Raw genomic sequence first — 56476 nt, forward strand, 5'->3', positions numbered from 1 at the left:
TCTTATCATTATTTTCCGAACCCAACCTTCAAAGCTGCCTTGGTCTTTAAAGCTTTTCAGATGAAGAAAAACCTTTAGGAAGCCGTTGAGCATTACCTCCTCAGCTTGTTGTATATCCTTTATATAAAGCCGACAAATGCTTAGCATTTTTCCAGAATACTCCTGGTAAAGATGGCGCTGCGCTTCCCTATTTTGGTTAGCGGCACGCTTTATAAGCAATTTCTGGTTTCTAAAAAGTTGAATTACTTTCACTGGTGATTTTAAATTAAGCTCCTATATACATAGACGCAGGAAAGTTACAAAAGGTTGCCTGTGATTTCATTTTTTTTAAAAAAATGTGATTGAATAGAGCATGTCAAATCTTGTATCTTTGCAGAATAATTCAATTTTATGGCCGAAAAGAAACTTACCCGAATTAATAAATATCTAAGTGAAGTTGGTTATTGTTCCCGTCGTGAGGCTGACAAGCTAATAGAACAAAGTCGTATCACTCTGAATGGGGAAGTTCCTGAGATGGGTACTAAAATCGCTCCTGGAGACAAAGTCCGTGTTGATGGCCAATTGATTTCAGGTAAAGAAAAAAATGAACCGAATGTATATTTAGCCTTCAATAAACCTGTTGGTATTGTTTGTACTACTGATAGGAGGGTAGAAAAAGATAACATTATTGACTTTATAAATTATCCCAAACGTATTTTTCCTATTGGCAGATTAGATAAACCCAGCGAAGGCCTTATTTTCCTTACCAATGATGGCGACATTGTGAATAAGATCCTAAGGGCAAGAAATAACCACGAAAAGGAATATATCGTAAAGGTAAACCGACCCATAACCGACGACTTTATAAATAGAATGAGCAACGGAGTTCCTATTCTTAATACCACTACCAAAAAATGCGAGGTAGAAAAACTGGGGAAATATGAGTTTAGGATTGTTCTAACCCAAGGACTTAATCGTCAGATAAGACGAATGTGTGAATTCTTAGGTTACCAGGTCAATGCTCTCAAACGCATAAGAATCATGAATGTCACCCTTGACGTGCCCGTGGGTAAATGGCGTGAACTTACTGAAAAGGAGCTGCAAACGATCAACAAAATGGTGGATGATTCGATAAAAACAGAAGAGGCTTCCAAACTTGAGGAAACAGCATCCTCTAATTTTAAGAATGATTCCAAACCAAAACACAAACAAAACCGGACTTCCCGGGGGCAAAGGCGCAAATCTTAACAGATTATTAGCGAACTTCATTGATATTATGTTAAGATAACTTCCTAATTTTAATTCAACTCAAACCAGGTAATTATCTAACTATGAAAATACCACCGTTTCACCTCGCAATACCTGTTTCCGACCTCCAAAAGAGCCGAAAATTTTACCGGGACACTCTGGGATGTGGAGAAGGGCGAAGTAGTGAGCACTGGGTTGATTTTAATTTTTTCGGGCATCAGCTTGTTATTCACTATAAACCTCCATCAGAAATCGAACACGACCACTCCAATCCCGTAGACGGAAAGGAAGTGCCGGTACCACATTTTGGGGTTGTGTTGGAATGGGATGTATTTCAGGAATTTTCTAAATTATTAGAATCCAGGGGAATAGAATTTATTATTGAACCTTATATTAGGTTCAAGGGAGAGGTTGGCGAGCAGGCGACTATGTTTTTTAAAGACCCCAGTGGTAATGCATTGGAATTTAAAGCTTTCAAAAACCAGGATCAGCTTTTTGCTTCGTAGTCTTAAATAATTTCCTATGGATAGATTAAAACCGGCTTTAGTTAGACAGTTATTTGTGCTTTTGCTCATATTGTTCCTGTCGGTTTTAATTTTCAAAGAGATTATCCCCTACTTATCTGGAGTCCTTGGAGCCATCACCCTTTATGTGATTTTGAGGAACTGGATGAAAAAATTACTCGATAGAGGATGGCATCCCGGCCTTGCTGCCGGTATTTTAATGACCGGTTCCTTTATTGGTATTCTTGTACCGGTTAGCCTGGTAGTGATTATGCTTACCTCTAAAATAGGAAAGGCAGTAGCCAACTCAGAGAGAGTAATAAGGGCTATTAAAGAACAACTTGCGGAAGCTGAAAGTTATATCGGGTATAGTATCAGTAATTCCATTGATACTTCCGCCATCACGAACTGGATCTCTGGAAATTTACAAAGCCTTGCCGGAGGCACCTTTAACGCAACCATTGCAATCGGTATTATGTATTTCATGCTTTATTATATGCTTATAAACAGGGATAAAATGAAGGAGATACTTTTTTCATATATACCGATGGGAAGAGACAACATTGATATTATAAGTGATGAAAGCAACGAGCTGGTAAAATCAAATGCCCTTGGGATTCCTTTAGTAGCTTTATTTCAGGGGGTAGTTGCGCTTATCGGTTTTCTTATTTTTGGCGTCCCTGATCCGTTCTTTTGGTTTGTAATTACCGCAATTGGATCTATGATCCCCTTTATCGGTACTGCAGTCGGGATTATCCCTGTAACTATCCTGCTCTTGGCTCAGGGAGATAACTGGCAGGCAATTGCCATTTTGATTTATGGATTTGCGGTGGTTGGCGTCACCGATAATTTGATAAGGTTATATATCCTGGAGCGTTTGGCCGATGTTCACCCATTGATAACCCTTTTTGGAGTGATCGTAGGTGTTCCCTTATTTGGTTTCATCGGTTTGATATTTGGCCCCTTATTGATTTCTTTATTCCTCCTTATACTAAAAATCTATAAGAAAGAATACGGAAATGCATACGACAAATTATAAATAATAACCAGTATTTAATCAAAAATATATAAAATGTTTAGCAGAAAAAGTACGAATATTGATGAGAAATATGTGGAAGAAAAAGTTGCAAAAATAGACGAAGGTGATGTAGAATTTGCAGCAAAAAATCAACAGGAAATTTCAGATAAGATCCTAAATGCGAACGCCCTGAAGAAATATACTGAACTTGGAAAGGTGATGTTTGGTATGCTACAGGATTACAGAAAAGGAATTTATAAAGACGTGCCCTGGTTTACCATTGCAGCTATTGCGTTTGCCTTATTATATGTTCTTAATCCCTTTGACATGGTCCCTGATTTTATTCCGGGGATAGGATATGTTGATGATTTTGCAGTCCTAACTTTTTCCTTAAGATTTATGGAAACTGATTTGCATAAATATCTTGACTGGAAACTGGAAGAAGCAAAAGACGCATAATTTAGAAGGCTTTCTGAAAAAAACAATCAGAAAGCCTATTCTAATTTATCTCTTCATTCCTCTTTGCTTGTGACGCTCTCTGGCCAACAAGGTGTTCTTAAGTAACATCGACACGGTCATGGGACCAACCCCTCCGGGAACAGGTGTAATATAAGATGCTTTCTTACTACAATTTTCGAAATCAACATCACCTTTGATCAGGTAACCTTTATCGGTCTTCTCGTCTGGAACTCGGGTAATTCCTACATCAATGACCACCGCATCATCTTTGATCATTTCGGCTTTCAGAAAATCTGGAATTCCAACAGCAATAATAATTATATCTGCCTGAGAGGTAATCTGGGTTATATTTTTGGTGAATTCATGGGTTAGCGTAACAGTAGAATTTCCAGGGAAACCGCTACGCCCCATCAAAATACTCATAGGACGTCCAACGATATAACTACGACCAATCACCACAGTGTGTTTGCCTTTGGTAGGAATGTCGTAACGCTCCAGTAATTCTAATATCCCAAAAGGGGTAGCAGGTATGAACGAGGTCATATCCAAAGCCATTTTCCCAAAATTAGTAGGGTGAAATCCATCGACGTCCTTATCAGGATCAACCGCATTTAAAACTTTTTGAGTATCAATTTGTGGAGGCAAGGGCAATTGGACGATGAACCCATCTATCTCATCATTTTGATTTAGTTCTTCAATTTTATCAAGCAGCTCTAATTCACTAATGGTGTTTGGCATCCGATAAAGAGAAGATTCAAAACCTACCTGTTTACAAGCTTTAACCTTGGCATTTACATACGTCAAGCTTGCGCCATCTTTCCCAACAATAATTGCAGCAAGGTGTGGTACCTTTCCTCCTTTTTCTTTGATTTTTTCTACTTCTTCGGCAATTTCATTTTTAATGTCATTGCTCGTCTTTTTTCCGTCTAAAATAGTCATTTAAGTAAGCAGTATATTAATTGGCAGTTAGCAGTCAACTTTTGACTCCGAATTTACCAGGATTATTTTAATAAAAATTACCGGTTTCTCAATATTCTCCTTTGTATCTGTATTACAAAGCTGAAAGTTTAGCCCGGTAAGTCGGAGCTCATTTAGATAAGCATATCATGATCTAGAATTCATTAACTACCCATTTTGCCGCCCTACTTCATTCCCTTCATCATCTGCATCATCTTCTGACCACCGCCACCTTGCATCATCTTCATCATTTTCCCCATCTGATTAAATTGTTTCAAGAGCTGGTTAACTTCCTGGACAGTTGTTCCAGAACCTTTGCTAATGCGTCTCTTTCGACTGGCGTTTATCATTTTAGGATTACTGCGCTCCTCTGGAGTCATTGAATGAATTATTGCTTCGATTCCTTTAAAAGCATCATCATCGATATCTACATCCTTAAGCATTTTCCCTGCTCCCGGTATCATTCCCATCAGGTCTTTCATAGACCCCATTTTTTTTATCTGCTGAAGCTGTTTGAGGAAGTCATCAAATCCAAATTTATTTTTAGCGATTTTCTTCTGTAGCTTTCTTGCTTCTTCCTCATCATATTGTTCCTGGGCCCGCTCCACAAGAGAAACAACATCTCCCATCCCTAAAATTCTATCAGCCATACGAGATGGATAGAACACATCAATGGCATCCATCTTCTCCCCAGTACCGATAAATTTAATAGGTTTATTTACTACAGATTTAATGGAGATTGCAGCACCACCACGGGTATCACCATCTAATTTTGTAAGAATTACTCCGTCAAAATTTAACCTGTCATTAAAAGCTTTAGCAGTATTCACCGCATCCTGCCCCGTCATGGAATCCACTACAAATAAGGTTTCTTGCGGTTCAATTGCTTGATGAATATTTGCGATCTCAGTCATCATTTCCTCATCCACAGCAAGTCGACCTGCCGTATCTATAATGACTACGTTATGTCCATGTTCTTTTGCATATGCTATTGCAGCTTTTGAGATCGCAACAGGGTCCATATTTCCTTCTTCGGAATAAACCTCAACCCCAACCTGTTCCCCAACAACGTGGAGCTGATTAATTGCGGCAGGACGATAGACATCACATGCGACTAATAATGGCTTTTTAGTTTTTTTCTTTTTCAAAAAATTAGCCAGTTTCCCGGAGAAAGTGGTCTTACCACTACCCTGTAAACCGGACATCAGGATAACCGATGGATCACCGGACAAATTAATCCCTTCTGCTTCACCACCCATAAGTTCGGTAAGCTCATCTTTAACGAGCTTTACCATCATCTGTCCTGGCTTTAAAGCGGTTAGGACATCCTGACCAAGTGCTTTTTCCTTGACGGTATTGGTAAATTCCTTAGCAATCTTATAGTTCACATCCGCATCAACCAGGGCCCGGCGAACCTCTTTAAGTGTTTCGGCTACGTTTACCTCAGTTATCTGCCCATGACCTTTTAATACATGTAAAGCACTATCTAACTTATCGCTTAAATTATCGAACATAATCTCTTCCTCTAGTTTAAATTTTACGCCTTATAAAGAGCGGTTTGCAAATTTAATGATTTGAACCTGAAGTGAAAACTTTTTATTTTGCTTCAGGTTCAATACTCCCTTCTTTATTCTTACTCCCTGTTAGAGGCATACCTTTAGGGAATTTACATCCTTTCCGGTACCTTTATTCCAAGTAAAGCGAAACCAGATTTAATAACGTTGGCCACTGCTTTTGAAAGTTGAACCCTAAAAATTTTCGCTTCCAGATCATCGGCACCAAGGATAATCACATTTTGATAGAAAGAATTGAAATCCTTCACCAAATCGTAGACATAATTAGCAATTAGGGCAGGACTGTGATTTTCGGCCGCCAACTGAAGCGTCTCCGGATACAATTGCAGCTGTTTGAGTAATTCCTTTTCCTTCTCATGCAATTCATAATCGGCAGCTACCGGCTGGCTGTAATCAAAATTAGCCTTTCGGATGATCGATTGAATCCTGGCGTAGGTATATTGAATAAACGGCCCCGTATTTCCCTGAAAATCCACCGATTCTTCTGGGTTAAAAAGAATTCGCTTTCGTGGGTCTACTTTTAAAATGTAATATTTTAAAGCCCCTAAGCCAATAATCCGATATAACTCTTCTTTTTCTTCTTCTGAATAACCATCCAGTTTTCCCAGTTCCTCAGAAATTTTACGAGCAGTTTGAGTCATTTCAGCAATAAGATCATCAGCATCAACAACAGTTCCCTCACGACTTTTCATTTTTCCCGACGGAAGGTCCACCATCCCATAACTCAAGTGATAAAGATAATCGGCCCAGTCATAACCAAGTTTTTTCAGAATCAGAAAAAGTACTTTAAAGTGATAATCCTGCTCATTCCCAACGGTATAAACCATTCCGTTAATATCAAAGTCCTTCACTCGCTGTATTGCCGTTCCTATATCCTGGGTCATATAAACGGCCGTACCATCACTACGAAGCACGATTTTTTCATCCAAACCTTCATCGGTCAGGTCTATCCAAACACTACCATCCTCTTTTTTATAGAAAACCCCCTTTTCCAGGCCTTGGTTTACCACATCTTTCCCCAGAAGATAAGTTTGACTTTCGTAGTAATTCATATCAAAATCTACCCCAAGGGACTCATAGGTTTTTTCAAAACCTCGATAGACCCAATTATTCATTTTTTCCCACAGAGCAACAACATCCGGGTCATTAGCTTCCCATTTGAGAAGCATTTCTTTAGCCTCTTTAAAAATGGGAGCTTCTGCTTTTGCCTCTTCTTCGGTTTTGCCCTGTGCAATTAATTCTGAGATTTCTTTTTTATATTCCTGATCAAATCTGACATAATAATTACCTACAAGTTTATCACCTTTTAGACCGGATTTTTCAGGAGTTTCTCCATTTCCAAATCGCTTCCAGGCTACCATAGACTTACAAATATGAATTCCACGGTCGTTAATGATCTGAGTTTTATAGGATTTGTTTCCTGCCGCCTCTAAAATTTCAGCCACAGAATAACCCAAGAGAATATTTCGGATATGGCCTAAATGCAGAGGCTTATTTGTATTAGGGGAAGAATACTCCACCATTATTCCTTTAGCATCTTCCGCCGGAGAAATCAACCCGAAATCCTCATAATCCTTTATTTCATTAAAAAAATTAAGATAATAAGTATTGCTTAAAACGATATTCAAGAATCCCTGAACCACATTGAACCGGGCTACTTCTGCCACGTTTTCCTGCAGATATTGCCCGATATCCTCTCCCAGTTTTACGGGGTTTGTCTTAACTTGCTTCAGCATCGGAAAAACCACCAGGGTGATATCGCCTTCAAAATCCTTACGTGTAGGTTGAAATTCTGTATGATCTACTTCTACATTATACAACTGCTTAACAGCAGCTTTAACTTTTTCTGAAAGTTCCGCCTGAATGCTCATTACTATTTCTGGGTTTTGTTATTTACCTTAAAATAAGAGCGCAAAGATAACAGAAATTAGAGTTTTACTATAGGTTTTATTACCAAATGCTTATCTTTAAACAAAAAGCTATGCTCCTGAATGTTTCCTATAATCGGCCTAAAACCAAGGAAAAGATCTTTGACCAGGTAGGACCTCCCTTCACGCTTTTTGAACGAATGAAATTAAAAGGAATTGGTTCTCCAAAATTACAGATTACCTCAACTAGTATTGATATACACAACCTTCTGGTACTTGATAATAATTCCAACACCTGTAATATTGAAATGCGCCCTAAGGGCATTATTATCATGTTTCGCTCACTATTAGAGACTTTTGCCCTGGTAATTCCATACTACAAACTTCATCTCTATAAAGGCAGGGCCGAGGAATACTCGCTTTATCGGGATCACTATCATATTAAGGTTAAGGCAAATCATCCCGAAATACATAAATACTTTAAAAAGATTATGAGATATAAAACGGACAATGCCCCAACCAAGGTTGAAGATCTTTAGATTTAATTGAATTTATAGACCTAACGCTTTTTATATGCAAGTCCCCCAAGTAAGGCTAAAATCCCAAAAGCAATCATAGCAATTGGCTGTGTTTTGTCCCCCTGTGCTTCGAACTGGAAAGGACCGGCATCTACAGAAACTTCAGGAGTAATGAGAGTATAAAAACCATAGACAATAAGGCTTAAGCCTACTACAAGAAGAACAACCTTGAGCACATTATTCATTTTTTCAAGTTTTTCAAAACTTCAGTGAAAGTAATAATTATTCCCTAATTTAAAACTGAAAATATATAAAAATGCGGATACTACTTACCGGAGCCAATGGATACATTGGAATGAGACTTCTACCTCAACTACTTGAATTAGGTCACGCAGTAGTATGCGTGGTCAGGAATGCAAACCGCTTTACCTCCAATAAGAATATCAGAGAAAAAGTAGAAATAGTGGAACTCGATTTTCTAAAGGACGAAGAGACACCAGAAGAAATTAAGAGCATCGATGTGGCCTACTACCTTATTCACTCTATGAGCGGATCAACAGATGACTTTGATGAACAAGAAGCACGATCAGCAGGAAATTTTAATAAAATAATGGCTGGTACCTCAGTAAAACAGGTGATCTATTTAAGCGGCATCATCAATGAAGATAAACTTTCAAAACACCTGGAATCTCGTAAAAAGGTAGAGGAAATCCTGTATACTGGAAATTTTAAACTTACTGTCATTAGAGCCGCGATTATTGTGGGATCAGGTAGTTCTTCGTTTGAAATCATAAGAGATCTTTGCGAAAAGCTACCTGTTATGATTACACCTCGCTGGGTTGAAACAAAATGCCAGCCTATCGCCATAAGGGATATTATCCATTTTTTGACTGGGGTTATAGGAAACGAAAAATGCTATAATGAATCTTTTGATGTCGGAGGCCCAGATATTCTCACTTATCGAGAAATGATGGAGATCTATGCTAAAATAAGAGGTCTTAAACTATGGATTATTGGGGTGCCTATTATGTCTCCTAAGCTTTCAGCTTACTGGCTTTACTTTGTCACATCCACTTCCTTCAAGCTCGCACAGAACCTGGTAGACAGCATGAAAATTGAGGTAGTCACCAGCGACACCAGACTTCAGGAAATTCTCGGAATTGAGCCAATAAGTTATGAAGAAGCCATCCAATTAGCGTTTTATAAAATTGAACAAAATCAGGTAATCTCTAGTTGGAAGGACTCCTGGAGTAGCGGTCGCTTTCGAAAGGAGCTTAGCCAGTTTATTCAGGTACCCACTTACGGTTGTTTAAAAGATGAACAATCCATCAAGCTTGAAAATCCCGAAGAAGCCCTTGAACGCATCTGGGCAATAGGTGGACTCAACGGCTGGTATTATGGTAACTGGCTTTGGAAAATTCGCGGACTTATTGACAAGGTTTTTGGCGGCGTAGGCTTGCGCAGGGGAAGAACTCATCCCAGTCTAATAACAGCTGGTGATTCACTTGATTTCTGGCGAGTTTTACTGGCAAACAAGGAAGAAAGACGCCTACTGCTTTTTGCAGAAATGAAGGTTCCCGGCGAAGCCTGGTTAGAATTCAACATAGATGAAGATAACGTGCTGCATCAAATTGCCACTTTTCGGCCAAAAGGGATATGGGGCAGGTTATACTGGTATACCATGTATCCGTTTCATTACTTTATATTTGAAGGCATGCTGATAAGAATTGCCAAAGGAAAATGAAACACTTAATAATAATTTTAAGTAAACCACAGGTTTTTTCTGATTAAAATATATTCCGGATCTTAGACTATTCAGAACTTAAAATTAAAACACTATTATTTTTGAAATCTGCTTTCAGCCTGGTAAGGCAAAACATACTTCTGGCCACCTCCATAACAATATTACTTGTATGTTCGCTCTCTATCTTTTTATTCACCGATTATTTCTATGAACTTATTGATTTTACTTCCTTAAAGATCAGGGAGTATTTTGGGGATTTCTATCTTTGGTTAGGATTGCTATGTGTTTTTTTTCTTTTAGGAATTGCTTTCTCCAAATTTGGAAAAATTAGACTGGGTCCCAGCAAACCCGAATTCTCAAGGCTAAGTTGGATTGCAATGCTTTACAGTGCAGGGATGGGTGCAGGTATACTATTACGAGCGGTCCAGGAACCGGTTTTTATGTTTATAAATCCTCCACTAAAAACTAGAGACTCACCTGAAATCCTTGCTCTTGAATATACTTTTTACCAGTGGGGTTTTACCGCCTGGGCTTTTTATGGCATTTTTGCACTGCTTATAGCTTATTCCCTTTTTGTAGCCAAAAATACAATTAATATTGGCCACAGCCTTCCCCAGTTAAAGTCAAAAAAACTTCTACCCTATGGTGTAGACCTCCTTACACTCTTAACTACCGTCTTTGGTTTGGTTGCCGCAATTGGCCTTGGAACAACTCAAATTGAAGGTGGAATTAGTCACCTGACTTCTACTGCACCTGGAAACATATGGTACACCATAGCACTAGTGTTTCTGATATGTTCTTTAGCATTTTTATCAGCTTATGCTGGGGTTAAAAGAGGAATCAAAAGGATCTCTACCTGGAATATCTATATCACTCTTTGTTTATTATTCTTTGTGTTTATCCAGATCGATATAGCAGTGAGTTTAGAACGCTTTGGAATCGCTCTCTATCACTATTTAATAGATTTTATTCCCTTGAGTCTGGCTTGGGGAAGCTACGACCCGGGAAAGGAATTTCTTACGGCCTGGACCTACTACTACTGGGCATTTTGGCTAGCATGGGCTCCATTCACAGGAATTTTTATCGCTCGCATCTCAAAGGGAAGAACAATAAGGGAAATGATTCTAGGGGTTTTACTTATTCCTTCAATAGGAAGCTTTTTCTGGTTCAGCGTTTTTGGTTCGGCATCATTCGATTTAATCGAAAACTGGGCAGCTTATGATAGTGAATTTGATAATGTATTCACCTCTATTTTTAGGTTCTTTGAATATTTCCCCTTTTCTAACCTCATAAATATTGTTGCAGTGCTCTTGCTTGTGAGTTTCCTGGTAACCTCAGTGGATTCCGCAATTTTTGTACTAAGTATGTTTTCCGATAAAGGAAGGGAAAATCCAGATAGAAAATACCGGCTTATATGGGCAGTTATTATCCTTATCTTTTCTGAAGCAGTTATAATATTAGGTAATGTGAAGCCAGATAGTAATGTTCTGATGGCTATGCAAAAATTCCTTATAATAAGTTCGCTCCCTTTTGCATTTTTTACTGCTGGGATCATGATCCTATTTTTAAAGGAATTAATAAGGAAACACTAGCCCTGAGCAGGGTACCTTTCCTCGATATGTTTTGAGCTTTAGTAAGCCTATGTGATTTTTATACTATATCCTTTTCAATTAAAAACCTTACTTAGGCAAAAATATTTCTGCCAACATACAGCGAGCACTTCCCCCACCACAGGTCTCAATAACCTCTAGATCACTACTTAGAATTTGACAGTATTTTTCAATTTTTGCAATCTGATCCGGATGTAGGCTCCTATGCGCCCTGGCACTCATCACAAGATACTTTTTTTCAAATGCTCCCCTTACCTGCAACATATTCCCAGCAAAATCATGCATTTGAGCTTCAGAAATAGCTATGATTTCTTTACCGTCTTTTTTAAGGTGTTTCAGGACATTTTTGCGCTCTTTCTTGTCATCTATTGAATCAAGGCAAATCACTGCGAAACCTTCAGCGACACACATCATAACATTGGTATGGTAGATAGGCTTACGCTTCCCATCAACATCCTGATTCGCATGGAAAATAACAGGAGTAAACTCAAAATCCTCACAAAACTCAATAAGTAAATCCTCATCGGCACGGGGCGAAATAGCACAATAGGCTTTTTGATTTTCCCTGTCCAGGATAAGACTTCCTGTGCCCTCCAAAAAGTAATCTTCTTCTTCAGCAGAAGTATAATCCACAATATTGGTGATTTTAAATCCTTCTTCTTCGAGTTTTGCGAAATACTCCAAACGGCGTTCCTTTCTTCGGTTTTCCGCGAACATTGGATAAAGAGCTATCTCGCCGTTTTCATGAAATGAGACCCAGTTATTAGGAAAGATCGAATCTGGGGTATCATCCTCCTTAATGTCATCAACCACAATAACATTTACGCCAACTCCTCTTAGCCTTCCCACAAAGGCATCAAATTCAGCCTGGGCACGTTCGTTTACATTATCATCATTTAGATCTTCCTGAAAATAATTATTTACGGCCGTTTGCTCATTCATTCGAAAAGCCACAGGTCGGACCATTAAAACTGTATCAGTGATTTGTTGCATCATTTAATCTCTTATTAAAGGTAAAGTAGAACATCTTAATAATCCTTCCTGTTTGGCAATTTCAGCATAGGGAACTTCCTCGACTGTGATACCCTGTTCTCTAAGCCAGCTATTAAGCCTTGTAAAATTCGCCTCAGAAATAACCACATCTTCTGAAATAGAAAAAATATTAGAATTCATATTATACATTTCCTCACGAGTAATCTCAAAGACATTTTCCTTGCCAAAAAGATCAATTAGCCAGTAATATTCATTTTCTTCCAAAAATCCATCTTTATAAATAATAGCTTTATTTTTTCCGACAGGTTGAAAACAACAATCCAAATGCAAGGCATTATCACGCGGCTCGGTATTGGATTTTTTTAAGTTAAAAGAAACTACTTTTTTATTGGGAAAAAGTTCCTGAAGCGCCTTGACCGCCTGCATATTTGTTCTTGCGGTAATAAAATCCTTATAATCCTCACCATAATATGTTCCCACAAGTAGATAATCTCCATAAGGCATGACATCCCCACCCTCGATATGTGCCTCCTCGGGCAATCTGATAATATGGCCTTCCGGGATTTGATCGATAACATGATTGATAGCTTCAATCTCTTTTTCCCGATCGGGAAGAATATTGGACTTTATGAATTTATCTTCAATGACAAAGGCAATATCCCTTGTGAAAATTTGGTTATAATCTTTTAAGACCTTTGGCCTGTATACTTTGACATTATATTTTTCAAAGACTTTGGCAACGGCATCCATTTCCTTAACCATATCCTCTTCAATAGGATAAGTTCCAGCTTTAATATGCTCCCTTGATTTAGGATCATAAGCTTCGCAGATGTCTGGTGTACCACCAAAACTCTCAGCAGTTCCAAGCACTACAGCACGTAGCCTGGAGGTTTCATTAGTAATATGCAAATTCATACCGCAAATTTTTGCAAATATAAAAAAGCCTCACTGTTAAATGAGGCTTTTCCTGATATATTACGAATCAATTATCTATTATCAACCGACTGGAACTCGCGATGCGTATGACCGGTGTAGATTTGTCGTGGACGACCAATAGGTTCTTTATTTAATCTCATTTCCCTCCACTGAGCGATCCAGCCAGGAAGTCTACCAAGGGCAAACATCACAGTGAACATCTCTACAGGAATACCTAAGGCACGATAAATTATTCCTGAATAAAAGTCAACATTGGGATATAGCTTTCTGTCTACAAAATACTGATCTTCCAGCGCTTCTTTTTCAAGGCCTTTAGCGATATCCAGTACTGGGTCTTCAACTCCTAATTGACCAAGTACCTCATCGGCTGATTTTTTAATGATCTTAGCCCGTGGGTCGAAATTTTTGTATACCCGGTGTCCAAAGCCCATAAGCCTGAATGGATCATCCTTATCTTTGGCTTTAGCCATAAATTTTTTGGTATCTCCTCCATCCTCTTTTATTTTTTCAAGCATTTCGATAACGGCCTGGTTAGCACCACCATGAAGGGGACCCCAAAGCGCGGAAATACCAGCTGAAATAGAAGCAAAAAGTCCTGCGTGAGAGGAACCTACCATCCTTACCGTAGAAGTAGAGCAGTTTTGTTCATGATCAGCGTGAAGAATAAGTAATTTATCCAATGCATCAATAACCGATTGGTTTACTTCATACTTTTTACCTGGTTTTTCGAACATCATTTTATGCAGGTTCTCTACATAACCAAGGGAATCGTCTCCATAATTTAGTGGAAGGCTATTCTTCTTTCTTAAGGTCCATGCTGCAAGCACAGGAAATTTCCCAAGAATCTTTACAATAGCATTGTACATATCCTCTTCAGAGGAAACATCAACACAGGATGGATTGAAGGCTACCAGTGCACTTGTAAGTGAGGATAGCACTCCCATAGGGTGAGCTGCTTTTGGAAACCCGTCCAGGATTTTCTTCATTTCCTCATCCACAGTAGATTGCTCTTTGATGTCATCGTAAAACTTTTCTAATTGTGCTTTAGAGGGAAGATCTCCAAAGATTAGCAGATAAGCGACTTCTAGGAAATCAGCTTTCTCGGCCAAATCCTCTATGGCATATCCCCTATACCTTAAAATTCCTTTTTCTCCATCCAAAAAAGTAATTCCGCTTTCGCAGCTTCCGGTATTTTTAAACCCTGGATCCAGAGTAATCACACCACTTTCACCACGTAAACTTTTAATATTTATACCAAGTTCATTCTCGGTTCCTTTTACGACGGGAAATTCGTATTTCTTACCGTCTATTTCAAGTGTAGCTACTTTTGACATATCTTTTATAATATACTTAATTCAACATATTTTCGATAGTCGCTAAGTTACAAAATATAGCCATAAAAAATGTATTATGCAGGCATAAGATTTAATGAAAAACCACTGATAATGCAATTTTCTGAGAATTATTTTAAATTAAAAAAGCCTTTTGATTTTTCATCAAAAGGCTTTTCTAATTTAAGTCTGAAACCGGTTTAAATTTTAAAGGCTTTCCGTTGAGGAAAATAAGCCACTTCCCCTAGTTCCTCCTCTATTCTGATCAATTGATTATATTTGGCCATACGGTCACTCCTGGAAGCAGAACCGGTTTTTATCTGGCCCGTGTTTAAAGCTACGGCAAGGTCTGCAATGGTGTTATCTTCAGTTTCCCCAGAACGATGAGACATCACAGAAGTATAGCCTGCGTTATGCGCCATATTTACCGCTGAAATGGTTTCAGTAAGTGTTCCAATCTGGTTAACTTTTATTAAAATAGAATTTGCGATTCCCTCTTCAATTCCTCTGCCAAGTCGATCTACATTAGTTACAAAAAGATCGTCCCCTACAAGTTGTACTTTATCTCCAATAAGATCAGTAAGAGCTTTCCAACCTTCCCAGTCATTTTCATCCATACCATCTTCAATCGAGATAATAGGGTATTTAGATGCTAATTCTGCAAGATATTCGGCCTGTTCCTGGCTAGATCTAATTTTTCCTGAATCACCCTCGAATTTTTTATAATCATATTTGCCATTTTCATAGAATTCTGCTGCAGCACAATCTAGAGCGATCATTACTTCATCTCCTCCTTTATATCCTGCCTTTTCAATGGCTTTAAGAATTGTATCCAGAGCATCTTCAGTACCTTCAAGAGTAGGCGCAAAACCTCCTTCATCTCCTACTGCCGTACTGAGACCCCGATCGTGCAGCACTTTTTTAAGGTTATGAAAGATCTCTGTCCCCATTTTTAAGGCTGCAGAAAAACTTTCAGCCTTTACTGGCATAACCATAAACTCCTGGAATGCAATTGGGGCATCACTATGCGAACCCCCATTAATAATATTCATCATAGGCACCGGGAGTGTCTTTGCACTAACCCCTCCAATATACCTGTATAAAGGCAGCCCTAATTCATTTGCCGCCGCCTTGGCTACTGCCAAAGAAACTCCTAGAATGGCATTGGCACCAAGCTTCCCTTTATTAGGAGTTCCATCTAGTTCAATCATGGCCTGATCGATAAGATTTTGTTCGAAAACAGAAAATCCCAGCAGTCTTTCAGATATAACGTCATTTACATTTTCAACCGCTTTGGTTACTCCTTTGCCCATAAAATCTTTTCCTCCGTCTCGTAGTTCAACGGCTTCATGTTCACCAGTAGAGGCTCCTGAAGGAACAGCAAACCTTCCAATGGTTCCGGTTTCAGTGATTACATCAACTTCCACGGTAGGGTTTCCTCTTGAATCAAATATTTGACGGGCGTGAATATCTATAATTGCACTCATTGTTTCTTTTTTATTTTTAAATGAAGTATGCAAGATACAAATAGCTATCTTAAGACACGAGTGAAACCGGTAGTTTTAAGCCATTTATAACATTAGTTATTAACGAAATCGTTTTCTTTACAATAAGGAAAAGAATAAATCTTTGCCTTATTCCCAGTAGAATGATTTAAAAACCTAAAAGTACAAAATCCGATGATCCCCAATTACTGAACCTTCTTTATTCCTTCTCGAAATTTTTCTGACCAAAGCACCTTCACAAAATTCAGAAAATATTGCTTATAAAGATATCAATGCCATCATTTTGGAAAGAAATAATACTAACATCCATTAATTGGAAAGAAGCCAACCCAACCTCAAGCCTATAAGTGGAGAGAAAAAGGATTCACCAGATTCATTAAATCCGTAACCGGCTCCCAGGTTTAAATCTAATTTAAAGCCACTACCGTAATAACGTTGCAGTCCCCAAACAGGACCAATTACCCCAAAGAAGCCCTCATTATACTCCAGATCACCGACTATGGGCTTACCAGCTTGAACCACACCGCTCAAAGCGATATAATTAGCGCTGTTATTATTTATTTCTTTCCCCTTTTCAAGACGTTTTGCCAAATTATAATAATGGCGATACTGAATATTAAATATCGGATATATACCAAAACCTTCCCCGAAGCTATTTTTTTGGTAAGCAAATCCAGTGCCTACTCTTAAATCCAAAGTCGTGGAAGCTGAAAGACCGTATTCGTATTCTAAGCCGGGGGTTAAAATATTTATGGACAAAAGTCCATCTTTTACAGAAGCTTGGTCCTGCGACCGCATAGAAAATAGGGAAAAGAGACAAAGGCAAAATAGTAATGTTTTTTTCATAAGTAAAATTTGAGGAATTAAAATGCGCAATTTAACATAAAATAAATGTTACTCTTCAGTAAAAAGGATTTACTTTTCATATTACTTTTGGTCATCAAAATGCATCTAGGATGATACTTTGCTATGACATTTTTTAAAATTCTAAACTTTGTCTACTCTTCTGCCTTGACTTCCTTAGGAGGTCTTGTACTGAATCCATCCGAAAATAAAAGCCCAGAATTTAAAAATTCTGGGCTTTTATTATTTACAGCAGCAGCTAAATTTATGCTTTTGCTCCTTTTATTCGGTCTACAAATTCATCGAACAAATAGCTCGCATCGTGAGGACCTGGACTTGCTTCAGGATGGTATTGTACCGAAAAACAATTTTTGTTTTTCATTGCTATCCCACCAACGGTATCGTCATTGATACAAATATGGGTTATTTCAACATTGGAATTAGCTTCCGTTTCTGCTTTATCAACAGAAAATCCATGATTCTGAGACGTTATCTCTCCCTTGCCTGTTTTAAGGTTTAGTACCGGATGATTAATTCCCCGGTGACCATGGTGCATTTTATAAGTTTTAATACCATTAGCAATAGCAATTACTTGATGGCCCAGACAAATTCCAAAAAGAGGTTGATCCTTATCAAGGATTTTTTTGGTTAATTCGATGGCATCACTTAGCGGCTTCGGGTCTCCTGGTCCGTTGGAAAGAAAATAACCATCCGGATTCCATTGACTCATTTCTTCATAAGTTGCATTATAAGGAAATACCTTAACATACACATCTCTGTCCGCAAGGTTGCGTAGGATGTTCTTTTTAATCCCAATATCCAGTGCCGCCACGCGATAGGTAGCATCTTCACTACCAAAATAATAAGGCTCCCTGGTAGAAACCTTTGAAGCGAGTTCCAGCCCATTCATATCAGGAACTTTGGCCAGCTCTTCTTTAAGTCCATCAATATTATCCACATCGGTAGAAATAATGGCGTTCATAGCCCCATTTTCCCTGATGTAGGTTACAAGGGCACGAGTATCCACATCGGAAATCCCAAAAAGATCGCTTTCTTCAAGGAAAGTTTCCAAGGAAGCATCAGCTGCCGGACGAGAATAGGTATAGTTGAAATTCTTACAAATGAGTCCGGCTATCTTGGCCTTATCGGATTCATTGTCCTCTTTGGTTGTTCCATAATTACCGATATGAGCATTGGTAGTGACCATCAATTGCCCGTAATAAGAGGGATCCGTAAATATCTCCTGGTACCCAGTCATCCCGGTATTAAAACAGATCTCCCCTGTAGCGCTTCCATCTTTATCTCCTATGGCCTTTCCATGAAATATAGTTCCATCAGCCAGAAGAATAATTGCCTTTTTTCGAGTTTGATACTTCATTGTTAACTATTACTTATTTGAGTTGTGTTGTAATTTTCCGTTTGCACGGAAATAATTAATTCCATTTTAATATATAAAAAAAGGATAAACCCGAGAGCTTATCCTTTTTTGAATTTAGAAAAGAATGAATCATTCTATTCATCTTTTTTATCTTCCTTTGGAGAAGATTTCTCTTCAGTTTTATTCTCTGCTTTTGGAGCAGTCGCTTCAGATGATTTTTTCTTACCAGCTCTACGAGTAGATTTTTTCTTCTCTGGTTTGGTAAGATTATAGGTTTCATTGTAATCGACTAACTCGATAAGGGCCATATCAGCGTTATCTCCAAGTCGGTTCCCAAGTTTGATAACCCTGGTATAACCTCCCGGCCGATCACCAACTTTTGGAGCAACTTCACGGAACAATTCCGCAACAGCTTCTTTTTGACGAAGTTTACTAAAAACAATTCTTCGATTGTGAGTAGTATCTTCTTTAGACTTCGTTACCAAAGGCTCTACAAAAACTTTCAAAGCTTTTGCCTTAGCAACGGTAGTGTTAATTCTTTTGTGCTCAATTAATGAGCAAGCCATATTGGCAAGCATAGACTTTCTATGAGCGGTCTTTCTGCCTAAATGGTTAATTTTCTTTCCGTGTCTCATTGTTCTGTTCTTTATTCATTTTCCCAAAACCTGGTCTTCCGCCGGTTTTTATGGAAAACTACTTATATATTAGTCCTTATCTAATTTGTATTTAGAAAGATCCATACCAAAGTTCAAACCTTTATTACTTACCAATTCTTCCAATTCGGTAAGAGATTTCTTCCCAAAGTTTCTGAATTTCATCAGATCATTTTTATTGTAAGAAACAAGGTCTCCAAGGGTATCAACCTCTGCAGCTTTTAAGCAATTTAAAGCTCTTACTGAAAGGTCCATATCCACTAATTTCGTCTTTAACAACTGTCTCATGTGAAGAGATTCTTCATCATAAGTTTCAGTTTGTGCTATTTCATCGGCTTCAAGGGTGATACGCTCGTCAGAGAATAACATAAAGTGATGAATTAGTGTTTTGGCCGCTTCAGTAAGTGCATCCTTAGGATGGATAGAACCATCACTAACTATTTCAAAAACAAGTTTTTCGTAGTCAGTTTTTTGTTCTACCCGATAGTTTTCGATGCTATATTTTACGTTTTTTATAGGCGTAAAGATCGAATCGGTAAAAATTGTACCTAAAGGAGCATTAGCTTTTTTATTTTCTTCTGCCGGAACATAGCCTCTACCCTTTTCTACAGTGACCTCCATGTTCAGGTTCACCTTACTATCAAGGTTGCAAATCACCTGATCAGGATTTAACACCTGGAACCCAGAGATAAATTTTTGGAAATGACCCGCAGTAAGTTGTTCTTCACCTGAAACAGAAATGGTAACGGCTTCGTTATCTATTTCATCAATTTGCCTTTTAAACCTTACTTGTTTCAGATTTAGGATAATTTCTGTTACGTCTTCTACTACCCCTGGGATAGCGGAGAATTCGTGATCTACGCCTTCGATACGTACCGAAGTGATTGCGAATCCTTCCAGCGAAGATAATAACACTCTTCTTAAAGCATTACCAACGGTCAATCCATAACCAGGTTCCAAAGGGCGAAATTCGAATTTCCCCTCGAAATCTGTAGAATCAATCATTATAACTTTATCGGGCTTTTGAAAATTTAGTATTGCCATATTACGACTTCTGTGAATTATTATTTCGAATATAATTCGACGATGAATTGTTCATTTATATTTTCCGGGATCTGAATACGTCCTGGTACAGAAACAAAAGTTCCCTGCTTTGTTTCATTGTTCCAGGTAATCCATTCATATACATTGCTTGAATTAGCAAGGGAATCCTGGATAGCCTGAAGAGATTTAGATTTTTCGCGAACACCTACTACATCACCGGCTTTTAACTGGTAAGAAGGGATGTTTACCAATTCACCGTTCACGGTTATATGTCTGTGAGAAACCAATTGCCTGGCAGCTCTTCTAGAAGGAGCAACACCCATTCTAAAAACAACATTATCCAAACGTGATTCACATAATTGCAAAAGCACCTCCCCAGTAATTCCCTGGGCACGGGTAGCTTTTTTAAACATATTACTAAATTGGCGTTCTAAAATACCATAAGTATATTTAGCCTTTTGCTTCTCCATTAATTGGATAGCATATTCTGATTTCTTTCCGCGACGACGGTTATTCCCGTGTTGCCCTGGAGGATAATTCCTTTTCTCGAAAGATTTATCATCTCCAAAAATAGCTTCTCCGAATTTACGGGCTATTTTGGTTTGTGGACCTGTATATCTTGCCATTAAACTTAAATTTAGTAGAGAGGGATTATGAATTAAGGCATCTCTCCTTCGATAATCTTAACTCCTCTCTAAGTTATTATAATTTTATTAAACTCTACGTCTTTTAGGAGGACGACATCCATTATGTGGCAATGGCGTAACGTCGATGATCTCGGTTACTTCAATTCCACTATTATGAATAGAACGAATAGCAGATTCTCTACCATTCCCTGGCCCTTTAACATAAACTTTCACTTTTCGCAAACCAGCCTCATGAGCCACTTTGGATGCATCTTCTGCAGCTAATTGAGCAGCATAAGGAGTATTCTTTTTTGAACCCCTAAAGCCCATTTTACCAGCAGATGACCAGCTAACAACATCTCCGTTCTTATTGGTTAAAGAAACAATGATGTTATTAAAAGAAGCAGTAACATGCGCCTGTCCGTTAGACTCAACAGTTACTTTACGTTTTTTTTGAGTTGTCTTCTTTGCCATATTACTTACTATTTAGTTGCTTTTTTCTTGTTAGCAACTGTTTTTCTTCTTCCTTTTCTCGTTCTAGAGTTATTTTTGGTACGCTGACCTCTCAATGGCAATCCGGTTCTATGACGGATCCCTCTATAGCATCCAATATCCATAAGACGCTTAATACTCATCTGAACTTCAGTACGTAATTCTCCTTCGATTGTATAATTACCAACAGCTTCACGGATACGACCGATTTCGTCGTCATTCCAGTCTGAAACTTTTGTACTTTCATCTACTTTGGCTTCGGCCAGGATTTGTTGCGCCCTGCTTTTGCCAATTCCGAAGATATAGGTCAATGCTATAACTCCTCGCTTTTGTTTTGGTATATCAACCCCTGCAATTCTTGCCATAATTAGCCTTGTCTTTGTTTAAATCTAGGATTCTTTTTGTTAATTACGTAAAGCCTGCCTTTTCTGCGCACAATTTTGCACTCGGCACTTCTCTTCTTTATTGATGCTCTAACTTTCATCTCTTTAGGTTTTTGTGCTCCCGGCAAACGATACAAAAATTTCGCATCCAGGATATTCAGCTATCAAAAAATTTCAGGTTGCAAAAGTACTGAAAATTTTATAAATAGCTCAAATTACTTTTAATATCTGTAAGTTATACGAGCCTTACTTAAATCGTAAGGACTCATTTCCAGTTTAACTTTATCTCCGGGCAACAACTTGATATAGTGCATACGCATTTTACCCGAAATATGTGCAGTCACTACGTGACCGTTTTCCAATTCCACCCTAAACATTGCATTAGACAATGCTTCAATGATGGTTCCGTCTTGCTCTATCGCTGGTTGTTTTGCCATAATTAAGCTACTGCTTTTCTATTTTTACCTGTTTTCATCAATCCGTCGTAATGCCTGTTAAGCAAATATGAATTCACCTGCTGCATAGTATCTATCGCAACTCCAACCATAATTAGCAGCGAAGTGCCTCCAAAGAACAGTGCCCATCCGGCTTGTATCCCTAATAAAGATTCAACTATAGCAGGGAACACTGCAATAATAGCCAGGAATACTGATCCAGGGAGCGTGATTTGAGACATGATACGATCTAAAAAGTCGGCTGTTTCACTTCCAGGACGAATTCCAGGAATAAATCCACCACTGCGCTTAAGATCGTCAGCCATTTTATTGGTAGGTACGGTAATAGCGGTATAGAAGTAGGTAAAGACTATAATCAATAGTGCAAAAACTACATTATACCAGAAACCAAACATATCGCTAAAGGCGGCTGTTACCCCCTGGGCAGCTTCAGAGTCAGAAAGACCAGCCACTGCTGCAGGAATAAACATAATAGCCTGCGCAAAGATTATCGGCATAACTCCTGAAGCATTTAGCTTAAGGGGAATATATTGTCTTGAACCAAATACATTCTTCTCATATCCACCTGAGGCGGTTCTTCGGGCATACTGTACCGGGATCTGGCGCACAGCCATAACCAGCATAACAGAAGCCAGAATTATCGCAAACCAAATTACCAATTCGATAAGAATCATAATTAAACCACCGTTAGACTCAAAAACTCTGGAGGCGAACTCCTGAATAAAAGCTTGCGGTAAGGTCGCTATAATACCCACCATAATTAGTAATGAAATACCATTACCAATACCTTTATCAGTGATTTTTTCACCTAACCACATAGCGAAAATACACCCTGTGGTAAGAATAATCACCGATGCTGTCACAAATGTAACTGTATCTCCTAAAAGGAAAGCACTTGACGGCAGGGTCGAAAAAAGATTATAGATATACCCTGGCCCTTGCACAAGAGTGATAGCAATGGTAAGCCATCTGGTAATCTGATTGATTTTCCTTCTACCACTTTCTCCTTCTTTTTGCAGTTTTTGCAGGTAAGGAATCGCTATTCCCATCAACTGAACTACGATAGAGGCAGAAATATAAGGCATAATCCCTAAAGCAAAGACCGAAGCATTAGAAAAGGCTCCCCCGGTAAATGCATTCAGGAGGCCTAATATACCTCCTTCAGTTTGGCTAGAAAGATTCGCTAGCTGCGAAGCATCTATACCTGGCAGCACTACCTGGGCTCCAAAACGGTATACTAATAATAGACCGAGGGTTACTAAAATTCTGTTTTTTAGTTCCTCGATCTTCCAAATATTCTTAATAGTATTGATGAATTTCATTGGGTTATCTATTATAAAGTAACAACTTCACCTCCGGCAGCTTCAATAGCTTCTTTAGCTGAGGCTGTAAATTTATGAACAGATATTTTCAACTTTGCTTTTAATTCACCTCTTCCTAATATCTTAACAAGTTCGTTTCTTCCGGCTAAACCGTTTTCAACCAAAACATCCATATCTACGGTATCCTTTATTCTACCCTCATCAACAAGCCGCTGAAGAGTGTCAAGATTAATACCTTGATATTCCTTACGATTCCTATTGTTGAAACCAAATTTTGGCACCCGGCGTTGAAGAGGCATTTGCCCTCCTTCAAAACCAATTTTCTTGGAGTAACCAGAACGCGATTTCGCACCTTTATGACCACGGGTAGCAGTACCACCTTTTCCAGATCCTTCACCACGACCTACACGCTTGCTGTTACTTTTAACTGAACCCTTTGCAGGTCTTAAGTTATTTAATTCCATGTTTGAACCTCTTATTTTGTTTCTTCAACAGAAACCAGATGTTTAACTTTATTTACCATACCAAGGATGTTTGGCGTATCGTTGTGCTCAACAGTTTGCCCCATTTTTTTAAGGCCAAGTGATTCTAAAACCAATTTCTGATTTTTAGAACGGTTGATCGCACTTCTCACTTTTGTAACTTTAATCTTTCCCATCTCTGTCCTTGATTTATCCTTTAAAAACCTTTTCTAACGAAATACCACGCTGTTTAGCTACGGTATCGGCACTACGCAATTGCAATAGCGCATCAAAGGTAGCTTTTACCACGTTATGAGGGTTTGAAGAGCCTTGATTCTTAGAAAGTACATCATGCACTCCCACCGATTCCAAGACAGCCCGAATAGCTCCACCAGCAATAATACCAGTACCGTTTGATGCTGGAAGCAACAAAACTCTGGCTCCACCGTATTTACCTTTTTGTTCATGAGGTAAGGTGCCTTTATGCAAAGGGATTCGAACTAAATTCTTTTTAGCATCTTCTACAGCCTTGGAAATAGCGTCAGCAACTTCTTTAGATTTACCTAAACCTTGCCCTACAACACCATTTTCATCTCCTACTACTACGATAGCAGAAAATCCAAAGGCTCTACCACCTTTAGTAACTTTAGTAACACGCTGTACTCCTACCAAACGGTCTTTTAATTCAAGTCCGCCCGGTTTTACATGCTCTACGTTTTTATAATCTTGATACATAATTTTCTAGAATTTTAGGCCTCCTTCGCGAGCACCATCGGCTAATGATTTAACTCTTCCGTGATATAGATATCCACCTCTGTCAAACGAAATGGTTTCCACCCCGGCTTTCTTAGCTTTTTCAGCAAGGTTTTTACCCACAAGTTCTGCTTGTTTGATTTTATCACCTTCTGCCGAAATATCTTTATCTCTTGAGGAAGCCGCAGCAATGGTTTTTCCCTCTACATCATCTATAATCTGAGCATAAATTTCCTTATTACTTCTGAATACAGACAATCTTGGTCGGCTTGCAGTACCCGTAATTGATTTACGAACACGCTTCCTTATCTTATTTCTTCTATCTTGTTTTGAAACTGCCATATCTAAACTTTATTAAGCTGATTTACCTGCTTTTCTACGTAATTGCTCTCCGACGAACTTAATCCCTTTTCCTTTATAAGGCTCAGGAGTTCTGAAGCTTCGTATTTTGGCGGCAACCTGGCCCACAAGCTGTTTATCATAAGAAGTCAGTTTCACGATTGGGTTTTTACCCTTATCTGAAACTGTTTCTACTTTAACTTCGGGAGCCAAATCTATTACAATATTATGAGAGTACCCAACAGCGATATCTAATTTTTGACCCTGGTTACTGGCACGGTATCCTACCCCTACCAATTCAAGAGTTTTAGTATATCCGGTTGTAACACCTTCTATCATATTGTTTACCAAAGCGCGGTAAAGACCATGCTTGGCTTTCTGTTCACTTTTCTCTGAAGAACGTTCAAAAGTGATCACACCATCTTCGATTTTCATCTCGATGCCTTTGATCTCCTGCTTAAGTTCTCCAAGTTTTCCTTTTACCGTTACAATTCCATCCTTGTAATCTACATTTACACCTTCAGGGATTGTAATTGGACTTTTACCTATTCTTGACATTTCTTTAGTCTTTTTTTAGTAAACGTAACACAATACTTCACCACCAACTTTTTCGGCTTTGGCCTGCTTACCGGTCATCACCCCATGAGAGGTGGACACGATTGCAATTCCTAGTCCGTTAAGGATACGAGGAAGCTCTTTGGCGCCGGCATACTTACGTAAACCAGGTTTACTTATTCTCTGGATATCTTTAATTACAGGCTCTTTAGTCATCTTATCATACTTAAGAGCAATTTTAATCACCCCCTGAGCAGAAGAATCGTCGAACTTGTAACTTAAGATATAACCCTGATCGAATAATATTTTTGTGATTTCTTTCTTAAGATTAGAAGCCGGGATCTCAACAACTCTGTGATTAGCTGCAACAGCATTTCTAATTCTTGTTAAATAATCTGCAATAGGATCTGTATTCATCTATTCTAATTTGCGACTGTGGTTTTCATTCCAAAAGAAATGAACCTTCAATCAATTTATAATTTTACCAACTAGCTTTTCTTACCCCAGGAATAAGACCTTTATTGGCCATTTCCCTGAACATTACTCGCGAAAGTCCAAATTGTCTCATGTACCCCTTAGGTCTTCCTGTTAATTTACAACGGTTGTGCAGACGTACAGGAGAAGCATTTTTAGGTAATTTTTGTAATGCCTCATAATCTCCGGCTTCCTTAAGTGCCTTACGTTTATCGGCATATTTTTTCACCATTTCCTGCCTCTTTACCTCACGGGCTTTCATTGATTCTTTAGCCATAATTAATTCTTTTTAAAGGGTAATCCCAGTTCGGTTAACAATGATTTAGCTTCCTTATCCGTTTTTGCGGTAGTAACAAAAGTGATATCCATTCCTGCAATACGATTCACCCGGTCAATATCAATTTCCGGAAAAATGATTTGCTCAGTAACACCGAGGTTATAGTTACCTCTCCCATCAAAACCATCAGCTTTAATTCCGCTAAAATCACGAACACGTGGCAATGCAGAGGTTATCAGTCTGTCCAGGAATTCATACATTCTATATCCTCGCAAAGTAACTTTAGCACCAATCGGCATTCCTTTTCGGAGCTTGAACGAAGCAACATCTTTTTTAGAAATGGTCTGTATAGCTTTTTGACCAGAGATCGCAGTAAGTTCTTCTACTGCATGGTCAACAAGCTTTTTATCGGCAACAGCTGCACCAACTCCACGGCTAATAACTATCTTTTCAAGTTTTGGAATCTCCATTACATTGGAGTAGCTGAATTCTTCTTTAAGCGCAGATTTAATTCTATCATTAAATTCTGCTTTAAGTCTTGGTACGTATGCCATAACTAAATTACTTCATTAGATTTTTTGGAAAATCTCACTTTCTTTCCATCCTCTTCTCTATACCCAACTCTGGTGGTTTCACCATTTTTGTCTATTAAAGACAAGTTGGAAATATGGATAGGAGCTTCTTTTTTTACAATTCCACCTTGTGGATTAGCTGCACTTGGCTTCTCATGTTTAGAGATAGTATTTACACCTTCCACAATAGCCTTATTCTTATCAATCAATACCTTTTGAACTTTGCCTTCCTGACCTTTATGATCTCCAGCAATCACTCTTACGGTATCTCCTGTTTTTATCTTAAGCTTTCTCATTTTTTTAATGTATTAAAGCACCTCTGGTGCCAATGATACAATTTTCATGAATTGCTTATCACGAAGTTCTCTCGCCACCGGACCAAATACTCGAGTACCGCGCATTTCTCCGGTTGGGTTTAGCAATACGCAAGCATTATCATCAAAACGGATATAAGATCCGTCTGGTCTGCGCACTTCTTTCCTGGTACGAACAACTACTGCTGTTGAAACTGCACCCTTTTTAATGTTTCCGTTAGGTGTAGCTTCTTTTACGCTGACAACTATTTTGTCTCCAACAGAAGCGTATCTTTTCTTTGTACCTCCTAATACACGAATGGCTAATACTTCCTTAGCCCCGGTATTGTCTGCTACTTTTAGTCTAGACTCTTGTTGTACCATAATTACTTCGCTCTTTCAATTATTTCTACTAATCTCCAACTTTTGGATTTACTCAAAGGTCTAGTTTCCATGATCCTTACGGTATCTCCTTCGTTGCAGTCGTTTTGCTCGTCGTGCGCTACGTATTTCTTCGTCTTTAAAACGAATTTTCCATACATAGGATGTTTTACTTTCTTAACCTCAGAAACCACGATTGATTTCTGCATTTTATTACTGGTAACAACACCTATACGCTCTTTTCTTAAATTTCTTTTTTCCATGTTCAGCAGAATAACACTTATTGTTGTTCTCTTTTAGTTAACTCTGTAGCAAGTCTCGCTATATCTCTTCTTACAGCTCTAAGCTGGATTGGGTTCTCTAATGGCGAAACTGCATGAGCCATTTTTAAATCTGAATATGCTTTTCTAGATTTATCAAGCTCCTCTTGTAATTCTGCCACAGAAAATTCTTTTACTTCTGATTGTTTCATAACATATAAATATTAAGCCTGATAATCTCTAGCTACAATAAACTTAGTTCTTACAGGAAGTTTTTGTGCTGCAAGACGAAGAGCTTCTTTAGCTACGTCCATAGGCACCCCACCAATTTCAAATAGGATTCTTCCAGGTTTTACAACAGCTGCCCAGTATTCAACGGCACCTTTACCTTTACCCATACGAACCTCAAGAGGCTTTTTGGTAATAGGCTTGTCCGGAAAAATCTTGATCCAAAGCGAACCTTCCCTTTTCATATAACGAGTAGCAGCAATACGCGCTGCCTCTATCTGACGGGCGGTTACAAAACTAGAGTCCATAGACTTTATCCCGAAGGTTCCATTAGAAAGGCGATGACCTCTTTGAGACATCCCTTTCATACGGCCTTTCTGTTGCTTACGGTATTTTGTTCTTTTAGGTTGTAACATTTTTTCTTTACTTTAAAAAATTACTTTCTACGACGTGATTTGTTACCACCTCGACTGGCTCCAGGCTTTCCACCTTGCTTTTTGGCCAGGCCAACTAGCGGGGAAAGTTCTCTTTTACCATACACTTCGCCTTTCATGATCCATACTTTAACTCCCAATCTACCATAGGTAGTGTGAGCTTCAACCAAAGCATAGTCAATATCGGCCCTAAAAGTAGACAATGGAATCCTGCCATCTTTGTATGATTCTGAACGTGCCATTTCAGCACCGTTTAAACGTCCGGAAATCTCAATTTTGATTCCTTCAGCATTCATTCTCATAGCAGCCGCGATAGCCATTTTAATTGCTCGACGATAAGAGATACGATTCTCAATTTGCCTTGCAACACTTGAAGCCACCAAGTGGGCATCAAGTTCTGGCCTCTTAATCTCAAAGATGTTGATTTGAACTTCCTTGTCTGTGATCTTTTTTAGCTCTTCTTTAAGCTTGTCTACCTCCTGGCCACCTTTACCGATAATGATACCGGGACGGGCAGTGGTGATAGTAACGGTTACAAGCTTAAGGGTACGCTCAATAATTACCCTTGATACACTCGCTTTAGAGAGACGAGCATGGATATATTTTCTAATCTTATCGTCTTCGGCTAACTTGTCGCCGTAGTCATTTCCTCCGTACCAGTTGGATTCCCATCCTCTGATAATACCAAGGCGATTCCCGATTGGATTTGTCTTTTGTCCCATACTCTTACTTAGCTTTGTGTATTATTGTTTTCTCCAAGCACCAAAGTAACGTGATTGGATCTTTTTCTAATTCGGTGTGCCCGACCCTGTGGCGCAGGACGCAGTCTCTTCAACATGCTCCCTCCGTCTACACGAATCTCTTTCACAAATAGTTCAGCCTCTTCGATACTTGCATCTTCGTTTTTAGCCTGCCAATTGGCAATGGCCGAAAGCAATAGCTTCTCCAAACGGTTAGAAGCCTCTTTCTGGCTGAATTTTAAAATATGAAGCGCTTTCTCTACTTTCTCCCCTCGAACGAGATCCGCAACTAGACGCATCTTTCTTGGGGAAGTAGGGCAGTTATTCAACTTTGCAAATGCCACCTGCTTGTTGGCTTCTTTTATTTGCTCTGCTCTTTCTCTTTTACGAACTCCCATAGCTTCAATTATTTTTTACCTTTATTTTTCGCACCTGCATGCCCTCTAAAAGAACGTGTTGGTGAAAATTCTCCTAATTTATGACCTACCATGTTCTCAGTTACGTAAACAGGAACAAATTGCTTTCCATTATGTACTGCGATGGTTTGCCCAACAAAATCCGGAGTGATCATTGATGCACGAGACCAGGTTTTGATCACGGCTTTCTTTCCAGACTCAACATTCTGAGCAACCTTCTTATCCAATTTATAGTGAACGTAAGGTCCTTTTTTTAATGAACGTGCCATATCTTATTATTTCTTTCTACGTTCTACAATATATTTATTACTCGCTTTTGTTCTAGAACGGGTTTTGAAACCTTTAGCAGGCAAACCTTTTCTTGAACGTGGGTGACCTCCTGAGGCTCTTCCTTCACCACCACCCATTGGGTGATCAATCGGGTTCATAGCTACAGGTCTTGTTCTTGGTCTTCTACCCAACCAACGTTTTCTACCAGCTTTACCAGAAATCTGCAACTGATGATCGCTGTTTGATACCGCTCCGATAGTTGCCATACATGTAGAAAGCACTCTTCTAATCTCTCCGGAAGGCAGTTTGATGGTTGCATATTTCCCTTCTCTAGCCAGAAGCTGAGCAAATGCTCCAGCGCTTCGCGCCATTACAGCACCCTGTCCAGCCCTAAGTTCAATACAAGAGACAATAGTACCAAGAGGAATAAAACTCAAAGGCATAGCGTTCCCAATCTCTGGAGCTACAGCCTCTTTACCTGCTACTAAATTTTGTCCTATCTGAAGACCGTTCTGAGCAATAATATACCTTTTCTCTCCATCTTGATAATTCAATAATGCGATAAAGGCAGTTCTGTTTGGATCGTATTCTATACTAGCAACAGTTCCAGGAATCCCCTGCTTGTCGCGTTTAAAATCGATAACTCGGTAACGTCTTTTATGACCACCACCCTTATAGCGCATGGTCATTTTTCCTTGACTGTTTCTACCACCCGACTTTTTAATCGGAGCCAAAAGGCTTTTCTCCGGCTTATCAGTAGTAATGGCGTCAAACCCATTTACTACTCTAAAACGCTGTCCAGGTGTGATTGGTTTTAATTTTCTAACTGACATTTTTTAATCTTAAAGATTACTATACAAATCAATAGTTTCACCTTCCGTCACCTGTACCAAAGCTTTTTTGAAAGCGCTGGTTTTACCAGTGATCATACCAGATTTTGTATATCTGGTTTTGCGATCCGGACGGACATTTATAGTACGAACTTTCTCAACTGAAACCCCGTATGCAGCTTCAACTGCATTCTTGATCTCAATCTTATTCGCCTTATTATTTACCACAAAAGCATAACGATTATTTAGCTCGCTATCTGCCGTGGCTTTTTCCGTAATAATTGGTTTTATTAAGATATTCATAAGGCTTATTTACTTAAATTCGACTCGATTCCTTCTAAAGACCCCTCAAGGAACACGATATTCTTCGCGTTCAATATTTTGTAAGTGCTTAATTCTGAGCTACTTACAACCTCTGAGCCCTTCAAATTACGTGACGACAAATATACGTTTTTATTTGACTCGCCCAATACTATCAGAGATTTTTTGTCCTGAATACCAAGGGCTTTCAAAAATTCGAGATAATTTTTCGTCTTTGGTGCATCAAAGGAAAAATCTTCTACAACGGTGATCGCATTTCCTTTTGCCTTAATTGTCAAAGCCGATTTTCTGGCAAGACGTTTAAGGTTTTTATTCAATTTGAAACCATAATTTCTCGGTCTAGGACCAAAAACTCGTCCACCACCTTTAAAAATAGGAGATTTTATACTTCCTGCACGAGCCGTACCGGTTCCTTTTTGCTTCTTGATCTTCCGGGTACTCCCACTGATCTCAGCCCGCTCCTTGGCTTTGTGAGTTCCCTGGCGTTGATTAGCCAGATATTGTTTTACATCAAGATAAACAGCATGTTCGTTAGGCTCTATTGCGAATACAGCATCAGAAAGCTTCGCTTTTCTGCCTGTTTCTTTTCCTTTTATATCTACAACTGCTACTTCCATTACTTGCTAATGATTACGTATGAGTTTTTGTGACCTGGAACAGCACCTTTCACTACGAGAAGGTTCTTATCTGTAACCACTTTCAAAACTCTCAGGTTTTCTACTTTCACTTTATCTCCACCCATTCTACCGGCCATCTTCATACCTTTGAAAACTCTCGCTGGATAAGATGCTGCACCAATAGAACCTGGAGCTCTTAAACGGTTATGTTGTCCGTGGGTTGCTTGTCCCACACCACCAAAGCCGTGTCTCTTTACTACCCCCTGGAAACCTTTACCTTTAGAAGTACCGGAAACATCTACAAATTCCCCTTCTTTAAAGTGCTCCACAGTGATAGCATCACCTAATTTAAAATCTCCTTCAAATCCCTGGAATTCCACGACTTTACGCTTTGCAGCGCTTCCCGCTTTCTTAGCATGCCCTTCAGCAGCTTTGTTGGCAGTCTTTTTGTCATCGAAACCAAGTTGAAGTGCTTCGTACCCGTCAACCTCTTTGGTTCTGACTTGGGTAATTACGCATGGACCTGCTTCAATTACGGTACAAGGGATATTCTTCCCGTTCTCATCGAAAATACTGGTCATGCCTATTTTTTTTCCTATTAACCCAGACATAATTAATTTTTGATTATTACTTATTTATTTAAAAAAATTCAGGGCAGAAAAATACTTTCGCCCTGAATGTATCTTTCTCCGTTTTTCCCTCGCCAACTGCTCAGGACATGTAAATTTCCACTAGGACACAGATACTTAAGGATCCATCCCTTGTGAAAAAGACTTATACCTTAATCTCTACTTCAACCCCACTTGGCAGTTCAAGCTTCATCAACGCATCGATGGTTTTTGAAGAGGAACTGTAGATATCAAGAAGCCTCTTATAAGAGCTAAGCTGAAATTGCTCTCTTGACTTCTTGTTTACGTGAGGAGAACGTAAAACAGTAAAAAGTTTTTTATGCGTAGGCAAAGGAATTGGTCCTGTTACCACTGCACCCGTAGTTTTTACGGTTTTTACGATCTTTTCAGCTGACTTATCAACTAGGTTATGATCGTAGGATTTTAGTTTTATTCTAATTTTCTGACTCATTTTCCTAAGATTATTCGTTTGTACCCTTTGCTGCCTTAATTACTTCTTCAGAAACATTTGAAGGTGTTTCGGCATAGTGAGAGAATTCCATGGTTGAGGTTGCTCTACCTGAAGAAAGCGTTCTCAATGTGGTCACATAACCAAACATTTCAGAAAGCGGCACTTCAGCTTTAACAATTTTAGCTCCAGACCTGTCTGACATATTGTTAACCTGACCTCTTCTCCTGTTAAGATCACCTACAATATCACCCATATTCTCTTCTGGAGTAACTACCTCCACCTTCATAATCGGCTCAAGAATCACAGAACCTGCTTTTTTTGCAGCTTCCTTATACCCTAACTTAGCAGCAAGTTCGAAGGATAACTGATCAGAATCCACAGGGTGAAAAGATCCATCCTTAAGGGTTACCTTTAGACTATCCATGGTAAACCCAGCTAAAGGACCATTCTTCATAGCCTCTTTAAAGCCTTTCTCTACAGAAGGAACAAATTCTTTAGGGATACGACCTCCTTTGATCTCATCAACAAACTGAAGTCCTTCTCCTTCAAAATCCTCATCCGCTGGTCCTAAAGTAAATACGATATCAGCAAATTTACCTCTACCACCAGTTTGTTTTTTGTATACTTCACGATGGTCTGCAGTCCTGGTCACAGCTTCTTTGTACTCAACCTGAGGCTGACCAACATTAACTTCCACCTTAAACTCACGACGCATACGGTCTATAATAATATCCAGGTGTAGCTCACCCATACCGGATATAATAGTTTGACCTGAAGCTTCATCAGTACGAACAGTAAAGGTCGGGTCTTCTTCAGCCAGTTTTCCTAAGGCCATTCCCATTTTCTCAACATCAGCCTTGGTCTTTGGCTCTACTGCAATACCGATTACTGGAGCAGGAAAAGACATAGACTCAAGAACAATAGGATGTTTTTCGTCGGTAAGGGTATCACCGGTCTTAATATCTTTGAAACCAACGGCAGCTCCGATATCACCAGCTTCAATTTTATTTATTGGCTCTTGTTTATTGGAGTGCATCTGATAGATCCGTGAGATACGTTCTTTTTTACCGGAACGATTATTAAGCACATAAGATCCTGCATCAAGAGCTCCAGAATACACTCTAAAGAATGCCAAACGACCTACGAAAGGATCGGTAGCAATTTTAAATGCAAGTGCAGAGAATGGTGAGTCCACATGTGGTTTACGACTTTCCTCCTCGTTAGTTTCAGGATTTACACCGACGATGGCTTCAACATCCACCGGCGAAGGAAGATATCTCATCACGGCATCAAGCATTGCCTGAACTCCTTTGTTTTTAAAAGCAGAACCACACATCATCGGTATGATCGACATATCTATAGTTGCAGCTCTAAGGGCAGCGATAATCTCATCCTCAGTAATGGAGTTTTCATCTTCAAAGAACTTTTCCATTAAGGCCTCATCATATTCAGCTACAGCTTCTACTAATTCCGCGCGGTATTTATTCACATCATCAGCAAGCTCCTCAGGAATATCGATGGTGTCATAGGTCATCCCGTGATCCTCATCATTCCAAATGATCGCTTTTTTAGATATAAGGTCTACCACACCTTTAAAGTCAGCTTCTTCTCCAATTGGAACCTGAAGCGGTACAGGGTTCCCCCCTAACATTTCTCTAACCTGCTTACACACATTAAAGAAATCAGCCCCCTGACGATCCATTTTATTAACGAATCCTAATCGAGGAACTTTATATTTATCTGCCTGTCTCCACACTGTTTCACTTTGAGGCTCAACCCCATCCACAGCACTAAACAAAGCAACAACTCCATCAAGTACACGCAAAGAACGCTCTACTTCCACAGTAAAGTCAACGTGACCTGGGGTATCAATTATATTTACAGTGAACTCCTGATCGCGATACATCCACTTACAGTGAGTTGCAGCAGAAGTAATGGTTATACCTCTCTCCTGCTCCTGTTCCATCCAGTCCATTGTTGCAGCACCGTCGTGAACCTCACCAATCTTATGGCTTATCCCTGTATAATAAAGAATACGTTCCGTGGTGGTGGTTTTCCCGGCATCAATATGCGCTGCAATTCCTATATTTCTAGTAAATTTTAAATCTCTTTGTGCCATTTTTCTTAGAATCTAAAGTGAGAGAATGCTTTATTGGCTTCAGCCATTTTATGAGTATCCACTCTTTTCTTAACTGCAGCACCTTCTTCTTTAGCAGCAGCTAGGACCTCCGCGGCAAGTTTTTGCGCCATAGCTTTTTCATTTCTCTTTCTAGAGAAACTAATCAGCCATTTCATAGCTGTTGACACTTTCCTGTCTGGTCTGATCTGCATTGGGATTTGAAAAGTAGCTCCCCCAACACGTCTACTTCTCACTTCTACGTGAGGCATAACGTTAGATAAAGCATCTTTCCAGACCTCTAAAGCAGTTTTCTCTTCGTCTTGTTTTTTCTCTTCAACAATTTCCATTGCGTCATAGAAAATTTTAAAGGCTACCGATTTCTTACCATCCCACATCATCATGTTCACAAAACGTGTAACAAGTTGATCGTTAAACTTTGGATCTGGTAAAAGCGGTCTCTTTTTCGCCTGTCTTTTTCTCATTTCTTTACATTAAAAGTTTTTAATTACTTCTTAGGGCGTTTTGCACCGTATTTCGACCTGCGCTGAGTTCTTCCCTCAACACCGGCTGTATCCAAAGCTCCACGAACAATGTGATACCTAACACCTGGCAAATCTTTAACCCTTCCGCCTCTAACCAATACTATCGAGTGCTCCTGCAAATTGTGTCCTTCTCCTGGAATATAAGCGTTAACTTCTTTTCCATTGGTCAACCTTACCCTGGCTACTTTACGCATAGCCGAATTAGGTTTCTTAGGAGTGGTAGTATACACACGGGTACACACACCTCTTCTTTGAGGACACGAATCCAAAGCAGCCGATTTACTCTTCTTGGTAATCTTGGCTCTTCCTTTTCGTACTAATTGTGAAATTGTTGGCATAATTTCTTTTACCTAATTAATTTTTAAATTACTCCCTATTTTTTAGGGTTTGCAAATGTAGAAATAAAAACTAAGTTTTCAAATCCATAATCAATTAATTTTCAAGCGGCTCTGTAAGGCAAATTAAATTCCAGAAATCCCCCTTAAACTACCTATATATTAAGGTAAAAAAAACACCAGGTTGATCAATTAGCATAAATTCAATAAAACAAGGGCTTCATAAAGGTTTTTGAATAGTTCTGACAAAAACATTAACATCTCCTTAAAAACCCTGTCACAGACTGAAAAAGAACCCTCTAGAAGGTTTTTTTACGAAAATACTAAGGTTTCAAATCATTTTAAGAAACAAAAGCTTGTATAATTAACCATTTATTAGCACATTTGGCGTTGGCTAATTCAAACAAATTTTAAAATGAAAACAAAGTTTAGTAGTATTTTAACGCTATTACTAGCGTTTGTTGTGCAAATTACTTTTGCACAAGAACAAACGATTACCGGTACGGTGACCGATGAAGATGGTCTTCCGCTACCAGGGGTAAACGTTTTAGTAAAGGGCACCAGCGCTGGTACCCAAACCGATTTTGACGGAAATTACTCTATCACCGCCAATGAAGGCGATGTTTTAGTGTTCTCTTTCGTGGGTCTGCAAACTGCAGAGTATCCGATAGGAAACAATACAACAATTGATGTTGTATTAGAAGCTGATGCAGCGCAACTTGAAGAAGTTGTAGTAACAGCACTGGGAATCCAAAGGGAGAAAAAATCTCTGGGATATGCAACCCAGGAAGTAGACGGATCTGAAGTATCTGATGTACCAACCACTAACTTTATGAACTCGCTTTCTGGTAAAGTAGCAGGGCTTAAAGTGAAGTCTTCGGGTACAATGGGTGGTTCTTCCGATATCGTAATTCGTGGTAACTCCTCTCTTACAGGAAACAACCAGGCTTTATTCGTAATTGACGGTACACCAATAAGCAATGCCACTCCAAACACTTCAGACCAACGAAGAGGTAGAGGTGGGTATGACTACGGTAATGCTGCAGCGGACATCAATCCGGATGACATCGCTTCAATGAACGTACTTAAAGGTGCTGCCGCTACCGCTCTTTATGGAGCACGAGCTGCAAACGGTGTGATCATCATCGAAACTAAAAAAGGACAAAAAGGTAAAGGAATTGGTATCTCTATCAACTCTACTTTAATGACCAGTCGTGCAGACGAAGAGACTCTTCCTAAATACCAGGACGAATATGGTGCTGGTTACGGACAGTATTACGCATCTGATGATGGCTTCTTTAGCCTATACGATGTAGACGGTGATGGAAATCTCGATGAAACTACTCCTTTTACCGAGGATGCTTCTTTTGGTGCACCATTCGATCCTAATCGAATGATATACCAGTGGAATTCTATTTATCCACAATTAGACACCTACCAACAAGCGACTCCTTGGGTTGCCGGAGAGCACACTCCTAACGACATTTGGGAAACCGGATCAACTGCTATCAACTCTGTGGCTTTAGACGGAGGAACAGACAAGAGTAGCTTTAGGCTAGGTTTCACTAACATGTATCAGGATGGGAATTTACCCAATGCAAGGATGAAACGAAACACTATTAAATTTGCCGGTGGACATGACTTCACGGATGAATTCAGTGTAAATACAAATGTTACCTATATCAAGAGTGATGGTAGAGGTAGGTATGGAACTGGTTACGACTCTGAAAACATAATGCAGTCTTTCCGCCAGTGGTACCAAACTAACGTAGACCTATACGAGCAAAGGGATGCTTATTTCCAAACCGGTGAAAATATCACCTGGAACCCTAACAGCCCAACCAACAGGACTCCTATCTATATGGATAACCCATACTGGACTCGTTATGAAAACTTCCAGACAGATACACGTAACAGGTATATAGGAAATATCAATCTGGACTACGAGATAAATGACATCTTTAGTGTATTAGGACGTTTCTCCTTTGACACTTATGATGAAATCCAGGAAGAAAGAAGAAATGTAGGAAGCTCTGGTGTTTCTGGTTACACTCGTTACAACAATCGTGTGGCTGAATACAACTACGATGTAATCCTTAACTTCAACCATGATATCGCGACGGATCTAAACCTTGACGGTAACTTAGGTTGGAACCTTAGAAGAAATCAAAACAAATCTATTAGAGCATCTACCAATGGTGGACTTAATGCTCCTGGATTCTATGCGCTTTCAAACAGTGCTGATCCTCTTAACCCGCCAAGCGAATATGACGCTACCAGTATGGTAGACGGTCTTTACGCCCGTGTAGGATTTGGTTATCAGGATACTTATTTTGTAGAAGGTACAATAAGAAGAGACCGTTCTTCTACACTACCTAAGGATGATAATACCTTCTATTATCCATCTGTCTCTACAAGTATTATCCTTACTAATGCCCTTAATGCGGATTGGCTTAACTTTGCAAAGTTAAGAGCTAACTATGCTGAGGTTGGTAGTGATACTAATCCTTACAACGTGTTTAATACCTATACTATTTCTGCACCATTTGCAGGACAAGGGATTGCAAGTAACAATTTCAGCTTGAATAATATTGAACTTGTTCCTGAAAGAGCGAAATCTTACGAGCTTGGTTTAGAAGCAAACTTCCTAGACAGAAGAGTTGGTTTTGATGTATCCTATTACAACACTCAAACAGAGGACCAAATTACTCCTGTACCGGTTTCAAATGCCACAGGTTTCGGCCGGGTATGGCTGAATGCAGGTACCATCGAAAATAAGGGTATTGAAGTTTCTTTAAACCTTAACCCTATTAGAACTGAAGACTTCAACTGGAACATGAACATTAACTGGGCTCGCAACCGCAGTGAGGTTCTTGAGCTTGCTCCTGGAATTAATAACCTAGAATTAGCTGCTTTACAAGGTGGTGTTTCTATAAATGCTGCTCCTGGAGAGCCTTACGGTGCAATTAGAGGTAGAGATTACGTTTATGACGATAACGGAAACCGAATCGTGAACGATTCTGGTTACTACTTAAGATCGGCAACTTCCAATGAGATCATCGGAAATATCCAACCAGACTGGACCGGAGGTGTATCCAACACTTTCCAGTACAAAAACCTAAGTCTAGACTTCCTTATTGATGTACAGGAAGGAGGAGATATATTCTCCCTTGATACCTGGTATGGTTTTGCTACCGGAATTTATGACAGAACTGCCGGATTAAACGAACTTGGAAACCCATTAAGGGATCCAGTAGAAGATGGTGGTGGTGTAATCCTAGAAGGGGTAACTGAAGATGGTCAGCCAAACACAACAAGAGTTGATGCAGGTGACGTTTACAGTCCTTACGGATATGTTCGTGACGCCAATAAAGGTCACGTATATGATGCATCCTTTGTAAAGCTGAGAGAAGCTAGCCTTACTTATGCTTTCGGAGATGATGTGATTGAAAGACTACCTTTCACAAGAGCTTCTATTTCTGTGGTAGGAAGAAACCTTTGGATTATCCACAAAAATATTCCTTACTCCGATCCGGAGGCAGGTCTTAGTGCTGGTAACATCCAGGGATACCAATCAGGTGCATATCCTGCATTTAAAGAAATTGGTGCAAGTGTGAAACTTAACTTTTAATTAAAATATTATCATGAAGAAACTTTTAATAACATTTATTGCTCTTTCAACTTTATGGTCTTGCCAGACCGATGAGCAATATGAAGATCTCAACAGAGATCCGAAAAACCCAACAGAGGTTGCTGCAGATTTCCTTTTTACTTCTGCATCTGTCAACCTGGCTGATCAGTTGGCCAGTCCTAACGTAAACCTAAATATTTCCAGGTTTATCGCACAATATTTAACCGCGACTACGTATCTGGATGAACCTAACTATGACCTGAATAACCGTAATATTCCTCAAAACCACTGGTCTATACTATACAGAAATGTATTGTTTAACCTGCAGGATGCAAAGGAAAGGGTTCAGGCTAATGAGAATCTTGATGCCTCCGAAATATCTGCTAGAGTTGGTCAGATTGAGGTTCTTGAAGTATATGCATGGCAAATACTTGTAGATAGCTTTGGGGATATCCCTTATACTGAAGCATTAAACGGAAAGGAAAACTCCTTACCGGCATATGATGATGCTGCAACAATATATGAGGACCTTCTATCTAGACTTGAATCAGCTCATTCTAACCTAGGTGCAGGGCAGGGATTCGCAGGTTCTGATGTTATCTATGGAGGTGATATGGGAAAATGGCAGAAATTTGCCAACTCATTACAAGTTCGTTTAGCCGCAAGGACAGATAACTGGAGTGAAGTAGAAGAAGCTGTAGGCAGAGGAGTATTTGAATCTAACGCTGATAATGCTACAATGGAATACCAGTCTTCACCACCTAACACCAACCCATTATGGGTCGACCTGGTACAAAGTGGACGTTCTGACTACGTTGCTGCTAATACCATAGTAGATGTAATGAACGAACTTGAAGATCCACGAAGAATGGTATATTTCGATGACAATATCGTTCCTTATACTGGAGGAATCTATGGAGGAAGTAACTCGTTCCAGAGCTATACCCACATAGGGGAAGAATTCAGAGAGCCGACTCACGTTGGAATCCTAATGGATTATGCTGAACTAAACTTCCACCTTGCCTATGCAGCAATGGAAGGAGCCAGTTTGGATAATGATGCCCAGTGGTATTACGAAGAAGGAATTACTGCATCCATGGAATACTGGTTAGGAGAAGGTGTAGATGTTTCTGGATATCTTTCACAACCAGAGGTTGCTTTCGATGGCACCTTAGAGCAATTAGGCACCCAGTTCTGGATTGCTATGTTCGACAATCCATTAGAAGGTTGGAGCGTGTGGAGAAAATTTGATGCACCGGAATTAAACCTTCCTGAACAAACAGGTAATCCAGTGCCTCTTCGTTACACTTATCCAGTGAATGAACAGAACCTTAACGAAGCTAACTACGAAGCTGCTTCTTCTGCAATTGGAGGAGATACGCAACAAACCCCTCTTTTCTGGGATAACTAGTAGTAGTTTTCATTGATATTCAAAGGCTGCCTTAATCGGGCAGCCTTTTTTGTTTTCAATAACAGGGAAAATAACCATCAAAGTCCTTTAAAATTTCCCTCTTTTTATTATTAAAACTTACCTTTGCCGTATGGAAGAGAACACAAAAATCTTCGGTATCCGCTCCGTTATTGAAGCCATCCAAAGCGGAAAAGCTATCGATAAAATATATATTCAAAAAGGACTCTCAGGCCCTTTATTTCAGGAATTAAATCAGCAGCTCAGCAAAGGCGCCTATAATCTTTCTTATGTTCCCGTAGAAAAGCTCAACAAACTGGCAAAAGGAAATCACCAGGGAGTAGTAGCCTCAATTTCCCCTGTGAGTTTCAAATCTATTGAAGAAGTGGTAGAAGAAGCTTTTAAAGAAACATCCACTCCTCTATTTCTCTTACTGGATCAAATTACTGACGCAAGGAATTTTGGCGCTATCATCCGAACCGCGGTATGCACTGGGGTGAATGCGATAATTTTTCCTGAAAAAGGTTCAGCTCCTGTCAATGCCGATACCGTCAAGACTTCGGCAGGGGCCGTTTTCAATATCAGGCTTTGCAAGGTTAACCACATTAAAGATGCTCTTTATTATCTTCAGGCATCAGATGTTCAGGTAATCGCGGCCACCGAAAAAACAAATGATACAATCTACCAGGTAGACTTTAAAAAAGCAAGTGCTCTTGTAATGGGAAACGAAGCTAAAGGAGTCTCTAATTCTATTTTGAATGCGGCAGATGTTAAAGCTAAACTTCCTATGTTGGGAAGCATTGAATCCTTAAATGTTTCAGTGGCCTGTGGCGCAATTCTTTATGAAGCAGTCCGACAAAGGAACTAAATTAAATTAAGATTTATTTTCTTGATCCTCCTTTTTGGGAGCTTCCCGATAGAAGTATTTATACCTAATTGTCTTCGGCTCTTCTTCCTCGATTTCCTCGACCTGATCTTCGGGTAGTTGCTCAACGAAATTTCCATTTTCGTCGAAATGTTGCATAAACAGGTCATTTTCTTCGTTATATTCCGGTTTCTCCCATTCATATTTAGGTTTTTTGGCAATGTTCTTCCTGTATATAAGGGACAGTACGAAACCGGTAATCAAACCGGAGAGATGCCCCTCCCAGGAAATACCTGGTTCTATAGGAGCTACATACCATAACATCCCCCCATAAAGAAAAACCACGATTAACGAAAGGGCAATCAGACGAAAATACCCTGAGAAAACTCCTTTAAAAAATAAAAAGGCTGCAAGCATATAAATAACGCCACTAGCTCCAATATGGTTTGAAGGCCGACCAATAATCCAAGTCAAAAGCCCTGTTACCAGTAATCCAACCAAAAGTACATGCCAGCTTATTTTCCGATAGAAATAAAACAATGACATTGAGAGCACCAGTAGTGGTATAGAATTATTGAATAAATGCTTCAGATCACCATGAATAAATGGGGAGAACAAAATTCCTCTAAGTCCCGAGATTTCCCTAGGCCGTACTCCATAAATATTAAGATTTACATTAAACCTAACTTCAAACCAGAATACCAGCCAGATAAGAAGAACAAAGAGTATAGGATAACCCACAACCCTAGTGGAAAAAACGAAAGATTCAGCCTGCTTCAAAACGCGATTTTAAGGTATTATCCACAAAAAATTAACCATATCCATTAATAGTGACAAAGTGTTATCCAATTTACTAATTTTGTCAGATGAATGAACCATTAGCAGAAAGATTACGACCCAAAAATTTAGACCAATATTTAAGTCAGCAACATTTGGTAGGACCTAAAGGTGCCTTAAGACAACAAATAAAATCAGGAAACATTCCCTCCCTCCTACTCTGGGGCCCTCCAGGGGTTGGAAAAACTACTTTAGCTACCATAATTTCCAACGAAACCGATCGTCCATTCTATACGCTAAGTGCTATTAGTAGTGGGGTGAAGGATGTACGGGAAGTTATTGAAAAGGCGAAAAAGAGTGATGGCTTATTTACAACTAAAAATCCTATTCTATTTATAGATGAAATTCATCGTTTTAGCAAATCGCAACAAGATTCACTCCTGGGGGCTGTTGAAAAAGGCTGGGTCACTTTAATAGGAGCAACAACTGAAAATCCGAGTTTCGAGGTGATCTCTGCCCTCCTATCACGTTGCCAGGTATATATCCTCAAACCTTTTTCTCAGCAAGACCTCATCGCACTATTACATCGTGCGATAAAGGAAGATAAATATATAGCCTCAAGAGAAGTTAAATTAAAGGAAACGGAAGCCTTGATCCGCTTAAGCGGAGGTGATGCCAGAAAACTGCTCAACATTTTTGAAATTTTAGTTAATGCTACGGAAAGAGGTACTGCAATCACCAATAAGATGGTCCTGGAAAAAGTCCAACAGAATACTGTTCTCTATGATAAGGCCGGAGAACAACATTATGATATAGTTTCAGCATTTATAAAATCCATAAGAGGGAGTGACCCCAACGGGGCTGTTTACTGGCTTGCCAGAATGATTGAAGGTGGGGAAGATGTCAAATTCATAGCCAGAAGATTACTTATCCTGGCCAGTGAAGATATCGGAAATGCTAATCCCACCGCCTTAGTCATCGCAAATAACACCTTCCAGGCTGTAAGTACCATTGGGTTTCCAGAAAGTCGTATCATTTTAAGTCAATGCGCTACCTACCTGGCAACTTCTCCTAAAAGCAACGCGGCATACATGGCCATTAACAATGCACAGTCTTTGGTGAAAAAGACCGGAAACCTTTCAGTTCCACTAGCCATAAGAAATGCCCCAACCAAGCTTATGAAAGATATTGGCTACGGAAAGGATTACAAGTACGCCCATAATTATGAAAATAATTTCACCGAAACCGAATTCCTGCCGGACCAGATTAAAGGCACTCAACTATACGACCCAGGAAACAACCCACGCGAAAATGCCCAACGTGAATTCCTAAAAAAACGATGGAAAACCAAGTATAATTATTAGTCTTTTACTAAACTGTAAAGGGTTTTTATAGACACTCCTTTACTGGCATCGAAATGTTCAACCACTAGATCACCAGTACTAGAAAATGTAGCAATTCCCTGTTTGGTGACCGAATTATAAATAAAGCTACCGGCTTCCTGTGAACGGATGAGCAGTGCGAATGGTTCATCCATATCTTGTTGGTATAAGGCAAAGCCATTCTCGTTCTCCTTAAGTATAAAATGAGCTCCTTCCTTTTCGAATCTTTTTAGATATTCATTCTTCAGGGTCTTTTCTTTTGTATTTCCCGTTTTAAGTTCAAAAGAAGGCTCGGGAGATTGTTTTTCTTTTCGCAAGGCTTCAACAGGTGCCTGACCAACAACCATTACAGTTGGCGTTTCAGTGGCAGCATTACCTTCATAATTATAATTCAAACCTTCTACCGATTTGAATGCTTCCCTAAGAGATTCGTGCCAGGCAGTTCTATAATCCTTTTCCCGGCTCGTTCCTTCTTCTGAAGTAAAGATTAAGTTTCCGCGGCAATCTTCCAGGTTAATTTTCATTCTCGTAGTAAAAAGACCTGAATCATCTGTTACATCAGCATCAAGGCCAAGACAAGGATCTCGTTGTAAATCAACTGGGCGATTAGCTTTGTCCATCAGGGTTTCAAACCCCTCTCTCTCAAAAAGAAACTTTAACAGGGAATTTAGTTGGTACTGGTTCTTTTCTTTGGAAAATTCAAAGCTTTCCGGAATAATTATATATTTATAATTATTGAGATTTTGAGCATTCAAACCCTGAAAGCTCAAAAAAATAAGTAGAGAAAAAAGCAATATTTTCATAGCATTAATTTTAAAGATCTTTGAAAACCATTTGCATCCCCATTTGTATCGAGGTACTTCTGGCTTTTGCCAGGTTACGGAATCCAAGTAAATTATTGGCTGCAAGGTAAAGATTAAATTTATTAAAAGTCACCGAATACAGAAGACCGAAATTAGCAAAGGAATAATCATCTAAAGTATGGGCTATTCTGAACCGTTGTTTTTCAGTAAGTTTCTTATCCCAGTAAGTGGTAAAGGCATATACCAGTCCGCGAGGGCGCCACACCCCTGCAAGGTTCATCCCTATCTGATTCATATATCTAACTTTATTAACCGTTAGGTAATTACAGGGAAGAAAGGCCTGGCCAAACCCGTATTCCACAGAGAGATTCATTTTCGCTGGTCGCCACGTAACATAAGAATCATTAAAGGTTCTATCAATTAAGTTGCGGTCCACTTCATCTTCAAAAATATCCCAGTAGGGAATGGCACCACCCGTTTCATCAAGCTCAGGAAAAAGCGGTTCCAAACCATCAATTTGATAAGATCCGTAGTAGTGATAATTTTCCACATCCTGCCTTTGAAACATTACCCCAATATCCTGAACCGCCGCGGTAACCACCAACTGCTCATTTACCAGATAGCTTAATCCAAGGTCCATGCCCACTCCCATATTGCCACCAAAAAAAGAACGTTTTAGCAATTCGGCCGTACCTTCTTCCACAGTCATTCCTTCTTCTTCATTTAATGAAGCAAAACCTGAAGTATTGACCTGAACATCCATATTCTCAACAATGTGCCGATATTTATTTGGACCTTTCGGGGTGGTAATGGTGGTAAAAGTACCTGTATTCCCGGTACTTTCAGCATTAAATATGCCTGAGTACAATTTCCCGCGCACTCCAACGGTAAGCTTTTGATCGAAACGGTGATTAAGCCCTAGATGATAAACTGTCATAATTTCACCGGTAAAAGCCGCCTGGGAAAAATCAAAAACATCATTGATATAATTGGCATTCCCTTCATTGACCAGTATCGCCAGATCTTTAGGAAAGTAGGAGAAGAAATCCAGTTCCTGGTAAATTCCAGTGGAAAGATAATTCCGTCGGTCTAATTGCCAGCCCAGAGAAATAATCCCCACCTGCTCGTTAATTGTAAAATGGTCATAAGAAGTCATACTGTGCATGGCTTCCCTAATCCTGTTATTGATATTTGTCCCATCATCTCTAAAAATATCGTGCAAACTAACTCCGCTTGTCCCTGCAGAAAAGTGAATTTGAGATAAAAACGGCAAACCAACATGTCCTTTGAAATCTATCTGTGCACCAGGATTTAACAATAAACTTTGCGGAAGATCATCCACATTATAGAGCAGGGGTTTGTTTTGTGCGTTAAGCAGTGAAAAGTATAAAAGGCATGTGATTAGGACCCAGCATCGCATATCTAAAAAGCAAACTTAAACAACCCCGTTGATGCGAAATCCAGTTCTCCTCTAAATTCTTCCGAATTTGAGTGAGCCTCAAGCTCTACAACCATTTGAATCGAATTCCGAATTAGGTGAATACGGTTTTCCTCAATGATTTCAGTATATTCCGTTTCTTTTGGACTATTAAGTCCGCCAGGCGACACCTCATACTGGATAAAAATTTGTTCCCTTCCCCCTTCAGAAAGGAACTTCACAGTGTTTGTAAAGCTTTGGGAAAAAGTATTGACATGTTTAAAATAGAGTTCAACCTCAGTCAGGTCTTTTTGAATATAATCATCATCCAAAAACTCAAGGCGTACTGTGTCTCGTATTACCGGCTGAAACACACTGTTTTCTGACTGATAAAAATAGTCTTGGTTAATTTCATAAATAAGTAAGTCGACATCAATATCAGGGCTGAGACTGATTTCATCGGCCTGATCAAGATCAATATCCTTGATACATCCAGTCAAAACCACGCTACAAAAAAGGCATAGGATCAATTTATTTACTCCACCAGATAAAGACATTCGGTTTAATTTCGGGTTCTAATCCTAACGAAATTAACAAACAAATATTACTAAAGATAGTCTCTTAGTTCATTTAACGTTTGAATTTGTCTTACATCGATTTTTTCCTTTTTCTGATAATAATCGAAGTAAATCGAATTCATTCCAAAATCTAGTGCGCCTTTTATATCGGCAACAAGATTATCACCAATCATAAGGCTTTGGGAGGGAAGAGCACTGGTTTTATTTAAGGCAGTTTCGAAAATTAGGGAATGAGGTTTCTTCACACCAGCTTCCTCCGAAGTAGTCACGGTGGCAAAAAAATTACTAATGCCAGAATTAAAGAGCTTTTTATGCTGAACTTCCTCGAACCCGTTGGTAATGATATGAAGCTGGTAATTAGCCTCCAGATAATTCAGTATTTCCAGACTCCCATCCAGCAAATGATTATTTTGAGGCAGATATTCGATATAGTCCACCGAGAGTTCTTCAATAGTTTTAGTGGAAGTATCCATTTGCAATAATTCAAAACTATCTTTTAATCTCCCAATGCGCAAATCTTCTTTACTTACTTGATTGTCCCGGTATAATTCCCAGTATTTAAAATTTACTGGCACATATACTTCTAAAAAATCCTGAATCCTTATGGAGATTTTTCTTTTACTAAATATCTGCTCGAAAGCCAGGGCTGAATTTTTATCAAAATCCCACAGGGTATGATCAAGATCAAAATAAATATGGTCTATATTATTTAATTTCATGGATCTGTTTTAAGATGGAATAATATAGTTCTTTATTAGCATAATCCGAAAAATCCTGGTTCTTAAAGATAGCATTGAAATTTCCTTTAACTGCCTTGACATCACGCAACATTTTAGCTACCTCACTTTTTATTTTTCCGTTTAACTCATTCTCCAGAATATTAGAATTAAAAGCGTAAGAATGAACTCTTAAAGGTGTAGTAACTTCGGTATTGATGTCATAAAACAAAAAAGGCGTACAGGTGCCCGCTCTAAAACCAGGTGTATCAGGATAACCCATAGAATAATCATCGGGAATTTCCAGTTCGGTTAAGTTATTATAATGTTCAGGAAGGCTCAGGTTATATTTGCTATTCAAAACAGCCTGCAAGGGAGAATGAACAATTTCTTCCAGTCTGAGCTTTTCCTTTCTTAGGGTCTTAATATTCTGTAAGGCATAAAAACCCAGAAGCAAACCCACCATGGTATAGTCTGCAACGTATTTAATTACCGACCTATGCGGCATCCTGTTGGGATTAATATTTCGGTCATGAACGGTAAAATCACTAAGCTGAAACAAGAAAATAAGCTTTAAGCGGTGTTTTTTTATAAGGAAGATTAAATCCTCAAAAATATTGAAAGGATCTTTTTTGAATCGCAATAATACCTGTATCCTATCCAACACCTTCCCGAATTGAAGTTTCACCAGATCCATAAACATTCCAACAAGGCTCCTTACAAAACCTTTATTCCGATAGCTAAAGGCATGTTCTACTGCAATAATACTTTGTACAGAAAAATGACGTTTTTTTTCATTGAGATCAGGAAAACGCTGTTGAAGGACTTCGAGAAAGTTATAGGCCCAAACATCCACTACAGGTCTTTGAAGAAAACCCTCCTGTTCTGCCAGACTTTCAGAGGCTGGAAATCGTCCATATTCATCCTTGACATGGGGTAAATACTCCTCATACCGGCTTAGCAAATAAAAAGAAGCTGCAAAAATATCAAAGGGAAGATCGCTTTTTTCAGTAGCGGGAAAAAAACAAAAACTATCCCCCCAGGGCTGAACTTTTATTTCTACTTCGGAGAGCCCCTGCTCCATTAGTAAACCGGTATTCTGAATAAAAAGCTCATTTCCAAGCGCCTGTTTACCATAGGAGAGTTTCATTCCATCATGGGCTATAAATTCTTCAATTTTAGAAGTAAATCTTATCGAAATCCCCAACATATTTGTGCAAATATGCTTAAAAATATAGATGATCCTTGGGGTGATTTTCTGAGTATAAATTAAAAGCATTCCTGGGTTTTAAAGCACACCTTCATCGGCAAAGCTAAAATAGGCGTTTTCAGTTACAATAACATGATCCAGCACTTTAATATCCAGACTTTGGGCGGCAGTCTTAAGCTTTCGGGTAAGTTGTTTATCAGGCTGACTGGCCCGTAATGTTCCCGAGGGATGGTTATGAACCAGAATAATGGAGGTAGCCGAGAGTTCTAGGGCTTTTTTGAGAGTTAACCGGACATCCACAAGAGTTCCAGTAATCCCCCCTTTACTAAGCTGCACCTGTTCAATTACTTTATTGGAATTATTTAGATAAATAATCCAGAATTCTTCGTGTGGAAGCTCCCCTATTACTGGTTGCATCAATTCAAAAACGGAAGTACTCGAGGTTATTTTTCTTCGCTCCATGGCTTCCTCGATACGTCGACGACGCCCTAATTCCATAGCTGCTATAATACTCACAGCTTTGGCTGTACCAACCCCCTTGAATTTACACAGCTGTTGAACCGAAAACTTCCCCAATTCACTTAATTTATTCTTTCCGGAAGCTAAAATGCGTTTACTAAGTTGTACCGCGCTTTCATTAGGACTGCCTGAACCAATAAGAATGGCAATCAATTCAGCATTACTTAGGCTTAACTTCCCTTTTTGGATTAGTTTTTCCCGGGGACGATCATCCTTTGCCCATTGTTTAATACTGAAATTTAATTGTTGTTCATTCTTCATGGCCTGTTAAAGATAAAAAATACTTTTATATCTCTCCTAATCAACCTCAAAATGAATCACTTATACCTAGAAACCTACTTATTCTTCCATAACTTTGAAATCGATAATTGCTTCATAGAAATCATCTTCATCAATCCCCATGTGTTGGCATATCCATTTGGCTCCGGCGAGATTATTGATATTTTGTGGCCCGGAAATCTCCAAGGGCATCTCTCCTTCAGGGGTATCAAGAATAAAAGTTTTATCCACGACATGATACTCTGGACTGGAATAAGGATGTTTTCTTATTGGGTTTTCAGTTTTTTCGGCCATTTCAGGAAGATTTTTATCCTCCTCATTATAAACCAGGATACCGCCGTTTACAATGGAATCGATAAAAACCTGGGACTGACCGACAGTATCTTGCTCAGGAGCATTATCCCAGCCTATCCCGCTCAATAAAGCTATGTTTGGTTGGTAAAGATGAAATTTCGGTCGAGAGTCAAAAGCAGATACAGATGATTCATCGCCTTCAATCACAATAAAATCACTCTCTTGGTTAAGATTTATCGTTTCTTGAAAACCGGAAATTGGTGTCTCAAGCATGAAATCCACCCTCTTCCCATGGTAATTCATCACGTGAAGAACCATTGCGGTAATAACGGATCTTCCCTGGCTCCCAGCAATAACCACACGGGTCGTCTCCCTTGACATTTCAAAAATAAACTCAGCAACTGAATATATTTCTAAGCCGAGCTCTTTGGCTCGTTTATACTCAGGATTATCATCCCCTACTTCTCGCCCCAGGATGACGGCATCTAATTGTGTCGTTATTTTTTCCGGAAACCAGCCCAATGCTTGAGGATATAGTTCATGAGCTCGCAAGGCAATCTCCGATGGATCACTAATATCCTCATCGCTTCCGTTAATTTGATATCCTTTGTTTTGTAAGGCAATGGCAAGACTTTGCATTGCACTTTCACCAATCGCGACAAAGTGCACATTCATAAAGCAAAAATTTTCAACAAATATACTTATTTAAGCCTGAAGATTAGACAAATTTACATTTGAAGAATGCGCATTTTTTCTTTTTCAGCCTCAGGAAAAATAACTCTATGGCTAAGTGCTAAATTGATATTTTTAAGTGCTTCTTCCCTTTTATTTTGAAAGGCCTTAATTCTGGCAAGATGCAAATAAGCATAGGCCGGGGATTTTAAATCCTTATAATCGTAATTGGCTATGTATCGTTCTAAAAACGCTGAGGCTTTTTGAGGATAAATATTCAAAACCGCTGCGCTCTGGCCTAATTCATAATTGATGTAGTTTCTGGTGACAAGCTCAGGATTATTCACGGCAACTTTTATAGCTTTTCCGATTTCTTCCTTAAATGCTTCCTGCTCCTCCTCCATGTCATAGATATAAGCTTTGGCCAGATGAGCATCTACCTTATTGAGGTCACTAAGTTCATCAACGTATTTCATGGCGGCTGTTTTTCCTCCACCAACAAGTGAAGGTATTTGCATATAGAACTCCACCAGTGCTCGCCTAGCTCCAGCATGTTCGGAATCAAGCTTGGCAGCAGCAAGCAAGGATTTCTTTATTTCATTAACCAGAAGGGCTGCCCGGAATTTAGATCCTGCCATGGCTTTCATGCCAAGAGCACCTCCTAACTTATAATGATAGTGGGCTGAATCCGGGTTCTTTTTAACCAGATCTCGATAATATTCAATTGCTAGATCCCAATTCTTATTATAACTGGCAATATCACCAAGAAGATCCATAGCCTCCTCTTTTTCCTTGAATTCTAGCAAAATACTCTTTGCCCGCTGTATTTCTCCATTTTCAAGCAACTTTACCCCATCCTCAAAGGAACTCTGAGCCATAGCTAAAGGCGAAACCAGGATAAACGCAATGAAAAATCCTTTAAAAAACAACCTCATATATTAAAATTTTCTTAAATTTAGACCAATATTGAAACAATTTATCATTCCTGAATTCTTACAAATTCTTAAAACGACCTATAAATGCTAATTATTGTTAAACTAGCATGCAATAAGACTGCCAATGTTAAAAATAATTTTAATATTTGTGCTACTTAAATCAGTTTAAATCTAATATTTAAAATTAACACCTAGCCTATGCAAAATTTTACTTTTGGGAGGAAGGGAACGAATTGGTTCCTTTTTGCCTTTGTAATGTTAATTGGAACCTTGCCCTCATTTGGGCAGTGCCCCACAGAAGGAGGAACCGATTCCGAACAGACCTTCTGTTATTTGGAAACTGTCGGCGATATTTCGACCGATGGGGATGCGATCTACCAAACTGCGGATAATACCAATGACACGCAGCCCATTCCTGAGTCTGAATTACTAACCGATGGAGTTACTTACTATGTTGGCTCAACTTCCGGGGACTGTACTAGAATTGCTGTAACAGTCACAGTAAACAGTACTCAAAGACCTCTAAATGAGCTTACCAATGACCGGACTCCTGGTTTTGAATACACCACATGTGCTTCTGAAGATTTCAGTGCAGCCGATCTTGCCACTATCTTTACAGCAGATACCGGCTATGATATTGAAGTCTACGATTCTGAATTCGGAGAAACTCCATATACCGGAGTCTTAGATGCAGGAGGTAGTTACTTCGTAGGCCAAGTGCCAATAGCTGGAGAAGATGCGGAGAATGATATTTGCCCGTCTTTAAGAACAGCAGTTGGCTTCAATCCAACTCCTATTGAGGGCCCCACTGCAGACGCTACCCAAACTTTTTGTGAGAGCGCTACCATAGCAGATTTGGATGCCAGTGGCACTTATACCGATACTCAGGCTTTGAGATGGTATCGTTCCGAATTTGCCAATTCACCTTTATCTACATCCACTGAATTAATCGATGGCCAGACTTACTATGTTGGCCAAGTGGTCAATGATAGAAACAGTCCACTGCCACCTTGTGAGACTCCTGTTGAAGACAGGACAGCAGTTACGGTAGAACTTGTTGAAGGACCCGATGCTGGTGAAGATGCTACCGGGGTTATCTGTGAGTCCGATGTGCAGGATATATTTCCTGGAGAACCAGAAGTTAAGGAATATTATCTTAACCTTTTAGATGAAGGAGTTCCAAGGGATGGAACTTTTAATCCAACTATTGACCAGCTTATATCACAGTATCAAAATGATGCAGATGGTGTTGGTGATTTCACCACTACATATACTATTGGTGCAGATGATTGCACAGATTCAGTAGAGCTTACCGCAACCGTTATTCCAGCAGTAGATGCTGAAGCAGGTGATGATGTTACCTTAAGCTACTGTGTGGAACAAGATGAGGAAATAGATCTTTCTACCTTCCTAAGTTCAGATGCTGTGACAACAGGAGAATTTTCTACTCCTTATGAAGATGGAATTTTTAATCCGTCCGTCGAAGGAGAAGGTACCTATACAATTACTTATTCCGTAAACGAGGATAATTCATGTGTAAATGGTTCAGATGAGGCAACCTTTACCATCCAGGTGAATGAGGTCAATGAGGAAAATATCACCCTTACTATAGATCCTGCTGAATTTGAAGGCATGACCAACATTGAGGCGTTAGATGAAATATCCAGCAGATTTGCGCCATATTTTGATGATCCATCACCTGATCCAAATGACTTTGATCCTGCTTTAGAAGTAGCATTCGCAGGTTTGGATCCGGAAAATCCAGAAGGAACGTACAATATTTCTTATACCGGTAATTCTTGTGAGGTATTAAACTTCACAGTGGTGATCGAAAAGGATGAACCAATTGTGGACGAACCAGGGATAGGAATTGTATGTGAAAGTGATGTTCAGGAAACTTTCCCAGGAAGACCAGAAATCAGAGCCTTTTATTTAGATCTACTTCCTGATGGCGTAGATGAGGGAGGAACATTCGATCCTACAATAGAAGAAATGGTAGAAATTTACAATAATGATGATGATGGTTTGGGAGATTTCACCACAACGTATACCGTAAACAATGAATCTTTCGAACTTACAATAAGGGTAATACCAACTATCGAAGCCAATGCAGGAGTTGGCCAAAGCATTACTTACTGCACTGGTGCGGGTGAACAAGACCTCTATGCCCTTCTCAGTGATGATGCTAATGAAGATGGTACATTTGAAGGTTATGAAGATGGTTTATTTAATCCATCTGTAGAAGGCGAAGGTACTTATGAAATCACCTATAGCGTTACCGACGAAACTGCCTGTGTAACAGGAACTGCTTCAGCAACCTTTACAATTACTGTAAGTGAAGGAGATGCAAACGCAGGAAGTGATAATACTGGTGTTGTTTGCCAGGCGGATTTACAGGAAATGTTTCCTGGAAAACCAGAGATCAGAGAGTATTATCTTGATCTTTTAGATGACGGTGTAAGCCGAGATGGAACTTTTGATCCTACTATTGATGAATTGCTAGAAATTTACCAAAATGATGAAGATGGCATTGGTGATTTTACAACGACTTATACTCTGCAGGATGGAGAATGCTCAGATTCCGCTGAACTTACCATTAGAGTAATTGAAGCTGTCGAGGCTAATGCAGGTGAAGATATCGAAACCACCTTTTGTTCCAATGAGGAAGATCAGGACTTATATAATTTATTAAGTGAGGATGCTAATCCAAATGGATATTTTGAAGGTTATGAAGACGGAATATTTAGCCCTTCTGAGCAAGGTGCAGGTCTTTATGAATTCAATTACGTTGTAGATGATTCTTCAGCATGTGTTGAGGGAGTAGATTCGGCTGTATTCAGCATTGAAGTGCTAGAGGCTCCGAATGCGGGTGATGATTTTGCTCAAACAATCTGTATTACCGAAGCTCAAGAAATGATTGCAAACCCACAGGACGCCATTGATTGGTTTAATTCGATAGTGGATGTGGATGGTGTTGATCAGGACGGAGAATTTGATCCGGCTTTAACTAGCCTTGCTGCTGATATTTTTGCATACGTTAGCGCACCGGATTCCCCAAGCGCCACATTTGAAACTTCTTATTCAGTTTCTAATGAAAACTGTGAAGATTCAGCGAATATTTCCCTGACTATCACCAATCTTGAGGAAGCAGAAGCAGGTGAGGATGTTGAATTGACATTCTGTCTTTCACAAGGTGATATGGATCTTAGGGACTACCTAAGCGATGATGCCAATATAAATGGTTACTTCGAAGATTTCGATGGTACCATAAATACATCAGACCTCGGGGAAGGAGAATTTAATTATACCTATGTAGTTGATGAAACTGTAGATTGTGTAACCGGAGAAGATTCAGTCGAATTTACAGTTACTATAATTGGAGATTTAGATGCCGGAGCTGATAAGTCAACATCAATCTGTAATGCTAATATTGAAAATGGAATGTTCCCTAATTCTACCACAGTTAGAGAATATTATTTGAATATGCTTGATGAGGGAGTTTCCAGAGATGGTACTTTCAGCCCAAGCATTCAGGAATTGGTAAACTGGTATAACAATGAAAGTGAGATCGGTGATTTTACTACCACTTATACTATTAGCGAAGGAGAATGTTCTGATTCAGCTGTCTTAACTGTAACAGTATACGAATCAATTCCTGCAGAAATCGATCCTATTGATGATGTGACGCTTTGTTCCATCGACGACGATCAGGACTTGTACTCTTTCTTACCCGATGGTGCCGATACTAATGGCTATTTTGAGGGATACGAAGACGGAATGTTTAGTCCTTCTGCCACAGGCGCAGGTGAATTTGAAGTAACCTATACTTTAGATGAAACTTCACCCTGTGTGACAGGAGAAGCTTCTGCTACCTTTACAATCACTGTGCTGGAAACCGTAACTGCAGGTCAAGATATGACTGCTAGTTTCTGTGAAACCGATGGAGAGCAGAACCTTTACAACTTCCTTGATGCAGAGGCATCAGCTGAAGGTGATTTCACCTACAATGATGAAGTCCTTGTTGATGGTATGTTCGATGCCAGTGTGATGGGTGCCGGATCTTACGAGGTGACCTATACTGTTGAGCCAATCAACGATTGTGGTGTGGCAACTTCCATTCTTACTGTTACAGTAAATGAAGTTCCCGACGCTCCAACAGCTCCTGAATTGGATGCTTTCTGTGCCATCGAGATGGCAACTGGAGCCGACCTTCCCGTGGCAGAAGGACAAACCTGGTATGCCGATGCTGAATTAACCACTATGGTAGAAGTAGAGGACATACTTGAAGATGGGCCTTATTACTTAACTGTGACTTCTGACAACGGATGTGAATCTGAAGCTACCGAAGTTATTGTTAGCGTCAACGACTCCGAAGCGCCAACAATTAGTTCGACAAACCTGGAGTTTTGTGATGCCGATAATCCTACCATTGCTGATCTTAATTCCGAAATAATGGAAAGCGGTGAGATCACCTGGTATGATTCAGAAGACGGAACCAATGCTCTTGGTACTTCTACTACCCTAACCTCAGGAACTTACTACGCAACCCTAACCGGAGAAACGGGATGTGAAAGTTCCCAAAGATTGGCTGTAACGGTATCTGTTGAGAACTGTCCTATCATTTACCCAGAGGCGATTACGCCAAACGGAGACGGCAGGAATGATACCTTCATTATTGAAAATATCACTAATGAATATCCAAACTATTCTATTGAGATCTTTAACCGATGGGGTAATGTGATTTACAAAGGAAATGCCTCTACCCCAGCTTGGGATGGAACAGCTAACCAATCAGGTACCTTTGGAGACGATGTGTTACCGGTAGGTGTTTACTTCTACGTGATTGATTTCAACGACGGAAGTACCGAACCAAAACAAGGTAAAGTATACTTAAGTAGATAATCAAAAGGATAAACACTAGAAAGAAATGAAAATAACAATCACAAAATATCTAATATTCGCGGGCATTATCCTTTTCTCTATTAAGGGTATGGCTCAGCAAGACCCAATGTTCACTCAGTACATGTACAACATGAGTGTCATTAACCCAGGGTATGCTACTGATAATCCCGGTATGCTTAACCTAGGTGGTATTTACAGGTCTCAATGGCAGGATGTTGAGGGTGCTCCAAGCACCTTCAGCTTCTTCGCTCATACCCCTGTAAGTGAACGCGTAGAACTTGGCTTAACCGTTGTGCATGATGAAATTGGTAATATTGTAAAAGAAAACAATATCACAGCCGATTTTGCTTAT

65 protein-coding genes (2 of these 65 only partly in view) are annotated in these 56476 nt (G+C 39.4%); 13 read left to right on the top strand and 52 right to left on the bottom strand.

The window, feature by feature from the left end:
- Positions 1-252: the 5' portion of an RNA polymerase sigma factor gene (locus ACW6NC_RS00770; RefSeq protein WP_457863101.1), read on the bottom strand. Its footprint begins 306 nt before the window's first position; the window shows 252 of its 558 coding nt (coding positions 1-252); it begins with the start codon at positions 250-252; its stop codon lies off the left edge, out of view.
- 138 nt (positions 253-390) lie between these two features.
- Between ACW6NC_RS00770 and rluF the strand changes: the two genes are divergently transcribed.
- The 4 genes from rluF to ACW6NC_RS00790 all read left to right on the top strand — a co-directional run bounded on the left by rluF (position 391) and on the right by ACW6NC_RS00790 (position 3207).
- Positions 391-1227 carry a 23S rRNA pseudouridine(2604) synthase RluF gene (gene rluF, locus ACW6NC_RS00775; RefSeq protein WP_457863103.1) on the top strand — a complete coding sequence of 279 codons (837 nt, stop codon included), beginning with the start codon at positions 391-393 and terminating at the stop codon, positions 1225-1227.
- Positions 1228-1310: 83 nt separating this feature from the next.
- Positions 1311-1733: a VOC family protein gene (locus ACW6NC_RS00780; protein WP_457863105.1), complete on the top strand. Its 423-nt coding sequence runs from the start codon at positions 1311-1313 to the stop codon at positions 1731-1733.
- A gap of 16 nt (positions 1734-1749) precedes the next feature.
- Complete coding sequence (locus ACW6NC_RS00785; protein WP_457863107.1) at positions 1750-2769, top strand: AI-2E family transporter; 1020 nt, start codon at positions 1750-1752, stop codon at positions 2767-2769.
- Positions 2770-2802: 33 nt separating this feature from the next.
- Positions 2803-3207, top strand: coding sequence for a YkvA family protein (locus ACW6NC_RS00790; protein ID WP_457863109.1), 405 nt, complete (start codon positions 2803-2805; stop codon positions 3205-3207).
- Positions 3208-3252: 45 nt separating this feature from the next.
- Here ACW6NC_RS00790 and ACW6NC_RS00795 read toward each other — a convergent pair whose 3' ends face one another.
- From ACW6NC_RS00795 to argS, 3 genes are all read right to left on the bottom strand, one after another.
- Complete coding sequence (locus tag ACW6NC_RS00795; protein WP_457863111.1) at positions 3253-4146, bottom strand: bifunctional 5,10-methylenetetrahydrofolate dehydrogenase/5,10-methenyltetrahydrofolate cyclohydrolase; 894 nt, start codon at positions 4144-4146, stop codon at positions 3253-3255.
- A gap of 203 nt (positions 4147-4349) precedes the next feature.
- Positions 4350-5678, bottom strand: coding sequence for a signal recognition particle protein (ffh, locus tag ACW6NC_RS00800; protein WP_457863113.1), 1329 nt, complete (start codon positions 5676-5678; stop codon positions 4350-4352).
- A gap of 152 nt (positions 5679-5830) precedes the next feature.
- Entirely contained in the window at positions 5831-7609 is a 1779-nt protein-coding gene (gene argS / locus ACW6NC_RS00805; RefSeq protein WP_457863115.1) for an arginine--tRNA ligase, read from the bottom strand.
- Between the two features lie 110 nt (positions 7610-7719).
- Here argS and ACW6NC_RS00810 point away from each other — a divergent pair, with 110 nt between their 5' ends.
- Positions 7720-8145: a hypothetical protein gene (locus ACW6NC_RS00810; RefSeq protein WP_457863117.1), complete on the top strand. Its 426-nt coding sequence runs from the start codon at positions 7720-7722 to the stop codon at positions 8143-8145.
- 20 nt (positions 8146-8165) lie between these two features.
- Here the strand turns inward: ACW6NC_RS00810 and ACW6NC_RS00815 are convergent, their stop codons facing one another.
- Complete coding sequence (locus ACW6NC_RS00815) at positions 8166-8369, bottom strand: hypothetical protein (protein ID WP_457863119.1); 204 nt, start codon at positions 8367-8369, stop codon at positions 8166-8168.
- A gap of 71 nt (positions 8370-8440) precedes the next feature.
- Between ACW6NC_RS00815 and ACW6NC_RS00820 the strand changes: the two genes are divergently transcribed.
- Positions 8441-9868: an SDR family oxidoreductase gene (locus tag ACW6NC_RS00820; RefSeq protein ID WP_457863120.1), complete on the top strand. Its 1428-nt coding sequence runs from the start codon at positions 8441-8443 to the stop codon at positions 9866-9868.
- A gap of 101 nt (positions 9869-9969) precedes the next feature.
- Positions 9970-11460 carry a BCCT family transporter gene (locus ACW6NC_RS00825; RefSeq protein WP_457863121.1) on the top strand — a complete coding sequence of 497 codons (1491 nt, stop codon included), beginning with the start codon at positions 9970-9972 and terminating at the stop codon, positions 11458-11460.
- Between the two features lie 87 nt (positions 11461-11547).
- On the opposite strand, the gene ctlX is transcribed toward ACW6NC_RS00825, so the two are convergent.
- The 38 genes from ctlX to rpsL form a co-directional block, all read right to left on the bottom strand.
- On the bottom strand, positions 11548-12471 hold the full coding sequence (gene ctlX / locus ACW6NC_RS00830; RefSeq protein WP_457863662.1) for a citrulline utilization hydrolase CtlX: 924 nt from the start codon (positions 12469-12471) through the stop codon (positions 11548-11550).
- Positions 12472-12474: 3 nt separating this feature from the next.
- A complete protein-coding gene (locus ACW6NC_RS00835; RefSeq protein ID WP_457863123.1) occupies positions 12475-13386 on the bottom strand; it encodes a dimethylarginine dimethylaminohydrolase family protein in 912 nt (303 codons plus the stop codon).
- A gap of 71 nt (positions 13387-13457) precedes the next feature.
- Complete coding sequence (locus ACW6NC_RS00840) at positions 13458-14741, bottom strand: citrate synthase (RefSeq protein ID WP_457863124.1); 1284 nt, start codon at positions 14739-14741, stop codon at positions 13458-13460.
- 197 nt (positions 14742-14938) lie between these two features.
- The gene (gene eno, locus ACW6NC_RS00845) at positions 14939-16225 is read right to left on the bottom strand and encodes a phosphopyruvate hydratase (protein ID WP_457863126.1); all 1287 of its coding nucleotides are present in this window, start codon (positions 16223-16225) and stop codon (positions 14939-14941) included.
- A 327-nt stretch (positions 16226-16552) separates the two neighbouring features.
- Entirely contained in the window at positions 16553-17089 is a 537-nt protein-coding gene (locus tag ACW6NC_RS00850; RefSeq protein ID WP_457863127.1) for a hypothetical protein, read from the bottom strand.
- Positions 17090-17351: 262 nt separating this feature from the next.
- Entirely contained in the window at positions 17352-18464 is a 1113-nt protein-coding gene (gene carA / locus ACW6NC_RS00855) for a glutamine-hydrolyzing carbamoyl-phosphate synthase small subunit (RefSeq protein WP_457863129.1), read from the bottom strand.
- Between the two features lie 134 nt (positions 18465-18598).
- Positions 18599-19099: a 50S ribosomal protein L17 gene (rplQ, locus tag ACW6NC_RS00860; protein WP_457863131.1), complete on the bottom strand. Its 501-nt coding sequence runs from the start codon at positions 19097-19099 to the stop codon at positions 18599-18601.
- 69 nt (positions 19100-19168) lie between these two features.
- Complete coding sequence (locus ACW6NC_RS00865; protein ID WP_457863133.1) at positions 19169-20161, bottom strand: DNA-directed RNA polymerase subunit alpha; 993 nt, start codon at positions 20159-20161, stop codon at positions 19169-19171.
- 20 nt (positions 20162-20181) lie between these two features.
- Complete coding sequence (rpsD, locus tag ACW6NC_RS00870) at positions 20182-20787, bottom strand: 30S ribosomal protein S4 (protein ID WP_081208872.1); 606 nt, start codon at positions 20785-20787, stop codon at positions 20182-20184.
- Between the two features lie 87 nt (positions 20788-20874).
- Positions 20875-21261, bottom strand: a complete 387-nt coding sequence (rpsK, locus tag ACW6NC_RS00875) for a 30S ribosomal protein S11 (protein WP_332038021.1) — start codon at positions 21259-21261, stop codon at positions 20875-20877.
- An 8-nt stretch (positions 21262-21269) separates the two neighbouring features.
- The gene (gene rpsM, locus ACW6NC_RS00880) at positions 21270-21644 is read right to left on the bottom strand and encodes a 30S ribosomal protein S13 (RefSeq protein ID WP_081208868.1); all 375 of its coding nucleotides are present in this window, start codon (positions 21642-21644) and stop codon (positions 21270-21272) included.
- Between the two features lie 2 nt (positions 21645-21646).
- A complete protein-coding gene (gene ykgO / locus ACW6NC_RS00885; protein ID WP_013621733.1) occupies positions 21647-21763 on the bottom strand; it encodes a type B 50S ribosomal protein L36 in 117 nt (38 codons plus the stop codon).
- 120 nt (positions 21764-21883) lie between these two features.
- The gene (gene infA, locus ACW6NC_RS00890; RefSeq protein ID WP_013073244.1) at positions 21884-22099 is read right to left on the bottom strand and encodes a translation initiation factor IF-1; all 216 of its coding nucleotides are present in this window, start codon (positions 22097-22099) and stop codon (positions 21884-21886) included.
- 2 nt (positions 22100-22101) lie between these two features.
- The gene (gene secY, locus ACW6NC_RS00895; RefSeq protein WP_457863138.1) at positions 22102-23439 is read right to left on the bottom strand and encodes a preprotein translocase subunit SecY; all 1338 of its coding nucleotides are present in this window, start codon (positions 23437-23439) and stop codon (positions 22102-22104) included.
- 11 nt (positions 23440-23450) lie between these two features.
- Complete coding sequence (rplO, locus tag ACW6NC_RS00900; protein WP_081208864.1) at positions 23451-23903, bottom strand: 50S ribosomal protein L15; 453 nt, start codon at positions 23901-23903, stop codon at positions 23451-23453.
- Positions 23904-23914: 11 nt separating this feature from the next.
- The gene (gene rpmD / locus ACW6NC_RS00905; RefSeq protein ID WP_457863140.1) at positions 23915-24097 is read right to left on the bottom strand and encodes a 50S ribosomal protein L30; all 183 of its coding nucleotides are present in this window, start codon (positions 24095-24097) and stop codon (positions 23915-23917) included.
- A gap of 13 nt (positions 24098-24110) precedes the next feature.
- Entirely contained in the window at positions 24111-24635 is a 525-nt protein-coding gene (gene rpsE, locus ACW6NC_RS00910; RefSeq protein ID WP_081208860.1) for a 30S ribosomal protein S5, read from the bottom strand.
- Positions 24636-24641: 6 nt separating this feature from the next.
- Positions 24642-24995 (bottom strand): 50S ribosomal protein L18, encoded by a 354-nt coding sequence (gene rplR / locus ACW6NC_RS00915; RefSeq protein ID WP_457863141.1) that lies wholly within the window; start codon positions 24993-24995, stop codon positions 24642-24644.
- A 12-nt stretch (positions 24996-25007) separates the two neighbouring features.
- On the bottom strand, positions 25008-25550 hold the full coding sequence (gene rplF, locus ACW6NC_RS00920; protein ID WP_457863142.1) for a 50S ribosomal protein L6: 543 nt from the start codon (positions 25548-25550) through the stop codon (positions 25008-25010).
- Between the two features lie 15 nt (positions 25551-25565).
- Positions 25566-25964, bottom strand: a complete 399-nt coding sequence (rpsH, locus tag ACW6NC_RS00925) for a 30S ribosomal protein S8 (protein ID WP_457863143.1) — start codon at positions 25962-25964, stop codon at positions 25566-25568.
- Positions 25965-26028: 64 nt separating this feature from the next.
- Positions 26029-26298, bottom strand: a complete 270-nt coding sequence (rpsN, locus tag ACW6NC_RS00930) for a 30S ribosomal protein S14 (protein WP_457863145.1) — start codon at positions 26296-26298, stop codon at positions 26029-26031.
- Positions 26299-26300: 2 nt separating this feature from the next.
- Complete coding sequence (gene rplE / locus ACW6NC_RS00935; RefSeq protein ID WP_457863148.1) at positions 26301-26852, bottom strand: 50S ribosomal protein L5; 552 nt, start codon at positions 26850-26852, stop codon at positions 26301-26303.
- A gap of 2 nt (positions 26853-26854) precedes the next feature.
- Positions 26855-27166, bottom strand: a complete 312-nt coding sequence (gene rplX / locus ACW6NC_RS00940) for a 50S ribosomal protein L24 (RefSeq protein WP_081208847.1) — start codon at positions 27164-27166, stop codon at positions 26855-26857.
- A gap of 12 nt (positions 27167-27178) precedes the next feature.
- The gene (rplN, locus tag ACW6NC_RS00945; protein ID WP_081208845.1) at positions 27179-27547 is read right to left on the bottom strand and encodes a 50S ribosomal protein L14; all 369 of its coding nucleotides are present in this window, start codon (positions 27545-27547) and stop codon (positions 27179-27181) included.
- 2 nt (positions 27548-27549) lie between these two features.
- Positions 27550-27807, bottom strand: coding sequence for a 30S ribosomal protein S17 (gene rpsQ, locus ACW6NC_RS00950; RefSeq protein ID WP_457863151.1), 258 nt, complete (start codon positions 27805-27807; stop codon positions 27550-27552).
- A 17-nt stretch (positions 27808-27824) separates the two neighbouring features.
- Positions 27825-28016, bottom strand: a complete 192-nt coding sequence (gene rpmC / locus ACW6NC_RS00955; protein WP_081208841.1) for a 50S ribosomal protein L29 — start codon at positions 28014-28016, stop codon at positions 27825-27827.
- Positions 28017-28028: 12 nt separating this feature from the next.
- Positions 28029-28448, bottom strand: a complete 420-nt coding sequence (gene rplP, locus ACW6NC_RS00960) for a 50S ribosomal protein L16 (RefSeq protein WP_457863153.1) — start codon at positions 28446-28448, stop codon at positions 28029-28031.
- Positions 28449-28468: 20 nt separating this feature from the next.
- Complete coding sequence (gene rpsC, locus ACW6NC_RS00965; RefSeq protein ID WP_457863155.1) at positions 28469-29188, bottom strand: 30S ribosomal protein S3; 720 nt, start codon at positions 29186-29188, stop codon at positions 28469-28471.
- Between the two features lie 8 nt (positions 29189-29196).
- On the bottom strand, positions 29197-29604 hold the full coding sequence (rplV, locus tag ACW6NC_RS00970) for a 50S ribosomal protein L22 (protein ID WP_457863157.1): 408 nt from the start codon (positions 29602-29604) through the stop codon (positions 29197-29199).
- An 8-nt stretch (positions 29605-29612) separates the two neighbouring features.
- Complete coding sequence (gene rpsS / locus ACW6NC_RS00975) at positions 29613-29891, bottom strand: 30S ribosomal protein S19 (protein ID WP_081208833.1); 279 nt, start codon at positions 29889-29891, stop codon at positions 29613-29615.
- 6 nt (positions 29892-29897) lie between these two features.
- The gene (gene rplB / locus ACW6NC_RS00980; RefSeq protein ID WP_457863159.1) at positions 29898-30725 is read right to left on the bottom strand and encodes a 50S ribosomal protein L2; all 828 of its coding nucleotides are present in this window, start codon (positions 30723-30725) and stop codon (positions 29898-29900) included.
- Positions 30726-30734: 9 nt separating this feature from the next.
- On the bottom strand, positions 30735-31025 hold the full coding sequence (rplW, locus tag ACW6NC_RS00985) for a 50S ribosomal protein L23 (protein WP_081208829.1): 291 nt from the start codon (positions 31023-31025) through the stop codon (positions 30735-30737).
- Between the two features lie 5 nt (positions 31026-31030).
- Positions 31031-31660 carry a 50S ribosomal protein L4 gene (rplD, locus tag ACW6NC_RS00990; protein WP_457863161.1) on the bottom strand — a complete coding sequence of 210 codons (630 nt, stop codon included), beginning with the start codon at positions 31658-31660 and terminating at the stop codon, positions 31031-31033.
- Positions 31660-32271, bottom strand: a complete 612-nt coding sequence (gene rplC / locus ACW6NC_RS00995) for a 50S ribosomal protein L3 (RefSeq protein WP_081208825.1) — start codon at positions 32269-32271, stop codon at positions 31660-31662. The genes rplD and rplC overlap by 1 nt, the downstream gene beginning before the upstream one ends.
- Before the next feature lie 163 nt (positions 32272-32434).
- Positions 32435-32740: a 30S ribosomal protein S10 gene (rpsJ, locus tag ACW6NC_RS01000; protein WP_072318085.1), complete on the bottom strand. Its 306-nt coding sequence runs from the start codon at positions 32738-32740 to the stop codon at positions 32435-32437.
- Between the two features lie 10 nt (positions 32741-32750).
- On the bottom strand, positions 32751-34859 hold the full coding sequence (fusA, locus tag ACW6NC_RS01005) for an elongation factor G (protein ID WP_457863164.1): 2109 nt from the start codon (positions 34857-34859) through the stop codon (positions 32751-32753).
- Between the two features lie 5 nt (positions 34860-34864).
- Positions 34865-35341, bottom strand: coding sequence for a 30S ribosomal protein S7 (gene rpsG, locus ACW6NC_RS01010; RefSeq protein WP_457863165.1), 477 nt, complete (start codon positions 35339-35341; stop codon positions 34865-34867).
- A 23-nt stretch (positions 35342-35364) separates the two neighbouring features.
- Positions 35365-35739 (bottom strand): 30S ribosomal protein S12, encoded by a 375-nt coding sequence (gene rpsL, locus ACW6NC_RS01015; RefSeq protein WP_010230128.1) that lies wholly within the window; start codon positions 35737-35739, stop codon positions 35365-35367.
- Positions 35740-36151: 412 nt separating this feature from the next.
- Here rpsL and ACW6NC_RS01020 point away from each other — a divergent pair, with 412 nt between their 5' ends.
- From ACW6NC_RS01020 to rlmB, 3 genes are all read left to right on the top strand, one after another.
- Positions 36152-39367, top strand: a complete 3216-nt coding sequence (locus ACW6NC_RS01020) for a SusC/RagA family TonB-linked outer membrane protein (RefSeq protein ID WP_457863168.1) — start codon at positions 36152-36154, stop codon at positions 39365-39367.
- Positions 39368-39380: 13 nt separating this feature from the next.
- Positions 39381-40778: a SusD/RagB family nutrient-binding outer membrane lipoprotein gene (locus tag ACW6NC_RS01025; RefSeq protein ID WP_457863170.1), complete on the top strand. Its 1398-nt coding sequence runs from the start codon at positions 39381-39383 to the stop codon at positions 40776-40778.
- A 130-nt stretch (positions 40779-40908) separates the two neighbouring features.
- Positions 40909-41643: a 23S rRNA (guanosine(2251)-2'-O)-methyltransferase RlmB gene (gene rlmB / locus ACW6NC_RS01030; RefSeq protein WP_457863172.1), complete on the top strand. Its 735-nt coding sequence runs from the start codon at positions 40909-40911 to the stop codon at positions 41641-41643.
- A gap of 6 nt (positions 41644-41649) precedes the next feature.
- Here the strand turns inward: rlmB and ACW6NC_RS01035 are convergent, their stop codons facing one another.
- A complete protein-coding gene (locus tag ACW6NC_RS01035; protein WP_457863174.1) occupies positions 41650-42420 on the bottom strand; it encodes a rhomboid family intramembrane serine protease in 771 nt (256 codons plus the stop codon).
- A gap of 86 nt (positions 42421-42506) precedes the next feature.
- On the opposite strand from ACW6NC_RS01035, the gene ACW6NC_RS01040 reads away from it, so the two are divergent.
- A complete protein-coding gene (locus ACW6NC_RS01040; protein ID WP_457863176.1) occupies positions 42507-43781 on the top strand; it encodes a replication-associated recombination protein A in 1275 nt (424 codons plus the stop codon).
- On the opposite strand, the gene ACW6NC_RS01045 is transcribed toward ACW6NC_RS01040, so the two are convergent.
- From ACW6NC_RS01045 to ACW6NC_RS01080, 8 genes are all read right to left on the bottom strand, one after another.
- On the bottom strand, positions 43778-44602 hold the full coding sequence (locus ACW6NC_RS01045; RefSeq protein WP_457863177.1) for a hypothetical protein: 825 nt from the start codon (positions 44600-44602) through the stop codon (positions 43778-43780). The genes ACW6NC_RS01040 and ACW6NC_RS01045 overlap by 4 nt on opposite strands.
- A gap of 10 nt (positions 44603-44612) precedes the next feature.
- Positions 44613-46022, bottom strand: a complete 1410-nt coding sequence (locus tag ACW6NC_RS01050) for a DUF5723 family protein (RefSeq protein WP_457863178.1) — start codon at positions 46020-46022, stop codon at positions 44613-44615.
- A 2-nt stretch (positions 46023-46024) separates the two neighbouring features.
- A complete protein-coding gene (locus ACW6NC_RS01055) occupies positions 46025-46576 on the bottom strand; it encodes a hypothetical protein (protein ID WP_457863179.1) in 552 nt (183 codons plus the stop codon).
- A gap of 50 nt (positions 46577-46626) precedes the next feature.
- Positions 46627-47316 carry a YjjG family noncanonical pyrimidine nucleotidase gene (locus ACW6NC_RS01060; protein ID WP_457863180.1) on the bottom strand — a complete coding sequence of 230 codons (690 nt, stop codon included), beginning with the start codon at positions 47314-47316 and terminating at the stop codon, positions 46627-46629.
- The gene (locus ACW6NC_RS01065) at positions 47303-48592 is read right to left on the bottom strand and encodes a polysaccharide deacetylase family protein (protein ID WP_457863181.1); all 1290 of its coding nucleotides are present in this window, start codon (positions 48590-48592) and stop codon (positions 47303-47305) included. Before ACW6NC_RS01065 ends, ACW6NC_RS01060 begins: the two co-directional genes overlap by 14 nt.
- A 9-nt stretch (positions 48593-48601) precedes the next feature.
- On the bottom strand, positions 48602-49303 hold the full coding sequence (radC, locus tag ACW6NC_RS01070) for a RadC family protein (RefSeq protein ID WP_457863182.1): 702 nt from the start codon (positions 49301-49303) through the stop codon (positions 48602-48604).
- A gap of 78 nt (positions 49304-49381) precedes the next feature.
- Positions 49382-50290, bottom strand: coding sequence for a Mur ligase domain-containing protein (locus ACW6NC_RS01075; protein ID WP_457863183.1), 909 nt, complete (start codon positions 50288-50290; stop codon positions 49382-49384).
- 53 nt (positions 50291-50343) lie between these two features.
- Positions 50344-51222 (bottom strand): tetratricopeptide repeat protein, encoded by an 879-nt coding sequence (locus ACW6NC_RS01080; RefSeq protein ID WP_457863185.1) that lies wholly within the window; start codon positions 51220-51222, stop codon positions 50344-50346.
- A gap of 198 nt (positions 51223-51420) precedes the next feature.
- On the opposite strand from ACW6NC_RS01080, the gene ACW6NC_RS01085 reads away from it, so the two are divergent.
- Both ACW6NC_RS01085 and ACW6NC_RS01090 read left to right on the top strand, forming a co-directional pair.
- Positions 51421-56124: a gliding motility-associated C-terminal domain-containing protein gene (locus ACW6NC_RS01085; RefSeq protein ID WP_457863186.1), complete on the top strand. Its 4704-nt coding sequence runs from the start codon at positions 51421-51423 to the stop codon at positions 56122-56124.
- A 25-nt stretch (positions 56125-56149) separates the two neighbouring features.
- A protein-coding gene (locus tag ACW6NC_RS01090) for a PorP/SprF family type IX secretion system membrane protein (protein ID WP_457863188.1) crosses the window boundary here: on the top strand, positions 56150-56476 show its beginning. Its footprint extends 615 nt past the window's final position; 327 of the gene's 942 nt are visible here — the first part of the coding sequence; it begins with the start codon at positions 56150-56152; its stop codon lies off the right edge, out of view.

This window comes from Salegentibacter profundi (assembly GCF_054121475.1).

What these genes read in the sequence shown, in the direction of transcription:
- ykgO (WP_013621733.1), bottom strand. Translation starts at nt 21,763, where the DNA reads ATGAAAGTTAGAGCATCAATAAAGAAGAGAAGTGCCGAGTGCAAAATT.
- rplC (WP_081208825.1), bottom strand. Translation starts at nt 32,271, where the DNA reads ATGTCTGGGTTAATAGGAAAAAAAATAGGCATGACCAGTATTTTCGAT.
- rpsJ (WP_072318085.1), bottom strand. Translation starts at nt 32,740, where the DNA reads ATGAGTCAGAAAATTAGAATAAAACTAAAATCCTACGATCATAACCTA.
- rpsG (WP_457863165.1), bottom strand. Translation starts at nt 35,341, where the DNA reads ATGAGAAAAAGACAGGCGAAAAAGAGACCGCTTTTACCAGATCCAAAG.
- ffh (WP_457863113.1), bottom strand. Translation starts at nt 5,678, where the DNA reads ATGTTCGATAATTTAAGCGATAAGTTAGATAGTGCTTTACATGTATTA.
- ACW6NC_RS01040 (WP_457863176.1), top strand. Translation starts at nt 42,507, where the DNA reads ATGAATGAACCATTAGCAGAAAGATTACGACCCAAAAATTTAGACCAA.
- rplO (WP_081208864.1), bottom strand. Translation starts at nt 23,903, where the DNA reads ATGGAATTAAATAACTTAAGACCTGCAAAGGGTTCAGTTAAAAGTAAC.
- rpsN (WP_457863145.1), bottom strand. Translation starts at nt 26,298, where the DNA reads ATGGCTAAAGAATCAATGAAAGCCCGTGAGGTAAAGAGGCAGGAAATG.
- rlmB (WP_457863172.1), top strand. Translation starts at nt 40,909, where the DNA reads ATGGAAGAGAACACAAAAATCTTCGGTATCCGCTCCGTTATTGAAGCC.
- rplQ (WP_457863131.1), bottom strand. Translation starts at nt 19,099, where the DNA reads ATGAGACACGGAAAGAAAATTAACCATTTAGGCAGAAAGACCGCTCAT.
- argS (WP_457863115.1), bottom strand. Translation starts at nt 7,609, where the DNA reads ATGAGCATTCAGGCGGAACTTTCAGAAAAAGTTAAAGCTGCTGTTAAG.
- ACW6NC_RS00835 (WP_457863123.1), bottom strand. Translation starts at nt 13,386, where the DNA reads ATGAATTTGCATATTACTAATGAAACCTCCAGGCTACGTGCTGTAGTG.
- ACW6NC_RS01060 (WP_457863180.1), bottom strand. Translation starts at nt 47,316, where the DNA reads ATGAAATTAAATAATATAGACCATATTTATTTTGATCTTGATCATACC.
- rpsQ (WP_457863151.1), bottom strand. Translation starts at nt 27,807, where the DNA reads ATGGAAAAAAGAAATTTAAGAAAAGAGCGTATAGGTGTTGTTACCAGT.
- rplR (WP_457863141.1), bottom strand. Translation starts at nt 24,995, where the DNA reads ATGGCAGTTTCAAAACAAGATAGAAGAAATAAGATAAGGAAGCGTGTT.
- infA (WP_013073244.1), bottom strand. Translation starts at nt 22,099, where the DNA reads ATGGCAAAACAACCAGCGATAGAGCAAGACGGAACCATCATTGAAGCA.
- rpsE (WP_081208860.1), bottom strand. Translation starts at nt 24,635, where the DNA reads ATGTATCAAGATTATAAAAACGTAGAGCATGTAAAACCGGGCGGACTT.
- rplP (WP_457863153.1), bottom strand. Translation starts at nt 28,448, where the DNA reads ATGTTACAACCTAAAAGAACAAAATACCGTAAGCAACAGAAAGGCCGT.
- rplX (WP_081208847.1), bottom strand. Translation starts at nt 27,166, where the DNA reads ATGAGAAAGCTTAAGATAAAAACAGGAGATACCGTAAGAGTGATTGCT.
- ACW6NC_RS01025 (WP_457863170.1), top strand. Translation starts at nt 39,381, where the DNA reads ATGAAGAAACTTTTAATAACATTTATTGCTCTTTCAACTTTATGGTCT.
- rluF (WP_457863103.1), top strand. Translation starts at nt 391, where the DNA reads ATGGCCGAAAAGAAACTTACCCGAATTAATAAATATCTAAGTGAAGTT.
- ACW6NC_RS01055 (WP_457863179.1), bottom strand. Translation starts at nt 46,576, where the DNA reads ATGTCTTTATCTGGTGGAGTAAATAAATTGATCCTATGCCTTTTTTGT.
- ACW6NC_RS01045 (WP_457863177.1), bottom strand. Translation starts at nt 44,602, where the DNA reads ATGAAAATATTGCTTTTTTCTCTACTTATTTTTTTGAGCTTTCAGGGT.
- ACW6NC_RS00815 (WP_457863119.1), bottom strand. Translation starts at nt 8,369, where the DNA reads ATGAATAATGTGCTCAAGGTTGTTCTTCTTGTAGTAGGCTTAAGCCTT.
- ACW6NC_RS01050 (WP_457863178.1), bottom strand. Translation starts at nt 46,022, where the DNA reads ATGCGATGCTGGGTCCTAATCACATGCCTTTTATACTTTTCACTGCTT.
- ACW6NC_RS00790 (WP_457863109.1), top strand. Translation starts at nt 2,803, where the DNA reads ATGTTTAGCAGAAAAAGTACGAATATTGATGAGAAATATGTGGAAGAA.
- ACW6NC_RS00820 (WP_457863120.1), top strand. Translation starts at nt 8,441, where the DNA reads ATGCGGATACTACTTACCGGAGCCAATGGATACATTGGAATGAGACTT.
- ACW6NC_RS01020 (WP_457863168.1), top strand. Translation starts at nt 36,152, where the DNA reads ATGAAAACAAAGTTTAGTAGTATTTTAACGCTATTACTAGCGTTTGTT.
- rplB (WP_457863159.1), bottom strand. Translation starts at nt 30,725, where the DNA reads ATGTCAGTTAGAAAATTAAAACCAATCACACCTGGACAGCGTTTTAGA.
- ACW6NC_RS00840 (WP_457863124.1), bottom strand. Translation starts at nt 14,741, where the DNA reads ATGTCAAAAGTAGCTACACTTGAAATAGACGGTAAGAAATACGAATTT.
- ACW6NC_RS00865 (WP_457863133.1), bottom strand. Translation starts at nt 20,161, where the DNA reads ATGGCAATACTAAATTTTCAAAAGCCCGATAAAGTTATAATGATTGAT.
- radC (WP_457863182.1), bottom strand. Translation starts at nt 49,303, where the DNA reads ATGAAGAATGAACAACAATTAAATTTCAGTATTAAACAATGGGCAAAG.
- rplE (WP_457863148.1), bottom strand. Translation starts at nt 26,852, where the DNA reads ATGGCATACGTACCAAGACTTAAAGCAGAATTTAATGATAGAATTAAA.
- rpmC (WP_081208841.1), bottom strand. Translation starts at nt 28,016, where the DNA reads ATGAAACAATCAGAAGTAAAAGAATTTTCTGTGGCAGAATTACAAGAG.
- rpsL (WP_010230128.1), bottom strand. Translation starts at nt 35,739, where the DNA reads ATGCCAACAATTTCACAATTAGTACGAAAAGGAAGAGCCAAGATTACC.
- ACW6NC_RS00810 (WP_457863117.1), top strand. Translation starts at nt 7,720, where the DNA reads ATGCTCCTGAATGTTTCCTATAATCGGCCTAAAACCAAGGAAAAGATC.
- ACW6NC_RS01085 (WP_457863186.1), top strand. Translation starts at nt 51,421, where the DNA reads ATGCAAAATTTTACTTTTGGGAGGAAGGGAACGAATTGGTTCCTTTTT.
- ACW6NC_RS01080 (WP_457863185.1), bottom strand. Translation starts at nt 51,222, where the DNA reads ATGAGGTTGTTTTTTAAAGGATTTTTCATTGCGTTTATCCTGGTTTCG.
- ACW6NC_RS00785 (WP_457863107.1), top strand. Translation starts at nt 1,750, where the DNA reads ATGGATAGATTAAAACCGGCTTTAGTTAGACAGTTATTTGTGCTTTTG.
- rpsC (WP_457863155.1), bottom strand. Translation starts at nt 29,188, where the DNA reads ATGGGACAAAAGACAAATCCAATCGGGAATCGCCTTGGTATTATCAGA.
- carA (WP_457863129.1), bottom strand. Translation starts at nt 18,464, where the DNA reads ATGAAGTATCAAACTCGAAAAAAGGCAATTATTCTTCTGGCTGATGGA.
- eno (WP_457863126.1), bottom strand. Translation starts at nt 16,225, where the DNA reads ATGAGTGCAATTATAGATATTCACGCCCGTCAAATATTTGATTCAAGA.
- rpsM (WP_081208868.1), bottom strand. Translation starts at nt 21,644, where the DNA reads ATGGCAAGAATTGCAGGGGTTGATATACCAAAACAAAAGCGAGGAGTT.
- ACW6NC_RS00780 (WP_457863105.1), top strand. Translation starts at nt 1,311, where the DNA reads ATGAAAATACCACCGTTTCACCTCGCAATACCTGTTTCCGACCTCCAA.
- rplF (WP_457863142.1), bottom strand. Translation starts at nt 25,550, where the DNA reads ATGTCAAGAATAGGTAAAAGTCCAATTACAATCCCTGAAGGTGTAAAT.
- ctlX (WP_457863662.1), bottom strand. Translation starts at nt 12,471, where the DNA reads ATGCAACAAATCACTGATACAGTTTTAATGGTCCGACCTGTGGCTTTT.
- rpsS (WP_081208833.1), bottom strand. Translation starts at nt 29,891, where the DNA reads ATGGCACGTTCATTAAAAAAAGGACCTTACGTTCACTATAAATTGGAT.
- rplW (WP_081208829.1), bottom strand. Translation starts at nt 31,025, where the DNA reads ATGAATATCTTAATAAAACCAATTATTACGGAAAAAGCCACGGCAGAT.
- ACW6NC_RS00850 (WP_457863127.1), bottom strand. Translation starts at nt 17,089, where the DNA reads ATGAAAAAAACATTACTATTTTGCCTTTGTCTCTTTTCCCTATTTTCT.
- rplN (WP_081208845.1), bottom strand. Translation starts at nt 27,547, where the DNA reads ATGGTACAACAAGAGTCTAGACTAAAAGTAGCAGACAATACCGGGGCT.
- secY (WP_457863138.1), bottom strand. Translation starts at nt 23,439, where the DNA reads ATGAAATTCATCAATACTATTAAGAATATTTGGAAGATCGAGGAACTA.
- rplD (WP_457863161.1), bottom strand. Translation starts at nt 31,660, where the DNA reads ATGGAAGTAGCAGTTGTAGATATAAAAGGAAAAGAAACAGGCAGAAAA.
- rplV (WP_457863157.1), bottom strand. Translation starts at nt 29,604, where the DNA reads ATGGGAGTTCGTAAAAGAGAAAGAGCAGAGCAAATAAAAGAAGCCAAC.
- fusA (WP_457863164.1), bottom strand. Translation starts at nt 34,859, where the DNA reads ATGGCACAAAGAGATTTAAAATTTACTAGAAATATAGGAATTGCAGCG.
- rpmD (WP_457863140.1), bottom strand. Translation starts at nt 24,097, where the DNA reads ATGGGAAAGATTAAAGTTACAAAAGTGAGAAGTGCGATCAACCGTTCT.
- rpsH (WP_457863143.1), bottom strand. Translation starts at nt 25,964, where the DNA reads ATGAATACAGATCCTATTGCAGATTATTTAACAAGAATTAGAAATGCT.
- ACW6NC_RS00795 (WP_457863111.1), bottom strand. Translation starts at nt 4,146, where the DNA reads ATGACTATTTTAGACGGAAAAAAGACGAGCAATGACATTAAAAATGAA.
- ACW6NC_RS01075 (WP_457863183.1), bottom strand. Translation starts at nt 50,290, where the DNA reads ATGAATGTGCACTTTGTCGCGATTGGTGAAAGTGCAATGCAAAGTCTT.
- rpsD (WP_081208872.1), bottom strand. Translation starts at nt 20,787, where the DNA reads ATGGCAAGATATACAGGTCCACAAACCAAAATAGCCCGTAAATTCGGA.
- ACW6NC_RS01065 (WP_457863181.1), bottom strand. Translation starts at nt 48,592, where the DNA reads ATGCTTTTAATTTATACTCAGAAAATCACCCCAAGGATCATCTATATT.
- rpsK (WP_332038021.1), bottom strand. Translation starts at nt 21,261, where the DNA reads ATGGCAAAGAAGACAACTCAAAAAAAACGTAAAGTAACTGTTGAGTCT.